The 57,281-nt window shown below is 55.9% G+C and carries 48 protein-coding genes, 1 tRNA gene and 4 pseudogenes (1 of these 53 running past the window's edge); 23 read left to right on the plus strand and 30 right to left on the minus strand.

The genetic code is table 11. From position 1 onward, the window contains the following. Nucleotides 1-116 precede the first annotated feature (116 nt). Nucleotides 117-926: a sulfite exporter TauE/SafE family protein gene (locus CMQ96_RS24380; protein WP_098067454.1), complete on the minus strand. Its 810-nt coding sequence runs from the start codon at nucleotides 924-926 to the stop codon at nucleotides 117-119. A 100-nt stretch (nucleotides 927-1,026) separates the two neighbouring features. Between CMQ96_RS24380 and CMQ96_RS24385 the strand changes: the two genes are divergently transcribed. After that, complete coding sequence (locus CMQ96_RS24385; RefSeq protein ID WP_024359103.1) at nucleotides 1,027-1,824, plus strand: helix-turn-helix domain-containing protein; 798 nt, start codon at nucleotides 1,027-1,029, stop codon at nucleotides 1,822-1,824. Between the two features lie 7 nt (nucleotides 1,825-1,831). Here the strand turns inward: CMQ96_RS24385 and CMQ96_RS24390 are convergent, their stop codons facing one another. The 3 genes from CMQ96_RS24390 to CMQ96_RS24400 are packed head-to-tail and all read right to left on the minus strand — an operon-like array spanning nucleotide 1,832 to nucleotide 5,951. Further along, on the minus strand, nucleotides 1,832-3,619 hold the full coding sequence (locus tag CMQ96_RS24390; RefSeq protein WP_004132528.1) for an aryl-sulfate sulfotransferase: 1,788 nt from the start codon (nucleotides 3,617-3,619) through the stop codon (nucleotides 1,832-1,834). 23 nt (nucleotides 3,620-3,642) lie between these two features. Then, entirely contained in the window at nucleotides 3,643-4,386 is a 744-nt protein-coding gene (locus tag CMQ96_RS24395) for an ABC transporter ATP-binding protein (RefSeq protein ID WP_004132530.1), read from the minus strand. Further along, nucleotides 4,383-5,951, minus strand: coding sequence for an ABC transporter permease (locus tag CMQ96_RS24400; protein ID WP_098067455.1), 1,569 nt, complete (start codon nucleotides 5,949-5,951; stop codon nucleotides 4,383-4,385). Before CMQ96_RS24400 ends, CMQ96_RS24395 begins: the two co-directional genes overlap by 4 nt. 222 nt (nucleotides 5,952-6,173) lie before the next feature. On the opposite strand from CMQ96_RS24400, the gene CMQ96_RS24405 reads away from it, so the two are divergent. Then, the gene (locus CMQ96_RS24405) at nucleotides 6,174-7,241 is read left to right on the plus strand and encodes an ABC transporter substrate-binding protein (protein ID WP_098067456.1); all 1,068 of its coding nucleotides are present in this window, start codon (nucleotides 6,174-6,176) and stop codon (nucleotides 7,239-7,241) included. Here the strand turns inward: CMQ96_RS24405 and CMQ96_RS24410 are convergent. Next, a complete protein-coding gene (locus tag CMQ96_RS24410; RefSeq protein ID WP_004132534.1) occupies nucleotides 7,238-8,182 on the minus strand; it encodes a LysR family transcriptional regulator in 945 nt (314 codons plus the stop codon). The genes CMQ96_RS24405 and CMQ96_RS24410 overlap by 4 nt on opposite strands. Nucleotides 8,183-8,512: 330 nt before the next feature. Between CMQ96_RS24410 and CMQ96_RS24415 the strand changes: the two genes are divergently transcribed. Then, complete coding sequence (locus CMQ96_RS24415) at nucleotides 8,513-9,076, plus strand: C40 family peptidase (RefSeq protein WP_004099299.1); 564 nt, start codon at nucleotides 8,513-8,515, stop codon at nucleotides 9,074-9,076. A 53-nt stretch (nucleotides 9,077-9,129) separates the two neighbouring features. Here the strand turns inward: CMQ96_RS24415 and phoE are convergent, their stop codons facing one another. Continuing rightward, nucleotides 9,130-10,182 (minus strand): phosphoporin PhoE, encoded by a 1,053-nt coding sequence (gene phoE, locus CMQ96_RS24420; RefSeq protein ID WP_004129421.1) that lies wholly within the window; start codon nucleotides 10,180-10,182, stop codon nucleotides 9,130-9,132. 290 nt (nucleotides 10,183-10,472) lie between these two features. Here phoE and proB point away from each other — a divergent pair, with 290 nt between their 5' ends. From proB to CMQ96_RS24455, 7 genes are all read left to right on the plus strand, one after another. Next, nucleotides 10,473-11,576, plus strand: coding sequence for a glutamate 5-kinase (gene proB, locus CMQ96_RS24425; RefSeq protein WP_004099297.1), 1,104 nt, complete (start codon nucleotides 10,473-10,475; stop codon nucleotides 11,574-11,576). Between the two features lie 10 nt (nucleotides 11,577-11,586). Continuing rightward, a complete protein-coding gene (proA, locus tag CMQ96_RS24430; RefSeq protein WP_049085721.1) occupies nucleotides 11,587-12,840 on the plus strand; it encodes a glutamate-5-semialdehyde dehydrogenase in 1,254 nt (417 codons plus the stop codon). A 112-nt stretch (nucleotides 12,841-12,952) separates the two neighbouring features. After that, nucleotides 12,953-13,025, plus strand: a tRNA-Thr gene (locus CMQ96_RS24435). Nucleotides 13,026-13,586: 561 nt separating this feature from the next. Continuing rightward, entirely contained in the window at nucleotides 13,587-13,847 is a 261-nt protein-coding gene (locus tag CMQ96_RS24440) for a hypothetical protein (protein ID WP_098067457.1), read from the plus strand. A 1,017-nt stretch (nucleotides 13,848-14,864) separates the two neighbouring features. Beyond that, nucleotides 14,865-15,422, plus strand: a complete 558-nt coding sequence (locus CMQ96_RS24445; protein ID WP_024359106.1) for a helix-turn-helix domain-containing protein — start codon at nucleotides 14,865-14,867, stop codon at nucleotides 15,420-15,422. 97 nt (nucleotides 15,423-15,519) lie between these two features. Beyond that, nucleotides 15,520-16,791: a beta-ketoacyl-ACP synthase II gene (fabF, locus tag CMQ96_RS24450; protein WP_049085663.1), complete on the plus strand. Its 1,272-nt coding sequence runs from the start codon at nucleotides 15,520-15,522 to the stop codon at nucleotides 16,789-16,791. A 270-nt stretch (nucleotides 16,792-17,061) separates the two neighbouring features. Beyond that, a complete protein-coding gene (locus CMQ96_RS24455; protein WP_049085678.1) occupies nucleotides 17,062-17,757 on the plus strand; it encodes a DJ-1/PfpI family protein in 696 nt (231 codons plus the stop codon). 179 nt (nucleotides 17,758-17,936) lie between these two features. Here CMQ96_RS24455 and CMQ96_RS24465 read toward each other — a convergent pair whose 3' ends face one another. Continuing rightward, nucleotides 17,937-18,305: a helix-turn-helix domain-containing protein gene (locus CMQ96_RS24465; RefSeq protein ID WP_004132581.1), complete on the minus strand. Its 369-nt coding sequence runs from the start codon at nucleotides 18,303-18,305 to the stop codon at nucleotides 17,937-17,939. Nucleotides 18,306-18,404: 99 nt separating this feature from the next. Between CMQ96_RS24465 and CMQ96_RS24470 the strand changes: the two genes are divergently transcribed. Continuing rightward, nucleotides 18,405-19,151 carry an NADPH-dependent F420 reductase gene (locus tag CMQ96_RS24470; RefSeq protein WP_004132583.1) on the plus strand — a complete coding sequence of 249 codons (747 nt, stop codon included), beginning with the start codon at nucleotides 18,405-18,407 and terminating at the stop codon, nucleotides 19,149-19,151. A gap of 452 nt (nucleotides 19,152-19,603) precedes the next feature. On the opposite strand, the gene fabF (CMQ96_RS24475) is transcribed toward CMQ96_RS24470, so the two are convergent. The 4 genes from fabF (CMQ96_RS24475) to CMQ96_RS24490 form a co-directional block, all read right to left on the minus strand. Further along, complete coding sequence (gene fabF / locus CMQ96_RS24475; RefSeq protein WP_098067459.1) at nucleotides 19,604-20,890, minus strand: beta-ketoacyl-ACP synthase II; 1,287 nt, start codon at nucleotides 20,888-20,890, stop codon at nucleotides 19,604-19,606. 81 nt (nucleotides 20,891-20,971) lie between these two features. After that, nucleotides 20,972-24,061, minus strand: a complete 3,090-nt coding sequence (locus tag CMQ96_RS24480) for an efflux RND transporter permease subunit (RefSeq protein ID WP_024359111.1) — start codon at nucleotides 24,059-24,061, stop codon at nucleotides 20,972-20,974. Next, on the minus strand, nucleotides 24,058-25,167 hold the full coding sequence (locus CMQ96_RS24485; protein WP_098067460.1) for an efflux RND transporter periplasmic adaptor subunit: 1,110 nt from the start codon (nucleotides 25,165-25,167) through the stop codon (nucleotides 24,058-24,060). The genes CMQ96_RS24480 and CMQ96_RS24485 overlap by 4 nt, the downstream gene beginning before the upstream one ends. Nucleotides 25,168-25,235: 68 nt before the next feature. Then, nucleotides 25,236-25,856, minus strand: coding sequence for a TetR/AcrR family transcriptional regulator (locus CMQ96_RS24490; RefSeq protein ID WP_098067461.1), 621 nt, complete (start codon nucleotides 25,854-25,856; stop codon nucleotides 25,236-25,238). An 88-nt stretch (nucleotides 25,857-25,944) separates the two neighbouring features. Between CMQ96_RS24490 and CMQ96_RS28965 the strand changes: the two are divergent. After that, nucleotides 25,945-26,211 (plus strand): annotated as a pseudogene (locus CMQ96_RS28965) (TolC family protein); the annotation flags it as partial. Nucleotides 26,212-26,321: 110 nt separating this feature from the next. Beyond that, entirely contained in the window at nucleotides 26,322-26,807 is a 486-nt protein-coding gene (locus tag CMQ96_RS24500; RefSeq protein WP_053086601.1) for a pyrroline-5-carboxylate reductase, read from the plus strand. A gap of 166 nt (nucleotides 26,808-26,973) precedes the next feature. Here the strand turns inward: CMQ96_RS24500 and CMQ96_RS24505 are convergent, their stop codons facing one another. The 4 genes from CMQ96_RS24505 to CMQ96_RS24520 all read right to left on the minus strand — a co-directional run bounded on the left by CMQ96_RS24505 (nucleotide 26,974) and on the right by CMQ96_RS24520 (nucleotide 31,580). Then, nucleotides 26,974-28,263 carry an anaerobic C4-dicarboxylate transporter family protein gene (locus tag CMQ96_RS24505; RefSeq protein WP_049085656.1) on the minus strand — a complete coding sequence of 430 codons (1,290 nt, stop codon included), beginning with the start codon at nucleotides 28,261-28,263 and terminating at the stop codon, nucleotides 26,974-26,976. Between the two features lie 112 nt (nucleotides 28,264-28,375). Next, the gene (locus CMQ96_RS24510) at nucleotides 28,376-29,224 is read right to left on the minus strand and encodes a fumarylacetoacetate hydrolase family protein (protein ID WP_098067463.1); all 849 of its coding nucleotides are present in this window, start codon (nucleotides 29,222-29,224) and stop codon (nucleotides 28,376-28,378) included. 143 nt (nucleotides 29,225-29,367) lie between these two features. Next, nucleotides 29,368-30,297, minus strand: a complete 930-nt coding sequence (locus CMQ96_RS24515; RefSeq protein ID WP_004129307.1) for a dihydrodipicolinate synthase family protein — start codon at nucleotides 30,295-30,297, stop codon at nucleotides 29,368-29,370. 251 nt (nucleotides 30,298-30,548) lie between these two features. Then, nucleotides 30,549-31,580, minus strand: a complete 1,032-nt coding sequence (locus CMQ96_RS24520; protein ID WP_049085676.1) for a LacI family DNA-binding transcriptional regulator — start codon at nucleotides 31,578-31,580, stop codon at nucleotides 30,549-30,551. 438 nt (nucleotides 31,581-32,018) lie between these two features. Between CMQ96_RS24520 and CMQ96_RS24525 the strand changes: the two genes are divergently transcribed. Both CMQ96_RS24525 and CMQ96_RS24530 read left to right on the plus strand, forming a co-directional pair. Then, a complete protein-coding gene (locus CMQ96_RS24525) occupies nucleotides 32,019-33,416 on the plus strand; it encodes an MFS transporter (protein ID WP_004132593.1) in 1,398 nt (465 codons plus the stop codon). Nucleotides 33,417-33,539: 123 nt separating this feature from the next. Beyond that, nucleotides 33,540-34,880 carry a carbohydrate porin gene (locus tag CMQ96_RS24530; protein ID WP_049085654.1) on the plus strand — a complete coding sequence of 447 codons (1,341 nt, stop codon included), beginning with the start codon at nucleotides 33,540-33,542 and terminating at the stop codon, nucleotides 34,878-34,880. Between the two features lie 137 nt (nucleotides 34,881-35,017). Here CMQ96_RS24530 and CMQ96_RS24535 read toward each other — a convergent pair whose 3' ends face one another. The 4 genes from CMQ96_RS24535 to vapB form a co-directional block, all read right to left on the minus strand. After that, the gene (locus tag CMQ96_RS24535) at nucleotides 35,018-35,218 is read right to left on the minus strand and encodes a hypothetical protein (protein ID WP_224231419.1); all 201 of its coding nucleotides are present in this window, start codon (nucleotides 35,216-35,218) and stop codon (nucleotides 35,018-35,020) included. Between the two features lie 280 nt (nucleotides 35,219-35,498). Further along, nucleotides 35,499-35,750: a hypothetical protein gene (locus tag CMQ96_RS28725; protein WP_176519008.1), complete on the minus strand. Its 252-nt coding sequence runs from the start codon at nucleotides 35,748-35,750 to the stop codon at nucleotides 35,499-35,501. A 35-nt stretch (nucleotides 35,751-35,785) separates the two neighbouring features. Then, nucleotides 35,786-36,202 carry a PIN domain-containing protein gene (locus CMQ96_RS24540; protein WP_098067464.1) on the minus strand — a complete coding sequence of 139 codons (417 nt, stop codon included), beginning with the start codon at nucleotides 36,200-36,202 and terminating at the stop codon, nucleotides 35,786-35,788. Then, nucleotides 36,199-36,429: a type II toxin-antitoxin system VapB family antitoxin gene (gene vapB, locus CMQ96_RS24545; RefSeq protein ID WP_098067465.1), complete on the minus strand. Its 231-nt coding sequence runs from the start codon at nucleotides 36,427-36,429 to the stop codon at nucleotides 36,199-36,201. Before vapB ends, CMQ96_RS24540 begins: the two co-directional genes overlap by 4 nt. 253 nt (nucleotides 36,430-36,682) lie before the next feature. Here vapB and CMQ96_RS24550 point away from each other — a divergent pair, with 253 nt between their 5' ends. Beyond that, a complete protein-coding gene (locus tag CMQ96_RS24550) occupies nucleotides 36,683-37,321 on the plus strand; it encodes a hypothetical protein (protein WP_098067466.1) in 639 nt (212 codons plus the stop codon). Nucleotides 37,322-37,863: 542 nt separating this feature from the next. On the opposite strand, the gene CMQ96_RS24555 is transcribed toward CMQ96_RS24550, so the two are convergent. The 4 genes from CMQ96_RS24555 to CMQ96_RS24570 all read right to left on the minus strand — a co-directional run bounded on the left by CMQ96_RS24555 (nucleotide 37,864) and on the right by CMQ96_RS24570 (nucleotide 43,177). Continuing rightward, nucleotides 37,864-39,156, minus strand: a complete 1,293-nt coding sequence (locus CMQ96_RS24555) for a hypothetical protein (protein ID WP_098067467.1) — start codon at nucleotides 39,154-39,156, stop codon at nucleotides 37,864-37,866. Nucleotides 39,157-39,291: 135 nt separating this feature from the next. After that, entirely contained in the window at nucleotides 39,292-41,811 is a 2,520-nt protein-coding gene (locus CMQ96_RS24560) for a fimbria/pilus outer membrane usher protein (protein ID WP_176519009.1), read from the minus strand. Nucleotides 41,812-41,851: 40 nt separating this feature from the next. Beyond that, nucleotides 41,852-42,556 (minus strand): molecular chaperone, encoded by a 705-nt coding sequence (locus tag CMQ96_RS24565; protein ID WP_098067469.1) that lies wholly within the window; start codon nucleotides 42,554-42,556, stop codon nucleotides 41,852-41,854. A gap of 66 nt (nucleotides 42,557-42,622) precedes the next feature. Continuing rightward, the gene (locus CMQ96_RS24570) at nucleotides 42,623-43,177 is read right to left on the minus strand and encodes a fimbrial protein (protein ID WP_098067487.1); all 555 of its coding nucleotides are present in this window, start codon (nucleotides 43,175-43,177) and stop codon (nucleotides 42,623-42,625) included. 1,244 nt (nucleotides 43,178-44,421) lie between these two features. Between CMQ96_RS24570 and CMQ96_RS24575 the strand changes: the two genes are divergently transcribed. Next, nucleotides 44,422-44,643 (plus strand): LuxR C-terminal-related transcriptional regulator, encoded by a 222-nt coding sequence (locus CMQ96_RS24575; RefSeq protein ID WP_098067470.1) that lies wholly within the window; start codon nucleotides 44,422-44,424, stop codon nucleotides 44,641-44,643. A 912-nt stretch (nucleotides 44,644-45,555) separates the two neighbouring features. On the opposite strand, the pseudogene CMQ96_RS24585 reads toward CMQ96_RS24575, so the two are convergent. From CMQ96_RS24585 to CMQ96_RS24600, 6 genes and pseudogenes are all read right to left on the minus strand, one after another. Then, a pseudogene (locus CMQ96_RS24585) lies at nucleotides 45,556-45,678 on the minus strand (VapC toxin family PIN domain ribonuclease); the annotation flags it as partial. Then, nucleotides 45,675-45,749: pseudogene (locus tag CMQ96_RS28970) on the minus strand (AbrB/MazE/SpoVT family DNA-binding domain-containing protein); the annotation flags it as partial. The pseudogenes CMQ96_RS24585 and CMQ96_RS28970, both read right to left, overlap by 4 nt. Before the next feature lie 27 nt (nucleotides 45,750-45,776). After that, nucleotides 45,777-46,523 (minus strand): cyclopropane-fatty-acyl-phospholipid synthase family protein, encoded by a 747-nt coding sequence (locus CMQ96_RS28975; protein ID WP_255256996.1) that lies wholly within the window; start codon nucleotides 46,521-46,523, stop codon nucleotides 45,777-45,779. Between the two features lie 360 nt (nucleotides 46,524-46,883). Continuing rightward, nucleotides 46,884-47,411: pseudogene (locus CMQ96_RS28980) on the minus strand (class I SAM-dependent methyltransferase); the annotation flags it as partial. A gap of 11 nt (nucleotides 47,412-47,422) precedes the next feature. After that, nucleotides 47,423-47,974, minus strand: a complete 552-nt coding sequence (locus CMQ96_RS24595; protein WP_004132606.1) for a GNAT family N-acetyltransferase — start codon at nucleotides 47,972-47,974, stop codon at nucleotides 47,423-47,425. A 10-nt stretch (nucleotides 47,975-47,984) separates the two neighbouring features. Next, complete coding sequence (locus CMQ96_RS24600; protein WP_004132607.1) at nucleotides 47,985-48,242, minus strand: YjhX family toxin; 258 nt, start codon at nucleotides 48,240-48,242, stop codon at nucleotides 47,985-47,987. A 583-nt stretch (nucleotides 48,243-48,825) separates the two neighbouring features. Between CMQ96_RS24600 and uxuA the strand changes: the two genes are divergently transcribed. The 5 genes from uxuA (at nucleotide 48,826) to foxA (ending at nucleotide 55,852) form a co-directional block, all read left to right on the plus strand. Next, entirely contained in the window at nucleotides 48,826-50,010 is a 1,185-nt protein-coding gene (gene uxuA, locus CMQ96_RS24605) for a mannonate dehydratase (RefSeq protein WP_049085652.1), read from the plus strand. Nucleotides 50,011-50,086: 76 nt separating this feature from the next. Beyond that, nucleotides 50,087-51,562, plus strand: coding sequence for a fructuronate reductase (locus tag CMQ96_RS24610; protein WP_098067473.1), 1,476 nt, complete (start codon nucleotides 50,087-50,089; stop codon nucleotides 51,560-51,562). A gap of 136 nt (nucleotides 51,563-51,698) precedes the next feature. After that, entirely contained in the window at nucleotides 51,699-52,475 is a 777-nt protein-coding gene (gene uxuR, locus CMQ96_RS24615) for a Uxu operon transcriptional regulator (RefSeq protein WP_024359123.1), read from the plus strand. 154 nt (nucleotides 52,476-52,629) lie between these two features. Further along, nucleotides 52,630-53,622 (plus strand): AraC family transcriptional regulator, encoded by a 993-nt coding sequence (locus CMQ96_RS24620; protein WP_049085651.1) that lies wholly within the window; start codon nucleotides 52,630-52,632, stop codon nucleotides 53,620-53,622. A 121-nt stretch (nucleotides 53,623-53,743) separates the two neighbouring features. Further along, nucleotides 53,744-55,852, plus strand: coding sequence for a ferrioxamine B receptor FoxA (foxA, locus tag CMQ96_RS24625; protein WP_098067474.1), 2,109 nt, complete (start codon nucleotides 53,744-53,746; stop codon nucleotides 55,850-55,852). Nucleotides 55,853-55,892: 40 nt separating this feature from the next. Here foxA and CMQ96_RS24630 read toward each other — a convergent pair whose 3' ends face one another. After that, nucleotides 55,893-56,144 (minus strand): zinc ribbon domain-containing protein, encoded by a 252-nt coding sequence (locus CMQ96_RS24630; protein ID WP_098067475.1) that lies wholly within the window; start codon nucleotides 56,142-56,144, stop codon nucleotides 55,893-55,895. A gap of 252 nt (nucleotides 56,145-56,396) precedes the next feature. On the opposite strand from CMQ96_RS24630, the gene gabD reads away from it, so the two are divergent. Continuing rightward, nucleotides 56,397-57,281, plus strand: partial view of an NADP-dependent succinate-semialdehyde dehydrogenase gene (gene gabD, locus CMQ96_RS24635; protein WP_049088527.1) — the 5' portion only. The gene runs 564 nt beyond the window's last position; 885 of the gene's 1,449 nt are visible here — the first part of the coding sequence; its start codon is at nucleotides 56,397-56,399; its stop codon lies off the right edge, out of view.

A 57,281-nucleotide genomic window follows, 5' to 3' on the forward strand; every position in this document is an offset into this window, starting at 1 on the left:
GCCCGGACACGGCATCCGGACCGCCATCAGAGAGAACTGGCCGGTTCTTTCTGACGGGTTAATCATACAAGCCCGGACAGGTGCGCAGCACCGCCTCCGGGAAGCAGCTTCCCTTTTCACCCCCACACGCTCATCACCAGCAGGACGGCAATCAGCAATAGCGGATAAATTCGCACATGCCAGCGATCCGGTAAACGCGCCAGCCAGCGGGAGGCGATTTTTAATCCCAGCCAGCTTCCCGCCACCAGCTGCGCCGCCGCCGACAGCCAGATATTGCCGACAAATCCAGCCGGCAGCGCCACCGGCGACAGCCACGCCATCACCAGCCAGGTGAGCGTCGCCGTTGCCGCCAGCGGCAGCGTCAGGAGGTTGGCCATCGCCGCTGCTTCAGACATCAGCACGCCGCGACGGCGCATCAGAGGAACCGTCATCACGCTTCCTCCGACGCCGAGAAAAGAGGCGATCAGGCCAATGACGCCCCCTACCGTCAGCTCATGGGGCGCCGTCGGCACCACCCGGCTGGACGGCGGCGTCATAAATCCGGCGCGAAGGTAGCAATCGATAATGGTCGCCAGCAGGTAGATAACGAACAGCCAGCGGATCCACTCGCCGCTCACCTGAAGCGCCAGCAGCGCGCCGGCGATACCGCCAACGGCAATACCGGTGAGCATAGCCCACAGACGACGCCAGCTCAGGGTGCCGGTACGCACGTGCCGCCAGGTCGCCAGCAGCGCGGAACAGAGCATTACCAGCGCCGAAGTGGCGACGGCGATCTGCATCGCCTGTTGCCCGACGGCGCTTTGCGCTCCCCACCCGCTGGTTGCCAGTAAATAGAGCAGCGGGACGGTAACGAAACCGCCGCCGAAGCCAAAGAGCCAGGTCGTGATGCCGGAAAGTATGCCGCACAGAAAAAGCCAGTCGCTCATTGGAACGCCTCCACAAAAGGAGGTAACGATATAGAATAAGGCTATGGCCGGCTTACGCTTTAAAGCCAATTTATTACGAATTTCAGCCAGGGCTACACTTATGCGCAACGTTGCGATTAATGACGTCGACCATCTTCCTCGCCCGGTACTGGCGCTGGGTAGCGACTATCCGCCCAATACGCTGCTGGAGCGCCACAGCCACCGCCGGGCGCAGTTTCTGTACGCCATGCACGGATTAATGAAGGTCGAAACCGATGACGGCCAGTGGCTGGTGCCGCCGTTCAGCGGAGTCTGGATCCCGGCGACGAAACCGCATCGCGTCTGGATGCCCGGCGTCAGCACCCACAGCCTGTATATTGACGCGCGGGACGCCCCGCGGGAAAGCGAGCGCTGCGAGGTCTTACAGGTCTCCCCGCTGATCCATCAACTGCTGCTGGCCGCCTGTCGGCTACCGCTGCTGTATGAAGAGAGCGGGCGCGATGCCGCCCTGATTACGCTGCTGCTCCATGAACTGCGCGCCGCCGCGCCGCTGCCGATGTTTACGCCGCTTCCGCAGAATAGCCGCCTCGCCGCGCTATGCGCCGATTTTCAGCGCCAGCCGAGCATCCGCAGTACGCCGCAGCAGTGGGCGCAAAAGCTGAGTAAAAGCGTACGCACGTTTAATCGGCTATTTCGCCGCGAGACCGGGATGGCGTTTTGCGACTGGCGCCAGCAGGCATGCCTGATGTACGCCATGACGGCGCTGCGTGAAGGGTGTTCGGTTACCGAAGTCGCGCTAAGTCTGGGCTATGAGTATCCGGCCGCCTTTACCGCGATGTTCCGCAAAGCGATGGGCTATTCGCCGATGGCGTTTATCCGTCAGATAAACGGCGGACCGGCACACGCCAGTCCGCCGTAGTCGCGGATTATCCGGCTGCGCGATTCAGCCAGTCAAACAGCGTGTCCACCGAGAGCTGCGCAGGCGCGCGCAATGCTAGCTGCCCCGGTTTAATCAGCAGCAGCGTCGGCAGGCCGCGCACGCCGAGGTCGCTCGCCAGCGCCTGATGCCGGTCGGCATCCAGATAGCGCGTATCCAGTTGAGCAATTCGCGAGCTGAGTTTTCCCTGCGCCAGCAGCTGCCAGAGCTTGCGGCAGTGCACGCAGCGTTCAGCGCCAACGAACAGCAGCACCGGCCGTTCGCTCTCCAGTTCGCTCGCCGCGCCGATCGGCGTGAACGCGCTTTCCGCGACGCGGAACAGCTTCGGACTGCGGCGCAGGGTATCGTTATCGGTTGCCACGCACAGCGCATCGGCGCTTTTACTGTACGGCTGCACGCCCGCCACCCGGACCACGCTTTGCGCCGGTCCCGCTGCCGCCGCGCCGGGCTGGCGCAGGGTTCGTACATCGACCGCCGCAATCGGCGTCTCCTGCGGCTGCGCCAGCTGCGGGATCCAGCCGTAGGGAATGCGGTAGGCGCGATAGACCATATTGTTGTTCAGCGTCTTACCCCAGAACGGCGAAATATATTCCCAGACAATTTCGTGGTCGCGGGTCACTTCAAAAATGCGCCCGTTCGATCCTTCGTTAATCAGGGTATTGCCGTTTTCCAGGCGCTGCATGTTGCTGATGTACGGACTGTAAAAGCGGTACGAATCGGTCGGCTGCGGTAGATCCGCTTCATAGGGCGAGTAGCGCCATTCGATATCGAGGGTCAGCGGGTTGATCTCCAGGATCCGGGAGTAATCGCGCCAGGCGTTTTTCACCCCGTCCGTCGACGCCGGATTCGGCGCGCCGTATCCCGCCCAGCCGCCGTTATCGAAAATCAGGATATTGCCCGCGCCCGGCAGCCCCTGCGGGATCATATGCGCATGGTGCTGGCCGATGATCCAGCCGATGTGCTTCAGCTCCGGCTTGCTGTAGTCCGGGCCCAGCTGCCAGACGATCTTGCCGCTCTGTTTATCGATAATGGCTATAACGTTGGATTCACGGGCGTCCCAGATAATATTGTCGGGATGAAAACGTTCATCGCCGGCGTCATACCACTTATTCGGCCCCAGCGCCGACATCGAGTTGATATGCATCCAGTCGCCCATTCCGCCGCCGCTGGCGCGCATGTTCGGGTTGTTGTACAGAGCGGTGCGCGCCGCATCGTCAAAGCCTAGTTCGTGAAAATGGTCGCTGCAGCGCCACTCCCACACCACGTTGCCCTGCCAGTCAACTTCAATAATGGTGTCATCCAGCAGCAGCTTGTCGGAGATCGCTTCATTGACCAGATTGGTGTGGGCGAGGATCAGGGTATTGCCGCCATCCACCTGCGGCTCTAGCCCCGGCGCGTAGTAGCCCACCGGGTTGCCCGCACGCTGATAGTCATGATGCGCGCGCGCCATCCAGCGCGTTTCATTGCCCGGATCGCTCACCTGCTCATAGCGATCGAATTTCCAGGTGACGTTGCCTTCCCAGTCCACCTGGATCAGATCGAGCATATCCTGCATGCCGTAGCGCGGGTCGCGCTCGCCGCTATGGCCAAGGATTGCGCCGCCGGGCAGGATTTTATTGGGAAAGCCGTGCAGTTCAGGCCATTCGCGCACCACGCGGCCGTTCATATCCACCAGCACCGCGCCGTGTTCGGTGGCCTGGAAAAGGGTGTAGCCGCTCCAGGCGCGCGGCGGATCGTAGAGGGTGGCGCCGGTCGGATAGACGGAAGGATGTCCCATATATTGCTCCTTAAATAAAAGAATCAGGCAGTGGTAATCAGGTTACGAATCTGGCGGCAGGCGGCGCTAAACGAAGCATCATCGCGCTGGCGCGGATGGGGCAGCGCCAGGCTCACCACTTCCCGTATCCGCCCCGGACGCGGCGAGAGCACAACGACCCGGTCGGCCAGAGCGACGGCCTCTTCCACATCGTGCGTCACCAGCAGCGTGGTGGTTCCCGCGCGCTGGTGGATCTGTAAAAGTTCCTGCTGCAGGGTGTGACGCGTCAGGGCATCCAGCGCGCCGAAAGGCTCATCGAGCATCAGGATCTGCGGACGGGCCACCAGGCCGCGGGCAATGGCCACCCGCTGGGCCATCCCGCCGGAGAGCTGCGCGGGTAGCGCGTTGGCGAATTCGCTGAGCTGCACGCGTTCCAGCATTTCCAGCGCCCGCTGGCGCTTCGCCGCCCGGCTGAGCTTTTCATCCGCCAGACCGAGCATCACGTTGTCGAGCACGTTAAGCCACGGAAACAGCCGCGGCTCCTGAAACACAATGCCGCGCTCTTTGCCCACGCCGGTAACCGGCTCGCCGTTGATGCGAATCTCCCCCTGGGTCGCTGACTCCAGGCCCACCAGCATCCGCAGCAGCGTCGATTTACCGCAGCCGCTGCTGCCCACCAGCGCCACCAGTTCACCGGCGGCGATATCCAGGCTGAAATTCTGTAGCGCCGTTACCTGTTGCCAGGATTTACGCACGTGGCGAAAAGAGACCAGAGTCGAAGAGGTCATAGCTGCTCCTGTTGGCGCCAGCGGGTGACGCGCATTTCCAGTAAACGTCCGGCTTTATCCAGCGCCGCGCCGGTGATACCGACCAGCACCATGCCGCAAAGAATGGTGGGCATATCCAGCAGCTGCTGGGCATTGATCATCAGGCTGCCGATGCCAACGCCGGAGGACATGAAATATTCCGCGCCGATATTGCCAAGCCAGGCGTAAATCAGCGCCAGCCGCAGACCGGCGAAGATCCCCGGCGCCGCGCCGGGAAGAATGACTCTGCGCAGGCGCGCTACTTCACCTAACCGCAGCACTCTGGCGACCTCATCGAGCTGCGGGTTGCGCTGGAGCACGGCCTGCCGGGTGCTAAAAAACATCGGAAAGAACGACGCCAGCGCGATAAAAACGATTTTGCCGCCGTTATCGTTGCCCACCCATGCGGTCAGCAGCGGCAGCCAGGCAAACAGGGCGATATGGCGCAGCACGTTGAGCGTAGGGGTGAAGATTTGCCCGGCGCGCGGGCGCAGCGCCAGCAGCAGTCCGCAGAGCAGGCCCCCCGCAATCCCCAGCACGCCGCCGACAAAGGCCCGCCCGAGGCTTGCCAGCATCGCCGCGGTCAGCTCTCCGCTCAGGGCGCCCTGCATAAAGCGCGTCGCCACCGCCAGCGGCGAAGAGAACAACGCGCCATCGATCCAGCCCCACTGGCTTGCCAACTGCCACAGCGCCAGCAGCACCAGCGGCAGCTGCAGCGCCCGCCAGCTGGCCTGCGGTTTCCACGCCAGGCGTCCGGCGGCTGGCTGCGGCCAGAACACCAGACGGGCACAGGCGCGGTTCGCCGCCCACTCCATCAGCATGCCGCTCAGGCCAACCACCGCGATGGTGACGAAGACGATATCCAACTGAAACAGCTGACGGCCCCAGACCATCAGGTAGCCAATGCCTTCCGAAGAAGCCAGCAGTTCGACAACGATAAGCGATACCCAGGCCTGGGACAGCGCCAGTCGCAGGCCGGTAAACCAGCCCGGCAGGCTGGCCGGGATCACCAACCAGCGCAGCCGCTGCCAGCGGGAAAAGTTCATCACCCTTGCGGCTTCGCTCAGGGTCAGCGGCACGCCGGTCACCGCCTGCTGCGTATTAATGGTCATCGGCACCACGGTGGTTTTGACGATAACCGCCAGCTTGAGGCCGTTATCAATGCCGAACAGCACCATAAACAGCGGGATCCAGCCGAGCGTCGGGATTTGCGCCAGGGCGTAGAACAGCGGCTCCACGCGCTGCGCGGCGGCCGGGACCAGGCCGAACAGCGCGCCGAGCAGCGTGCCGGCAGTGGCCCCCAGCAGCAGGCCAAGCGCCAGATGCTGAAGGCTGAATCCCCACTGCGCCAGCAGGTCGCCACTCAGCAGCGATAGCGCGGTATCGGCAACCACCGACGGCGCGGGCAAAATTTGCTCCGGCATCCATCCTTCGCGAGCGGTGACGTACCACAGCAGCAGCAGTAACGCCGGCAGCAGCCACGGCCAGCCGTTAAGCCTGAAGCCCGGCCTGGCTGGAGCATCGGTTCTTAAGATCATCTGCGACATATCGGTCCACTTTTCGGCAAGTTATGTCGCTATCAAAACGTGACTTCCCCTTCGCCGCCATTGCGTAAGGCGAATAATCCCGATGCATCGAATGCATTTCAGCCTGCCGGGCGCGTGGCGTCTGATTTAGCTTTTTTTCACCCAAGCTTGGCGAATAAAAGCATTTAACACGCGGCCCGTGGGCTCTTTAGGGTGAGAAAAAACTCAAGGGAGCAACACGTTATGATGAAAGCATTTTTTAGCCGCACCTTGCTGGCGCTGGTGGCGGTCATTGGCCTGGCGGCAAGCGCCCAGGCCGAAGCGCTGCGCACTATCCGCATCGGCGTGCCGGACCAGAGCGCGGGCAGTAAACCCTTTATTGAGGGGCCGGTCGGCATGGCGTTTATCCGCCATCAGCTGGAAGAGGTGTTTAAACCGCAGGGCGTGGAAGTACAGTGGCAGTTTTTCAAAGGTGCCGGTCCGGCGGTCAATGAAGCGTTAGCCAACCGCCAGCTGGATTTTGTCTATCTCGGCGATCTGGCGGCGATTATCGGTAAGGCCAATGGCCTGCCGACGCGCCTGCTGCTGGGCAGCCGCGGTTCGGAATCTTATCTGGCGGTGACCAAAGCCTCGGGGATTAAAACCCTGACCGATCTGCAAGGTAAACGAGTGGCGGTTTATCGCGGTACGGCGGACCAGCTGGCCTTTGACCGTGCGCTGCAAAGCGCTGGCCTCAATGAGCGCAGCCTGCAGGTGATCAATCTTGATTGGAATGCCGGCAAAGCGGCGCTGGCGGCCGGTCGCGTCGATGCGGTGTGGGGCGGCGTTTCGCTGCTGGCGCTGCGCGGCGATAAGATTGATGTGGTCGTCAAAAGCGGCGATTCCGGCCGTCAGAACACGACTCAGGCGGGATTCCTCGGCACGCAGACGTTTATTGACGCCTGGCCGCAGGCGACCCAGCAGATTATTAACGTGCTGGTGAAGAACGCCGCGGAAATCAACGACCCGACTAATCGCGACGCCTGGTCCGCCGAGATGGCGCAGCAGAGCCAGATCCCGCAGGCGCTGTTTCTCGAAGAGCTGCAGCCGCAGGATCTGAACTTTACCACCTCGCCGCGTATCGACCCGTTCCTGACCGACAGCTTTAGCAGCAGCGTCGATCAGGCGAAATCAGGACGCCTGATCCGCAGCGCTTTTGACGTCAGCCAGTGGGTGGACGGCCAGTTTGTCGAGCAGGCGCTGAAATCCCTGCGCCTGGAAAACCGCTGGCCACAGTACGACGCCAAAGGCCTGGCGAAAGACGCCGGTTAACCTCCCTCCTCCTGCGCCAGCAGCTGCAGCTGATGCTGACGATCGGTATGAAGGATAATCTCAATCAGCTTCTCCACCAGCGGCGGCTGCGCCGCGTGAACCGGAGAGATAATGGCAAACCGGGTCTGCATCAGCCGCCACTCCTCAGGCAGATCGCTGAGCTCCAGCTTAACCAGCCGATGGCTGTGCTGGCACAGCGCGAAGCCGTCCTCGCTGGCGAAGCTAATCGCGTTGGTCTGCGCGAGGGTGGCAAGCAGCGCGTAGATATGGTCGCACTGAATCGCCGGGGTAAAGTCCTGCTGCTGGCTGAGTGTCGCCAGCACCTTGCGCACGCCCGGCGGCAAATAAGGTGCCGCAAAGGGGTAGCGCAGCATCGCCTGGATAGAGACCGGCCCCTGTTTGGCCAGCGGATGGTCGGCATGGCAGACGAAAAAGCAGCGCTGCGGGCTGAGCGGCTGAACGCGCAACTGCGGGTCGAGCTCGGCCTGCCAGCTGTCGGCGACCACAAAAGGGTAAAGCTGGGAGTTCAGCGCCTGATGCAGCGCCAGCCAGTTATCAATCTGAAAGCGCACCCTCGCCTGCGGTAAAAGGCGATGAAACCCGCCGACGGCGGCCGGAATCAGCCTCGCGGCAGGGGCCGGGCCGCAGCCAAAGGCGACCTCGCCGTTTTGCGCATCGTCCGCTTCGCGCAGCTGGCTGCTGAGCTCCACGTTCAGCTCCTGAAAGCGGCGGGCGTAGGGCAGCAGCTTTTGCCCGTGCAGGGTGAGCGTCGGTAGCTTACTCTGGCGGTCGAATAAAGGATGGCCGACGCTCTGCTCCAGCGCCTGAATGCTGCGGCTGAAGGCCGACTGCGACAGGCACACCGCCTCCGCCGCGCGATTAAAACTGCCGTATTCAACTAGCGCCACAAAGTTGCGCAGTTGGCGAAAATCCAGATGCATTGGCCGCCCCACTCTCTCTTTTAGGCTACAAAAGTACTGGAGCGCAGCCAGGCGGCGCAATGCCGGGATGATGAGGATTTTTCACCCAGTACGGAAGCCGAGTAGGCGTCCAGCATTCGGATATTTGTGAAATATTGTTTCACGAAGAAAAAAATTATTAATATGACAGGTTCGTTTTTTGCCATAAATAATCAGCGTTAATTATCACTGCGCGAACCGGCCTATATTATTTACGTAAGGTTTCGTAAATTTTGCGTTTGGTCATTCTGAGGCCGTAGCGAATCGGCTATAAAATATCACGGCCCGTTTTCAGTGACGAAAAACAATGATATGAAGCCCAGACTCTCTCACGCGCTACTATTTGTTCCTTTTTTGCTTTTGGCAGGATGTTCATCCTCATCAAAACCGCATAAAACCGCCGCCCAGAGTAGCCACTCGACCATTGACGGGGGTTCTGACGATCTGATCCCGGTGATCGCCGCGCTGCACGATCAGATGCATACCTGGGAGGGAACGCCCTACGAATGGGGCGGGACGGAGCAAAGCGGCGTCGACTGCTCCGGGTTTGTCTGGCGTACGCTCAAAGATCGCTTCAACTTGCCGATGGAGCGCATCACCACTCGCGAACTGCTGCACATGGGCGAGCGCGTAAGCCCGCGCCAGCTGCGGCCGGGGGATTTAGTTTTCTTCCGTATTAAAGGCGGCATGCACGTCGGCTTCTATGATACCGACCGTAATTTCCTTCACGCCTCCACCAGCCAGGGCGTGATGCGCTCTTCGCTGGATAATCCGTACTGGCAATCGGTATTCTACCAGGCGCGCCGTCTGCCGAAGGAATATAACGCCCAGATAACGATGAATAACGATAATCTGCATCTGGCGAAAAACCGTTAATCACAAATAATAAAGCCGCCCTGTTACCACGGCGGCTTTATTGTCGAGAAGACTTAGAACTGGTAGGTCATACCGACAGCGACGATATCGTCATCGTTGATCCCGAGCTTATTATCGCTCTTCAGCTGGTTGATTTTATAATCAACAAAGGCGTTCATGTTTTTGTTGAAGTAATAGGTCACGCCAACATCAATGTAGTTGACCAGGTCTTCGCTTCCCACGCCCTCGATATCCTTGCCTTTTGACAGCACGTAGCCCAGGGACGGACGCAGGCCGAAGTCGAACTGGTACTGCGCCACGGCTTCAAAGTTCTGCGCTTTATTGGCAAAACCGCCGCTGATTGGCGTCATTTTGCGGGTTTCGGAGTACATGGTCGCCAGGTAGATATTGTTGGCGTCATATTTCAGGCCGGTCGCCCAGGCTTCCGCTTTTTTACCCGTACCGCGGGCCAGCAGGTTCTGATCGTTCGTACGGTCGGAGCTGGTGTAGGCCGCGCTGACGGCGAAATCGCTGCCGCCGAAGTCATAGCTTAACGCGGTGCCAAAGCCGTCGCCGTTCTGTTTTTTAGCTTCACGGCCTTCGTTTTTGCCCTGGTACTGCAGAGTCAGATCCAGGCCATCCACCACGCCGAAGAAGTCGGTATTGCGGTAGGTTGCCAGGCCGCTGGCGCGTTTGGTCATAAAGTTATCGGTCTGCGCGGAAGAGTCGCCGCCGAATTCCGGGAACATATCGGTCCAGGCTTCGACGTCGTACAGCGCGCCGAGGTTACGACCGTAGTCAAATGAACCGTAGTTTTTGACTTTCACCCCGGCGAACGCCAGGCGCGTTTTCTGCGAAGAGTCGCTTTCGGTTTTGTTGCCGGAGAACTCCGATTCCCAGCGGCCGTAGCCGGTCAGATCGTCGTTAATCTGCGTTTCGCCTTTGATGCCGAAACGAACGTAGGTCTGGTCGCCATCTTTGCTGTCATAGTCGCTCATATAGTGCATCGCTTTGACTTTGCCGTAGACGTCCAGTTTATTGCCGTTTTTATTATAAACTTCTGCCGCCTGGGTAGCCGAAGAAGCAATAAGACCCATCATCATTAATGCCAGTGAGCTCTTTTTCATTATCTAGTCCTGGTGATTTATTTATACGCGCTAATCAATTCCGGGCGGAAGCCCTGTCAAAAACTGCAGGTTTTTTAACGCTCTAATATTAAAAATTTATGACAATATGGAACTTTTTATAAAAAAGGGGATTTAATTATTTCCGTCATGAATGTGTCACGTTTCCCCGCCAGAATGCCCGATCCGCGCAAGGAAGTGGTTCGTCCACCACGCCAGGTGTTGGCAAGCGGGCTGACTCCTGTTACAACATCAACTCGATATCGAAACTCCTTTTTGAACGGCAGAGAATCATGAGTGATAGCCAGACGCTGGTGGTAAAACTGGGCACCAGTGTTTTAACGGGCGGATCCCGCCGCCTGAACCGCGCCCATATCGTTGAATTAGTGCGCCAGTGCGCACAGCTGCACGCGATGGGCCACCGAATTGTGATAGTGACCTCCGGGGCGATCGCCGCCGGACGTGAGCACCTCGGCTACCCGGAACTGCCCGCGACCATCGCGTCCAAACAGCTGCTGGCGGCGGTTGGCCAGAGCCGTCTTATCCAGCTGTGGGAACAGCTGTTTTCTATTTATGGCATTCACGTCGGCCAGATGCTGCTGACCCGCGCCGATATGGAAGACCGCGAGCGTTTCCTTAACGCCCGCGATACCCTGCGCGCGCTGCTGGATAACAACATCGTGCCGGTGATTAATGAAAATGACGCCGTGGCGACCGCCGAGATTAAAGTCGGTGATAACGATAATCTTTCGGCACTGGCGGCGATTCTCGCGGGCGCAGATAAACTGCTGCTGCTGACCGATCAGCAGGGCCTGTTTACCGCCGACCCGCGCAACAACCCGCAGGCCGAGTTGATTAAAGACGTGTACGGTATCGATGACGCCCTGCGCGCGATCGCGGGCGACAGCGTATCGGGTTTAGGTACCGGCGGTATGGGTACCAAGCTGCAGGCCGCCGACGTCGCCTGCCGCGCGGGCATCGACACGATCATCGCCGCCGGTAGCCGTCCGGGCGTGATTGGCGACGTGATGGAAGGGGTTTCCGTTGGCACCCGCTTCCACGCCCAGGAGTCGCCGTTGGAAAACCGTAAGCGCTGGATTTTCGGCGCGCCGCCGGCGGGCGAAATTACCGTGGACGCCGGCGCGACCCAGGCGATTCTCGAACGCGGCAGCTCCCTGCTGCCGAAAGGGATTAAAACCATCACCGGCAACTTCTCGCGCGGCGAAGTGATCCGCATTCGCAGCCTTGAAGGCCGCGATATCGCCCACGGCGTCAGCCGTTATAACAGCGATGCGCTGCGCCGCATCGCCGGGCAGCACTCGCAGCAGATCGATGCCATTCTGGGCTATGAATACGGCCCGGTCGCCGTCCACCGTGACGACATGATTATCCGTTAAGGAGCTGAAAATGCTGGAACAAATGGGCATTGCTGCCAAAGCGGCCTCGTATAAACTCGCGCAGCTTTCCAGCCGCGAAAAGAATCAGGTGCTGGAAAAGATTGCCGACTATCTTGAAGCGCAGACCGAAGAGATTCTGCGCGCTAACGCTGCGGACCTGGCGGAAGCGCGCGCCAACGGTTTAAGCGAGGCGCTGCTCGATCGCCTGGCGCTCAACCCGGCGCGCCTGAGCGGGATTGCTAACGATGTTCGTCAGGTCTGCAGCCTGGCCGACCCGGTCGGTCAGGTGATCGACGGCGGCCTGCTCGACAGCGGCCTGCGCATTGAGCGACGCCGCGTGCCGCTGGGCGTAGTGGGCGTGATTTACGAAGCCCGTCCGAACGTGACCGTCGACGTCGCCTCTTTGTGCCTGAAAACCGGCAACGCGGCGATTCTGCGCGGCGGCAAAGAGACCTGGCGCACCAACGCCGCCACGGTGAAAGTGATTCAGCAGGCGCTGCAGGAGTGCGGCTTACCGGCGGCCACCGTGCAGGCGATTGAGAGTCCGGATCGCGCGCTGGTCGGCGAGATGCTGAAGATGGATAAGTATATCGATATGCTGATCCCGCGCGGCGGCGCAGGTTTGCACAAGCTGTGCCGCGAGCAGTCGACGATCCCGGTGATCACCGGCGGTATCGGCGTTTGCCATATCTATATTGACCACTCCGCCGACGTTGCCGAAGCGCTGAAGGTTATCGTTAACGCCAAAGTGCAGCGCCCGAGCGCCTGTAACTCGGTCGAAACGCTGCTGGTGCATCAGGATATCGCCGAACGCTTCTTGCCCGCGCTGAGCAAACAGATGGCGGAAAGCGGCGTCAGCCTGCACGCCGATGCGGCCTCCCTGCCCGCGCTGCAAAACGGCCCGGCCAGCGTAGAGCCGGTAAAAGCGGAGCAGTATGACAATGAGTATCTGTCGCTGGATCTGAACGTGAAGGTGGTGGCCGACCAGGATGAAGCGGTAGCGCATATTCGCGAGCACGGCACCCAGCATTCCGACGCCATCCTGACGCGCACCTTGGGCAACGCGAACCGCTTTATCAACGAGGTGGACTCCTCGGCGGTGTACGTCAACGCCTCTACCCGCTTTACCGACGGCGGCCAGTTCGGCCTCGGCGCGGAAGTGGCGGTCAGCACCCAGAAGCTGCACGCGCGCGGCCCGATGGGCCTGGAAGCCCTGACGACCTATAAGTGGATTGGTTTCGGCGACGATACCATTCGTGCTTAATGCTAATTGGGTGATGCAAAAGTAGCCGTTTGATTCGCAAGGGCATTGACGCATCACTCACTTAGTTTTAACCTTCTATCCCGTGCTTACGCTCGTCAGCACGTCTTGCAGGGCCGATATAGCTCAGTTGGTAGAGCAGCGCATTCGTAATGCGAAGGTCGTAGGTTCGACTCCTATTATCGGCACTCACACAACAGAATCCATTAAAAACAATAACTTAAAGAGTATTTCTCTCTCAAGTTACGATCTTCTTTTAAGGGATTCTATGACCAACAGTTGCCGCTATGGTTAACAGTGGCTACTCAGGGATGTTAGCACGTAGCGGCCTGTAGCTGTAAAGCTCGAACAGGTACAAAGCGTGAACAGTCCACACGAACCGCTATCAACTCGAAGCTGATGACGCTGCCAACGTCTTTAAACCATCCCAAAACAGATTGATCGCACGCATTTAAGCCCGATGTGCGGCCTTGTGCTGCCTAAACAGGTGAATAGTGGTAAATGGCCCCGGTAGCTACAGATCCGGCTCTGCCAGCGCTTCGCTCACGCTCCGAAAGGTACACCAGTACCCTGATAAGGTGTGATCCTTCTGACGACCTATAGTGGAACAAGCTGGCGAGTTAAGAAGAGAAAATGTAAAAATAACTTTGGAAGACTTTTTCAATACATTCAAGCGCTTTTCAATCAAACTCTCTCGTAATGGAGAATTTGATGATCAAGAAACTGAGTTCAAAGAGTAAGGAATCATCATGAGCATTTACTTTAATGAGCACGGTAGCGCTATTGGATACCACGTAGAAGGACGTTGGACAATCAAAGGAGATTATTTGCAAGTCGAACAGGGCACGAACATTCCGGGCGGCTTGTACAAAATTAACGATAATAAAGTGAAATTCCCATTCGACTACAAAGAGGTTGAGGGAGTAATCGATACTGAGAAACTCACCTTCACCGTGAATGGTCAAGCGTATGCAATGAAGAAAATGAAAACAAATCCGTGGGATGTATAGCTTTAAGGGGGCAGGCCAAACCGCTGACTCATATGAGTTGATAAGCAAAATTAATTTCGTCAGGAATGTGTTGGGAAGACTTACAATTCAAAGAGATGAGTAATCTTAAAAGCCCTGACCATTGCAGCCAGGGCTCTTAAGGTACTACAGACTTCAGATTTAACATTAATGGACTTAATAAAATGATACAGCTATTTATACTGCTTTCAAATGTACCCGTTCACTACAGATAATATTGGGCATTAATACTAAAAAACCTCCCTCTATATATCTCGTTATACACTGCCTGCGCTTTCAAGAGCTAAGCGTGGCTACTTAAACAAGCACATCACCCATCGCGACATATACTCTTTGATGCGTTGCCCTTTACTGATGCGGTTGCCATCAAAAAACGAAACCGCCAGCATAAACTAAAAAAACAAGGCCTTACATCGTCGCGCTAACACTACCATTTTGCGAATCAGCACAATCACTACGAGGCCTGAAAGCGAACTACATCCCAAACTACAAACTTCGTGGCCTGTAAAGCAAAATGGCTTAACCCAGAACTTCTTTTCATTTAGCAACTTACTAACCACTTTCATTGTGCTGCTGAGTACTAATTTACTTATTTGAGATTTGCGGTCAATACTGTTTTTTAAAACATGTTTTTATTAACAGCGATAGTGACTGTGCTGCATCCCGCTATTCATTGTATCGATGCTCCTGGCACAGGGCTGCCGTTTCAGCCCTCACCACCGGTTTACTCAGGCTTGCACCTATCTGCCGCGATGCAGCATTTGTATTTGGAATGCAGTAACTCGACTTAATCAATATTCATCCGGTACTTTTCAATGCACTTGCCCGGTACACCGCCGCTTTCCGCTAAGCCGTATCGCCACCCTGTATTGGTATATCGCGGTCTACCTTAACTACTGCGCCATGAACCTGCTAAGAGAACATTTTTAAGTGACTTGCATTTTGATAGTTACTATGTCAATTTGCTTCTGAAAGCCACCAATTCATTCAGGTCTGCCCATGAAAAATGAACCGCTTTTTCACGCTCCCTGCCCCATCGCCCGTAGTCTTGGCCGCATCGGTGACAGTTGGAGCATAATGATCCTGCGCGACGCCTTTGCGGGCTTTACCCGCTTTGACGAGTTCCAGAAAAGCAGTAACGTCGCGCCCAATATTCTTTCGCGCCGCCTGAAGTCACTGGTAGACGATGGACTACTGGAGAAGATTTGCTACAGCAGCACACCGCCTCGTTACGAATACCACCTCACGCAAAGCGGTCGCGATTTTCGCATGGTGCTGCTGGCGTTGGCGGAATGGGGTAACCGCAACTTCGCACCCGAAGGCCGTCAGATGCAATTGGTGGAAAGTGAAACCCTGCGGCACGTTGAGCCGATCCTGGTCGATAAAGCGACCGGTGAAGAGATTATCCCGGATAAATACACCATGGTGCCGGGACCCGCAGCCTCGCCGATGATGAAATACCGTCACGAATATTTGCAGCGCAAACGCGAAGGTTATAGTGGGCAAAAATTCCAACCCGAGTCTTATAGAGATGCCAGCGACGAATCCGGCCAGTAAAAAAAGAGCCTTCATCATGATCGTTTTTTGATGGCCGTGCTGCTGGTTCTATTGATGGAAATACCGCCGGAACACTAATATTACAGGAGAGTTGATTATGGGCGTTTCAGTTAAACGCATTGTCATAACCGGGATGGGGATTGTCAGCCCTCTGGGGTGCGGCGTACAGCATGTCTGGCAATCTCTGCTGGCAGGGAAGTCAGGTATTACAAAGCTTAGCGAGCAGTTGGTCGCGGATATTCCCTGCAAAGTGGCTGGACTGGTTCCGTCCATCGAACACGATGCGTTGCACGGCTTCGATCCACTAGCGATCATCCCGGCCAAAGAGCGCAAAAAAATGGATCGCTTTATCGAGTTTGCGCTGGTTGCCGCGCATGAGGCGCTAACGCAGGCCAGGTGGTCGCCTGAATCAGCGACAGAACAAGAACGCACCGCAACGGTCATTGCCACCGGGATCGGCGGGTTCGGCGAGATCGCCAATGCGGTACATACGACGGATGAGCGCGGGCCGCGTCGCCTGTCTCCGTTCACCATCCCCTCTTTTCTTGCCAACCTGGCCGCCGGGCATGTGTCTATCGCCCACGGTTTCCGTGGCCCCATAGGCGCGCCGGTAACCGCCTGCGCGGCAGGCGCGCAGGCCATTGGCGATGCTGCACGGATGATCCACAGCGGCGAGGCAGATATCGCCCTCTGCGGTGGTGCAGAAGCGGCAATTCATCGTGTTAGTCTTGCCGGGTTTGCTGCAGCAAAGGCGCTTTCCAGCTCCTCCAACGACCATCCGGAAGCCGCTTCCCGCCCCTTTGACCGCGACCGCGATGGTTTTGTAATGGGAGAAGGTGCCGGGCTTATCGTGATTGAGTCGCTGGAGCACGCGCTAGCGCGAGGCGCCACGCCGCTGGCCGAGCTTGTCGGCTACGGCACCAGCGCTGATGCTTATCACTTGACCGCTGGCCCGGAAGATGGTGATGGCGCACGCCGGGCCATGGAAATGGCCATTCGTCAGGCGGGGATCTCAGCAGAAGAGATTGACCATATTAACGCTCACGCCACTTCGACTCAGGTTGGAGACAAAGGTGAACTTGCGGCGATTAAAAAACTGTTTGGCGCACATCCCGTCGCCATTACCTCGACGAAATCAGCAACCGGCCATCTATTAGGCGCAGCTGGCGGGATTGAGGCTATTTTCACCATTCAGGCGTTGCGCGACCAGATGGTGCCGCCGACGCTGAACCTGCATCACCCCGATGAAAACGCGGAAGGTCTGAACCTGGTGGCGCTGGTGGCCCGCCCACAGAAGATGCGTTATGCGCTTTCGAACGGTTTTGGTTTTGGCGGTGTCAACGCCAGCCTGCTGCTGAAACGCTGGTAATAATAGTTCAGCTCCCCCTCTGGAAAGGTCGGTGGGGGACTTCCACCAGAGCAAAATATTCAGTCACTGATTTCCAACTAATACTCAGAAATGTATCCTTGAGAAAACATAAAGAAGTTCGCCTGACCAACTGGCGACAGGTAGCTAAGATCATTTGATGAGTTACACTACGATCCCCTCGTCAAAACAGACAGGCATTCGTCCTGTCGAGACATGCTTCAGTGCATTGACAAACCTATTGAAACAATCATTTTTAGAGAAAGGACTTTTATGAGTCATTCCACAGATATATCAATCGGTCTGCTCCTGTTCCCTGCTCTTACTCAGCTTGATTTGACTGGTCCATATGAAGTCTTTACACGGGCTCCAGATACAAAGGTTCATCTCATCTGGAAAAACCTGGACCTTGTGGTTTCAGATCGCGGTATGGCGATTCAACCAACCACCACATTCAATGCGTGTCCCGCACTGGATGTAATTTGTGTCCCCGGAGGGCCTGGCCAGATAAACCTGATGGAGGATGAAGAAGTCCTTTCGTTTATCCGGGCTCAAAGTAAACAAGCAAAGCTGATAACCTCTGTTTGCACCGGAGCGCTTGTGCTGGGCGCCGCAGGGCTTCTGGATGGATATAAAGCGACGACGCACTGGGCTTCACTGGGGCAGTTGGAGTTGTTGGGCGCAGAGCCGGTAAATGAGCGCGTAGTACGTGACCGCAACCGTATCACGGGCGCAGGAGTGACTTCAGGTATCGATTTTGCCCTCAATGTCGTATCAGAAATATTCGGATCTGATATTGCACAAAATATTCAGTTGCATATGGAATATGACCCAGCCCCTCCCTTTAACTGTGGCTCGCCCCGCTCCGCATCTGAAGAACAACTAAAAAAAGCCCAGCAACAAGTTGCGCCATTTATTGAAAAGAGACTGCAAGCTACGTTGAAAGCAGCAGCCAAACTTCATAAATAAGGGAGTAGCGAAAGGCGTTTCCCTTTTCATTTTCAACGTCTGCTTCTGGCACTAAGCTGACCATCTGACCGAGCTTGAGATCCGCTAAGAGCAGACAGCGAACGTCGGTTATGACGAAACAAGTCTCGAAGATCATTGCGGAAAATATTAACAATTCGGGATATACCGGCCTGATTATCTCAACCAGGCTCAAGGCCAAGCGTTTCCCGACGCAGCAGGGCCCATTCAATCAATGCCGCCATAGATGGGCCCAGTGCTGTTCCCAATTCCGTGAGGGAGTATTCAACACGAGGCGGAACTTCAGGATAAAGCGTCCGCAATATAATCCCATCTTTTTCCAGCTGCTTAAGCTGCTGTATAAGCATCTTTTGATTTACCCCCTCGATCCTACGTTCAAGCTCAGAAAAGCGCAGTGGAACTTTAGCGGCGAAAAGCTGGCATAAAATGATTGTTTTCCATTTACCTTCAATAATCTTCAGGGCTTCGCTGGTAACCTGCGCCCATACGAGCCGTTGTTCAGGTATATCACAACGCCAGTCTCTTTCCATACTTACCTCCAGTAAGCTACCCACTATTTTGTGTGTTTTTGTCGTTACCACAGTAAGGGATTAGTGTACCCCCTATTGCAAACGACTTCAGGAGTGAAGATGAGAATCGGCGTAATTGGTACAGGCAATATTGGCGGTACGCTTGCACGTAAGTTAAGCGAAGCTGGGCATGAGGTAAAAGTGGCAAATTCACGCGGTTTAGACGCGGTAAGGGAATTTGCCAGTGAAATTAACGCAGTGCCGGCGGACATATATGGTGCAGTGACTGACGTAGATGCCGTTATTCTGTCCATTCCATTCCCGGCGGTGAGTAGCCTGCCTGATGGGTTTTTCTCGGGTTTACCTCCACATGTCCCTGTCATTGATACGAGCAACTATTATCCAGGTCTGCGCGATCCGCAGATTGCTGCGCTGGATGAAGATCGGACGGAAAGCGAATGGGTTCAGGAGCAGATTGGGCATCCCGTTATCAAAGCCTTCAACAATATACTCGCCGACTCTCTGGCAGAACTGGGACTGCCTGAGGGGAGCCGCGGTCGCCTGGCAGTCGCAGTAGCAGGAGATCATCCAGCCGCAGCACAGGTCACGATGTCCCTGGTTAACGATACCGGCTTTGACCCCGTATTTTCCGGGTCTATCGCTGAATCATGGCGTCAGCAGCCGTGCACGCCATCCTATTGTTGTGACTGGGAGGCTGCCACCATGCTTCGCGCTTTCCCCCTGGCGAAAAAGGGAGAAGGACGGGCCCGTCTGCCTTTACTTTATGCCAGCTTCGGTAAGCTGGGTGAGGCGCCAACACACGAAGATATCATAGATAATAATCGAGCCATCAACTGGCCTGTATAACGTGGCTGCCGATGATGACGAAAGCGGTGCCTGCCTGAGCGGCGGCAAAATGCACATTCTTTAGAAGAATCGATGGTCAGAAGCTGGCTTAGCAATCCATTGCAAATCATTGTTGGAAAAGGTGAACCACGCTTTAAGATCGCCACTCGCCCTAAGAATGCCTGTTATACAGCAAATAAGACATTATTTGGCTTTAGGGTTAACCGATATTTTTCCATAAAAAAAACCACTGCCAGTGGCGACAGTGGTTAATAGTACAGCTTTTATTATATTATGCAGAAATTAGCGTTGGGCACTGAGGCCAATATCTTTATTCAGGCGTTGTTCTGTAGACGACACGGACAACAAAAAAATAAAGCTGAATTATGATGATAAGAACCAAATGGCCAAAATAAAAACGACTCCCCGGGCTCTTATCAATAAACGCTTCATGATTAAGTCGTGGCACGCCATCACGTCGTTTCCCAGCGACGAAACTGAAGACTCGCATTGACGCCACCGAAACCAAAACCGTTTGATAATGCATAGGTTATAGCAGCAGGACGGGCCTTTAACGCGACAAGATCCAGGCCCTGCCCCGCCTCATCCGGATGATGCAGATTCAACGTCGGCGGTATAACCTGATCGCGTAAGGCAAGCACGGTAAATATGGCTTCAACACCCCCTGCGGCCCCCAGCAGATGGCCGGTGGCAGATTTTGTCGAACTGATAGCGACAGCCGATCCCCCGCCGAACACAGACCTGATGGCCGCCAGTTCGCCTTTGTCTCCTACCTGCGTTGAGGTGGCATGGGCGTTGATGTGCTGGATCTCATCGGCCTTCACCTCCGCCTGAGCCAAAGCCAGTTCAATTGCCCGACGTGCGCCGCTACCGTCTTCCGGCCCGGCGGTAAGATGCCATGCATCGGCGCTGGTGCCATATCCCACCAGTTCAGCCAGAGGGGTCGCGCCGCGCGCAAGCGCGTGCTCAAGAGATTCAATCACTAATAACCCGGCACCTTCCGCCATAACAAACCCGTCCCGATCGCGATCGAAGGGTCTTGACGCTTCAGCCGGGTTTTCCGAAAACCCGGTGGAGAGCGCACGCGCCGCGGCAAAGCACCCCAGGGTAACGCGATCGATTGCGGCCTCCGTCCCCCCACAAATAGCGATATCAGCTTCGCCGCCTCTGATAAGCCTGGCCGCATCGCCAATCGCCTGCACGCCAGCCGCACATGCGGTGATCGGCGCGCCAAGCGGCCCCCTGAAACCATGTCGGATCGAGATATGGCCTGCAGCCATATTGGCGAGAAAAGAGGGCGCAGTGAACGGCGATAGTCGCCGTGGGCCGCGCGTATCGGTAGTCCTTACCGCATCAGCAATCGCGCCGAATCCTCCCACACCGGATGCGATAATGGTTGCTGTGCGTTGCTGCGAGTCATCATCCACCGGGCGCCAGCCTGCCTGCGTCAGCGCTTCCTCGGCCGCCATGAGCGCAAACTCAATGAAACGGTCCATTTTCTTTCGTTCTTTTGTCGGTATAAACCGCTCCGGGTCATAGCCGGCTTCAGGATCTTCGACAACAGAAGGTACCAGGCCTGCGACAGCGACACCGGTTCCGTCGCTGACGTCTGGTGAAAGACGCCTTATCCCCGATTGGCCTTTAAGAAGCCTGCGCCAGGCTATCTCTGTATCACATCCCAGAGGGCCGATCATACCGCATCCGGTTACGACTATTCGCTTTCGCCTTTTGAGAGCCATCGTTAAATCCTCATCATTCGGGTCGATATTTTCAGGGCCGCCGGAACGTCGTCTGGCGACCCTTTCTTTAGTGCATCACGGTCAAACTGCAGCCTGCGGTTCCGCAGGTTTCTGCGTATCAGGACGTATTTTGAACCAGATGGCATACATGGCGGGCAGGAACACCAGCGTGATAATGGTGCCGCCAAACGTCCCGCCAATCAGCGTGTAGGCCAGCGTCCCCCAGAACACCGAGTGCGTCAGCGGGATAAACGCCAGTATGGCCGCCATCGCCGTCAGCAATACTGGTCTAGCCCGCTGCACCGTTGCCTCCACCACCGCATGGAAGGGTGCCAGCCCCTCCTGCTCGTTGTGATGGATCTGGCCTATCAGGATCAGGGTGTTGCGCATCAGAATGCCGGACAGCGCAATCAGCCCGACGAGGGTATTGATGCCAAAAGGCTGGTTGAAGAGCAGCAGCGTTGGCACCACCCCAATCAGCCCCAGCGGCGCGGTGAGGAAGACCATCACCATCGCCGCCATCGACCGCACCTGCAGGATGATAATTAACAGCGTCATGGCAATCATGATAGGGAACAGCGGCACCATCGCTTTGGTGGCTTTCCCGGACTCTTCGATCGAACCCGCCTGCTCGATGCGGTATCCGTCCGGCAGCGTATCGATGACCGGCTGCAGCGCCTTCGTGATGGCGGTAGAAACATCCGGCGGCTGCAGATTTTCGGCTATATCCCCCCTGACAGTTATGGTCGGAATACGATCGCGACGGCGCATAACCGGCTCTTCCATTTGCACCTCAACCTCGCCAATCTGAGACAGCGGAATGCGCTGCCCGGCAGCCCCCACCAGGGTAAAGCCGGCAATTTTTGCCGGGTCAAGCCGGATATCCCCCGCCGCGCGTCCCATGACCTGTACCGAACGGATATCTTCCCGTACCGAGGTGATCGGAATCCCTGAAAGCAGGAACTGAAGCTGCTGCGCGGCCGCATTCGAGGTCAGCCCCACCGCCTGCAGGCGATCCTGATTGAGCGTGAAGTGCAGCGCCGGTACTCGCGGCCCCCAGTCGGTGTTGACGGTTCTCATCATTGGACTGGCCTGCATCACTTTTTCGACCTTATCTGCGATTTCGCGCAGCGTGGTAGGGTCAGGCCCCATGACGCGATAAGCCACCGGATAGGGTGAATAGGGTCCAAACACCAGCTGGGTCACGCGCACGCGCGCCTCGGGCGTCAGTCCACCGGCCACCGCTTCACGCAGTCTGAACTTAAGCGCCTCGCGGGCTTCCGGGTTGTCCGTCAGCACGACTATTTTCGCAAATGACGGGTCAGGCAGCTCGGGGGCCATGGCCAGAAAGAAACGCGGCGCCCCCTGCCCGATGTAGGAGGTGACAATTTTTGCCTCTTTCTGCTTTCTCAGCCAGGCTTCGATTTTCGCCGCGGTGGCATTGGTCTGCTCGATAGCGGTGCCATAGGGCATCTGCACTTCAACCAGCACCTCAGGACGGTCGGAGGTGGGGAAAAATTGTTTTTTCACCAGCCCCATGCCGAGTATCGCGACCGTAAAGACGGCAATCACGGTACCCGCTACGATCCACTTGCGCGCGATAACCCAGGCCAGCAACCGGCGAAAACGGTTGTAATGACGGGTGTTGTAAATCGCTGCGTGTCCCCCCTCTACCTTTTTGATATCGGGCAGCATCTTCACGCCCAGATAAGGCGTAAACACCACCGCGACAATCCAGGAGGCAATAAGGGCGATACCGACGATCCAGAACATGTTGCTGGTATATTCGCCGGCGGTGGACTGGGCAAAACCGTTAGGCATGAAACCAACGGCGGTGACCAGCGTACCGGCGAGCATCGGGGCGGCGGTGTGGCTCCAGGCATAGGCGGAGGCTTTGATGCGGTCGTAGCCCTCTTCCATTTTCACCACCATCATTTCGATGGCGATGATGGCATCATCGACCAGCAGCCCGAGCGCCAGGATCAGCGAGCCCAGGGTGATACGGTCAAAGTTTTTACCGGAAGCTTCCATCACCACGAAGACAATCGCCAGCGTTAACGGTACGGCAGCGGCGACCACTACGCCCACGCGCCACCCCATGCTGACGAAACAGACCACCATCACCACCAGCAGCGCGACAAAGAACTTGATCATAAACTCGTCAACGGCGGAGCTGATGTTGACCGACTGGTCGGTGACCTTGGTCAGGGTCATGCCGAGCGGCATACCCGCATTAATTTTGGCCGTTTCCGCATCCAGCGCCTTACCCAGATCCAGCCCGTTCCAGCCGTCCCGCATCACGATGCCCAGCAGCAGCGCCGTTTCCCCCTGGTTGCGGATCTGGAAGGTTGCCGGATCTTCGTAGCCCCGCTCAACGGTCGCCACGTCCGATAGCTGCAGGGTCCGGCCCTGGACAACAATGGGGGTTTCGCGGATTTTCTCCAGTTTGTCAAAAGCGCCATCCAGGCGAATAAAGACCTGCGGTCCTTTAGTGTCAATCGATCCAGCGGGCGTCAGGACGTTCTGGCTGTTAAGGGCGGAGAAAATATCCTGAGGGGAAACGCCCAGCGTGGCCAGCCGGTCATGCGAGAACGAAACAAAGATGCGTTCGGCCTGTTCGCCGATAATATTGACCTTCTTCACCCCCGGCACGTGCAGAAGACGCTGACGCAGCGATTCCGCATCGCGAACCAGCAGCCGCTGTGGCTCTCCTTTCGCCTTCAGCGCAAAGAGCGCGAAGGTGACGTCGGAAAATTCGTCATTGAACATCGGTCCGATAACGCCTGCCGGCAGGTTTTTGGCCTCATCGCCGAGCTTCTTGCGCGCCTGATAGAACTCTTCCTGCACCTGTGAAGGCGGCGTGCTGTCCTGCAGTGACAGCATGGTATAAGCCAGACCGGGACGGGTGTAGGTTTCACTACGGTCATACCACTTGAGCTCCTGCATCCGCTTTTCAAGCGGTTCAGCAACCTGATCCTGCATCTCCTGCGCGGTAGCGCCCGGCCAGGCAGAAATAATCGTCATCTGCTTGACGGTAAACGGCGGGTCTTCCGCGCGCCCCAGTTCGAAAAACGACAGAACCCCGGCCACGGTAATCAGGATAATGAGGAACAGCGTGATGGAACGCTCGCGAACGGCCAGCGCTGAAAGATTGAATTTGCCGTCGCTCATGGCCGACTCCCGGCGACGCTGGCATCGTTCTGTACAGCCATGCGTACGGCCTCACCGTCATGCAGCAGATGCGCCCCGAGCGCGACCACCTTCTCGCCAGGCTGGAGATTACCGGATACCTGCGCCGCATCATCACTCAATCCCAGCACCTGAACGGACCGCCACGACACTTTGGCTGGCTGACCTGAAATCTGCCAGACGCCCGGCCCTTTGCCCGGATCGTAGAGGGATGCTAATGGCACCTGCATCACCTGGTTCGGTAATTTACCGTCTGCAATGTGCAGCGTCACGGTGGATCCCAGCGGCGCATTCGCCAGCGCCCCTTCAAGCACATATCTCGCCTCGAAGGTGCGGGTGACCGGATCGGCCGCATCGGAAAGGAGACGCAGTTTCGCCGGGACCGTCTGTTTACCGGTGCCGTACAACATGGCCTCGGCCTCGCTTGCGGGAGCCGGACGTAACGTTTCGGGTAACTGCACGCTGGCCTCACGCTGGCCCGCTCTGGCCAGACGAACCACCGGCTGACCGGCGCTAACCACCTGACCGGGTTCAGCCAGAGTCTCCATGACCACGCCGTCGGCGTCGGCCAGCAGCACCGTGTAGCCCGTCGCGTTTTGCGCCACATTCGCCTGGGCCTGAGCCGCACTGAGTTCAGCTTTGGCCGTATCGGCGGCCGCCTTAATCTGGTCGTAGGCCGATGCCGACACCGCCCCTGCCGCGACCAGACCGCGGTAACGCGCCTCATCCGCCGCAGCTTGTTTTGCGCGGGCCCGTGCGGCCGCGACAGCCTGTTGCTGAGCCTGAGCCTGCAGGCCGAGGTCCACGGGATCCAGACGCATCAACGGCTGGCCGCGCTTGACGTTCTGACCGGTATCGACCAGACGTTCAAGAATTTTGCCCTGCACTCTGAAACCGAGATCGCTTTGAACGCGGGCGACAACAACGCCGGTAAACGCGCGGGAGGCATCCATCGCACTCACTACGGTCGCAGACCTGACCAGAGGAGGCTGAGTGCGGGGATCGTCTGTGCCGGAAACGTCACCGCAGGCCGCGAGGGCAAACGGCAGCAGGCAAACGGCAAGAGGGGCTGATTTGAGCCTGAGCATGGAGTTCCTTAAACATTTTGACAGGACAGTTGAACCATACTCTTTCATGTGACCAATTAAGTCAATGGTCACTTTCGAATTGCTAAACTTCTGAGTATTAATGAGGATAGCAATACGGACGCAGTGGGTGCGGTATCGAGGTTAAATTGCAGCTGTAACGGGCAAATATAAGGCTGCATGACCAGACTGATGGCATCAGCGGTCTCGTCCAGCGGGGTTTTGCGTTCAAACTCCCCCGCCTGCCGACCTTCCTGAATGATGTGCTGTATTAGCTGTCGCAGCTGCTGCTGATAGACGGCGGCGGAAGGCCAGCGCTCCCGGGAGGCAACGGCAGCAATGTCATAAAGCTTGCGATCGTGAAAGAACAGCTCGTTACCGGCTTCGATCAGCGCGTTTAATAAACGCCTCAGCTTTTCGGAGGCGGTAGGCGCATCGGCAATCGCGTCATTGACGACCTCAGAGATTTTCGCCAGCCTGTTAGCACAAATGACTTCTCCAATCGCCTGTTTTGAATCGAAAAATTTGTATATATAGGCTTTTGAAAAACCAATCGTTTTCGCCAGATCTGACACGGTGGTCTTCTCGTAGCCGAAATACCCGAAGTGCTCCGTAGCGGCTTCCACAATCCGATCGCGGACGCAATGGTCCGACGGTCCCCGTGAGGAGTGTGCATTTGTGTATTTTGTCATTTTTCCAGCTTAGCCCAGAAGGCCTCGATTGACAACTTGTGACCATTTGGTAATGTAGTCACAAATCAAAGTTGACTCAAGGCACATCATGTTTCTCCTGCGCACTCTTGTCCTGGCCGTAACGGCTGGCTTACTGGCGGGCTGTGCCGTCGGGCAGGATTATCATCGTCCCGATGCACCGCTTTTGAAGCACTATCACTCTCAGCCTGCCGTCCAGCAAAGAAGCGCCTCGCGGATCGCCAGTTTTGATGTGTGGTGGGAAGGGTTTAACAACCCGATGTTGAGTTCATTGGTGTCTGACGCACTCGCGCAGAATCGGGATCTTGCTCAGGCAACCGCGCGGATGGCCCAGGCCCCCGCAGATCGCCTCTATGGGGATGCCGGCCGACCTGCTTCGCCGGAGACCGGATATTATCGTGGCGGAGCGTCATCTCGCCGCCTCTCATGCACGTAACCGGGGGACGAATGAAAAGAATAGGCGTTCTGGGCGTGGATGCGTTAAGCGAAAAACTGATCGCAGGATTCTTTCAGGCGGAAACGGGCGCCCAGGTGTTTCTGTCCCCGGCAAACAGCGAACGGGCTCAAAGGCTGGCAAGGAAATTTCCCTGCTGGACCCTGGACAATCACCAGGCGGTCATTGATGAAGCGGATGTCATTATTATTAGCGTTAACCCTGATACTTTAAATGAACTCGCGCGCGGTGTGCGGTTACGCGATTCACACACCCTGATTTCGCTTGTACCAGGTATTCAGTCCCGAACCCTACGTGAGATATTCCAGCCTGCAAACTGCGTCAGATTACGCCTGGCATATAGTGATGGAATAAATCAATCCGCAGTCATCCTCACCGCAGCGGATGAAGAAATACAGCGCCTGTTTGCCTCGTTAGGGCCGCTCTTAGTGGCGGCCGACGAATCGGATTTTGATTCAACAACCGAAGGCCCTGTCTGAGCGGTGATTTCTATTTGGTTTTACAACAATTCTGACCAGCACGGGAATGATAACTCCCTGAAAACGGCTCATCTGCCCCCCTCGAATAAACGTGACAATTTTCGCCATGTTTTAGAGATAATCACCGGCCTGCTCCCCAACCTATCGCAGGCCAGATTGGCGTGATTCACCGAATTATAAGAGCCAGCCCCGCGGCGAAGAGAATAGAAAGCAGCACCGATGCCAGGCCAGGCAGCAGAAAAGGGTGATCGATAATATGTCGGCCCAGTTTGGTGGAGCCGGTATCGTCCAGCTCTACCGCTGCCAGTAACGTCGGGTAATTTGGCAAAATAAAAAGAGAAGCCGTAGCCGGAAAGCAGGCGACCAAAATAGCGGGAGCAACGCCCATGCTCAGCGCGGCAGGGAATAAAATTTTTGTTGAAGCCGCCTGCGAATACAAGAAACATGATGCCGCCATAATGATGAGCGCCAACATGATGGGCGAATCCAATAAATGTGACGAGACCGCGCTTTGCAGCCACTGTTGATTACTGTCCATAAAGGTGGAACCCAGCCAGGCGACGCCAAGGATACAGATGCAGGAGGTCATCCCGGTTTTAAACACCGAGCCGGACGGGACCTTGTGGACGTTAACCCGGCAGCACACCACAATCAGCAGCGCAACGCCCATCATCACCCCTACCCGCGCCTGCCCGCTGCTCATGACCGGATGGGCAATCAGCCCTAATTTTGGACTGGTGACAATCGCATAAGCCAGAACCGCAACCAGCCCAACGATAAAGATCAGCACCGAACGACCGGCATAGGGCGGGATAGCCCGCTCAGTCCGTGCCTTAACCTGAACCGGATTGTCACAGAGCCGATCCTGCTGGCGGATTCTGTCCCAGAACAGGTAAAAAAAGGAGGTGACCAGCAGCGCAAGAAAGGTGGACGGTATTGATACCGCGATGAGCTCAATATAGCCCCAGCCGTCATGCCCTTTCTCCAGTATCCCCGAGAAAAAAATCACCGCCGCGGAAATGGGCGACGCCACAATACCCAGCAAAGACGCGCTGACGGAGAGAGCAAGCGCGCGGGTGGGTTTTATATTGTTCTCTTTCGCCACGCCGACAATAACCGGCATACAGGCAAAGGAGACCTGCCCGGTGCTGGCCATCATGGTTAATAGCCAGGTGGAAAGCGGCGCGGTGATGACTAACAATCGCGGATAGCGGCGCAGCAGGCGCTCGGTGAGGTCAACAAGATATTCAATACCGCCGGCCTCCTGCATGGCGGCAATCGCCACGATCACCACCATGATAAACACGATAACCAGCATCGGCATATCGCCCGGCGTCGCGCCGAGCGCGCTGAGGACAATCACGCCGGCGCCGCCGGCAAACCCCACGCCGATCCCCCCAACCCGCATGCCGATGTACAGAAACAGCAGCACCACCAGAAACTGGACCAATATCATATATTGCCTCCACGGCTCCCTGTCCGGCATTAACCCTTCGCAAGATGACATGGCCGCCGCGCAAACGCGCGCTCACCATATCTTTGGATGTAACCTGCCGGTGAACGACAATTTATCGCGATACAGCGGCATCGCTGCACACGGTGTGAATCAGGCATCCGATCTGCTCAATCTCAACTTCCACCTTGTCCCCGGGCTGCATAAAGAGCGGCGGCGTACGTTTTTTTCCGATACCGCCGGGGGTGCCGGTCAGGATAACGTCTCCCGGAGAGAGCGCGCTGAAGGTGCTGATATACGCAATGAGTTCGGCAATTGAATACAACATGCTGCCCGTATTATCCTGCTGCACCGTCTGGCCATTGAGCCGGGTGGTAATATTCAGATTTTGCGGGTCGGGGATATCATCCGCCGTCACCAGCCAGGGGCCGAAGCCGCCCGTTGCAGGCCAGTTTTTCCCGCCGGTAAAGCAGGCATGCTGCCAGTCGCGCACCGAGCCATCCATATAGCAGCTGTAGCCGGCAACATACTGCAGCGCCTCCTGCGCAGGGATATTGCGCCCTCCCCGGCCGATCACCAGCGCCATTTCGCCTTCATAGTCAAACTCATTGCTACGTTCCGGCTTGAGGAGCGGCGCCAGATGCCCGGTCTGCGAATCCGCAAAGCGGATGAATAGCACAGGATTCGCGGGCTTCTCGTTACCCGCAACGTTTTTATCGCGATAATTCACGCCGGCGCAGATGATTTTTTTCGGTTCAGTAATGACCGGCAGGAAAGCGATCTCGTTGAAGGAATAATGCGTTTTCTTCGCGGACGGCGGTAGAGTATCAAGCAGATGAAGGTGCGGCAGAAATTCAAGCAGACTGCCATATTGAGGGAACAGCGCCTGCAGATCGATGACGCCATCGGCGGTCGCCAGACCATATTTATTTTTATCATTAACGCGAAAGCTTAATAGTTTCATAAATCACCTTGGGAAGAGACAGAGGTGAAAGCCCCGACGTGATGATGAAGAGAATGAAATAATACCGGGGCGAAGTAACCGATTATCCGCAATACAGTAAGGCCGATTTCTGCATTGCGGATTCACAACTGATTCAGAATGAATTAACGGACGCGGCCCAGCTCGGCGGCGCGCATGGCGTCGTGGATCTCTTTTTCAGCCCCATTCTCGAGCGGCAGCAGCGGAGAGCGAACGGTGGCATGTTCAAGGATCCCTCGCGCAACCAACGCATGTTTAAGGGCCACGGTACCTTCCATGTGAGAACCGCGGTGGTAGACGCTTTTGGTCACCGGCAGCAGTCGATCGTGCAGCTGACGCGCTTTAACGTAATCGCCCGCTTTACCCGCCTTAATCATTTCAATTAACGGCTCAGGCGCGATATTACCGTAGCCGACCAGGAAACCATCCACATCAAACGCGGTATGCAGCAGATACTCATCGTGGCAGCTTAAGATTTGCAGATCCGGACGCTCGCGACGAATCACCGGAATTTCAGTATCCCAGCGGCGCATATTACGTACGCCATTTTTCATGGCAAATACGCCCGGCTGCGCGGAGATATCCAGCAGGGTTTTCAGGTTGTAGGTGGCTTTAGTGACATCCGGATACTGGAAAAGAATCAGCGGCAGGCCGCTTTCTTCATACACCACGCGGTAGCGATCCTGGGGGGCGCCATCCTGATAGCCAAAACGCAGCCAACCGTGAGAAGGATAGAGCAAACCTGCGGATGCCCCGGCGGCAACGGCGCGCTTCGCCTCCAGCGCAGCCACTTCGGTCCCTTCCCCGGTGATACCGGCAATGATAGGAAGCTTATCATCCACCGACTTCACAAATGCGCGGATCACATTCGCCTGCTCTTCCTGGGTCAGAAAAGTCCCTTCCCCCGCGTGTCCCAGAACCACCAGACCTTTCACGCCGTCGATGCTGCCGAGCCAGTTACCGAGGCGCTGAATGGCATCATAGTCTACGCGTCCATCGCGAGTGAATGGCGTAACCGGAGCCGGAGTCAAACCTCTCAGATCGATGTTAATCATAAATATCCCCTTGATGAGTAAGCATTTGTTTGCAGTTAAGCGATGATTTGAAACGAAAGTGAAATCGTTTCTGCAATCGTTTTCACGTAATTGACATTGAACCTCAAAAATAAAACCGTCAACGCCGTGTTGGTTAAAAATGCAACGCAGATCACAAACTAAACAGCAATCTGCATCCGGGATGAGATCCGTTATACAAAATTCAACCCTCCCCGCTTTCTCCAGGAAAGCCGGGGAGGATCGCAGGCGGATTATTTACGTGGAGACGCGGTAGACTTACGGGGAATAAGAGAAGGCGTGGTAATCCGCATATTATTATTTATCTCTGGATTCAATAACATATCAACCGCATTGCTGGCGATATGCTCCAGCGGCGTTCTGACCGAAGTCAGCGCCACGGGCAGTCTGCTCACCAGCGGAATATCGTTGTATCCCACCAGCGAGAGATCTTCGCCAATCACCAGGCCCTGCTGGTGCGCGGCCGCCAGGACGCCAATCGCCAGTTCGTCATTGACGGCAAACAGCGCGCTTGGGCGGTGAGGCTGGCTGAGAATTTTCATTCCCTGCTGCTCTCCCGAGGCGATGTTAAAATCTGAATGGCAGCACCAGTCCGCTTCGATCCTGAGCCCGGCTTCCTGCATTGCCCGCTCAAAGCCCTTACGCCGGTTGCGCGCGTTGGAGGCAAAATCAGGGCCGCCAATCAGGCCAATATCGCGGTGACCTAAATCGATCAGGTGCCGGGTAGCCAGATAGCCGCCAAGCTCATCGTCGCCTACCGATGAGGGGCTAAAACCGTCGGTACGCAGCGCCAGTACGTGGGGAACATCCCGTTCACGCAGGGCTTGCGGCAACGGATCGTCCAGCCGGCAGGTGGACATGATCAGCCCATCCACGCGGCGATCCAGCAGCGACTCAACGGCGTTTTTCTCCTGCTCCTTGCTATCCCCGCAGGTCGCTACAATCGCGAAATACCCTCGTCTGGCCGCGGCCCGGGCTATCTCTTCGAAAAGCATGGCGGTGACGGCATCGGTTAGCCTGGGAACCAGGACGCCAAGCGTCCCGGTATCGCCGCGCCGCAGGCTGGAAGCAACATAGTCCCGACGGTAGCCCAGCTCTCGGGCAACCTGGCGAATTTTATCTGCCGAGGCGCTGCGCGAGGTGGGTAATCTTTCATCGAGTACCCGTGAAACGGTCGAGACGCTAACGCCCGCGGCGCGAGCAACATCCCGCATTGTCGCCAGCTTTTTTTCCGGCAAATCGTTCAGTTCACTTTCTTGATCCATCTGCTGCTCCAACTCATCAATGCGGGTAAAAATCCGTGTTGCCCGTTCAACGGATACCATCGTGCAAACCGTGGGGTTAAAGGATCTTACGTCAAACCTCGCCCGGACAAAAGGAATGGTGCTTCACTTTGCCTGGGTGCGCCCGGCAGGTCGTTCATTGACCCTTTTTATTCACTTTGCCCTGCGTTCACCGCTTCGTTTTTTTACCGGTTAGTTTTTTCAGATTGTGAACTGCTCGACAATTATACAACAGGCGCAATTGACTTAGCGGTGAATCCAGCAAAGGATTAACTGAAAGTGAAATCGATTGCAGTAACGTTACCACAAACGAATTCAGAGAGCATTATATGCAGCACGTCTTTGGATAAGGGTCCGTTGCCCTGTTGTTATTCAGAACCTTACGTGTATGCCCCAGACAACGTTTAACAGGGTAATACTATGTCAACTCAGGCCATTGCTTCAGATTACGCCGTTGCCAGCGGAACGGCGTCAACACCGGACGCGCTGCTGGCAAGACTGGAACGTCTGCCCATCACCCGGCGGCTGAAGGCGATCCGCGTTATCGTCGGCTTATCGACGTTTTTCGATGCCTATACCATTATTGCTATCGCTTTTGCGCTTCCCCAGCTCACCCAGGAGTGGGGCCTTACGCCGACGTTTGTCGGTCTTATTATTGCGGCCAGCTACGTGGGCCAGCTGTGCGGCGCGCTGTTTTTTGGTTCGCTGGCGGAAAAAATAGGCCGTATCGGCGTATTACGTATCACCATCATCATGTTCGTTCTGATGGATGCGGCGTGCCTTTTTGCCTGGAACGGCTGGTCAATTCTGATTATTCGCTTTTTACAGGGGGTGGGTATCGGTGCGGAGGTTCCCGTTGCCAGCGCCTATATCAACGAATTTGTCGGAGCAAAGAAGCGCGGGCGTTTCTTTTTGTTGTATGAGGTGATTTTCCCTATCGGCATGATGTTTGCCGGATTGGTGGGGTATTTTCTGGTGCCTATCTATGGATGGAAGGTCATGTTTTTAATTGGCTTAGTTCCCTCAGCGCTGACCGTTCCACTGCGCTGGCTGATGCCTGAATCACCGCGCTGGTTGGCTGCAAAAGGTCGGCTGAAGGAAGCGGACAACGTCGTATCGACGCTAGAATCTGAGGTGATCAGGCGTGGGATGACGTTGCCCGAACCTGAAATAAAAGCCCCCGCGGTGCAAAAAGCGGCTCCGGAAGGGGTTAAGGCCCTCTTCGGCGGTATTTATAAATCCCGCACCTTTATGCTGTGGGGGCTGTGGCTGACGGTTTACAGCGTCAACAACGGAATGATCACCTGGTTCCCAACCCTTTACAAAACCTGGTTTAACCTCTCCCTCGATACCAGCTTGGCCTACGGCTGGATCACCTCCTCCTGCGGCGTCGTCGCTTCGGTGATCTGCGCCTTGCTGATCGACCGCGTCGGGCGCAAGCGCTGGTACACATGGGCCTTTTTACTGGCCGTCGTTCCGCTGATTGCGCTTTCTGTTCTGGGCGCAAAATCCGCCGTTGAAATTCTGATTCTGGGAAGCATGACCTACGCCATTCTTCAGACCATCGCCTTCTCGCTTTATCTCTATGCGGCTGAGCTTTATCCCACCCGGCTACGCGCCATTGGCACCGCGTACTCCAGCGCATGGCTACGCGCGGGGTCATCCATTGGCCCATTAATGGTCGGGTTTATCGTCAGCGGCTTCGGGATCCGTTTTGTGTTTGTCACTTTCGCGGTCATCGCGCTGATTGGCGGCTTGATTACGTGGATTTTTGCCATTGAAACCAAAGGGAAATCGTTAGAAGAGCTGTCGCCATAGACGGCCTGTGGCTCCGGGATTCGCGGAGCCACCTCTGACAGGAGGTCGGCGTAGTCGGCTGATTCAGCTGCGCCCTATCGGGAACACTTCATAGACCTGGCTCATCAACGGGCGGTGAAAAACATGAACACACTCATTAAAAGCGGCATGATGCTGCTGGCATTTCTCTATCCTTTACTGGCTCTGGCCAACGATACGCTTTTTTCTCCAACAGCAAAAAATATGACCGGAGAGTGGGGAGGCGTGAGGACGGATCTGCGTCAGCATGGCTATGATTTTACGCTGGAATATAGCGCGATGACGGCCACGAATATTTCCGGCGGTTACGATCGCGATAAAACCCTGCGCTACAGCGACCAGTATATTCTCGGCGTAGATATGGACCTGGAAAAGATTTTAGGTATTCGCGACGGTGAATTTAAAGCGTCGGTGAATAATCGTAACGGGCGAGATCTGACTCAGGATCGGCTACAGGATCCGCGCGCGCCGGTAATAGGCTCCGGTGTCCAGAGTAACTACGGGCGGGGGCAAACATGGCACGCGACGCAGTTTTGGTTCAAAAAAAGCGGGTGGGAGAAGAAGCTGGATATCAAGGTGGGACTGATGCCGCCAGGAGAGGATTTTGATAATAACGGCTGCTTTTTTCAAAACCTGTCGCTGTGCGGTTCTTTAGCCGGACACGGCAGCGGCGTCTGGTATAACACCCCTATAGGCCAGTGGGGTGGCCGCGTCAAATACAGCCCTACCCCAGCGCTATACGTCCAGGCCGGGGCGTTTCAGTACAATCCTAACTACGCCACCCGCCACGGAAGCTTCGAGCTCGATGGAACCGGGCATCTGGGGTACATGTACCTTTTTGAGCTGGGATACTCACCCACCCTCGGCGCGGCAAAACTCCCCGGCATCTGGAAACTCGGGGGCTGGTATAACACGGCGGAGGCCAACGATGTGCTGGATGATGACAATGGCGACCCCTATGTCCTCACGCACCAGGCCGCCCGGCGACACGACGGCCGCTACGGAGGTTATCTCTATATCAGCCAGCAAATTACCCACTCGAGCAGCCATCGACAAAATGGCCTTAGCCTTTTCGCGCATCTGGCAATGAATGATAAAGATACAGCGACAATGGACTATCAGATGCAGGCAGGCGCCATTTATAAAGGCCCTTTCGCCAGTCGTCCGCAGGACTTTATCAGCTTCGGCGTCAGTAAAATGCACGCCAACGACAGAGTCGCCCGTCGGGCGCAGCTCCTGAACCAGATGCGGGGGATCGAGGATTACGATAATCCCCTGTATGTCCCGGTTCGCAAAGCCGAGTACGCCGCAGAGCTGCATTATAGCTTCCGCGTTACGCCCTGGCTGACCGTGCGCCCTAACCTGCAGCTGCTGGCCCACCCGGGAGGAAGCGAGGAGATTAAAAACGCGTGGGTGATCGGCAATCAGGTGACCGTGAAATTCTGATAACACGGGCTGCCGCCGTCAGGCCTACTGTATTCGACCAGCAACGTGTCTTCCGCGGGGAGACGAATATCTCCCCATTTATCCCCCACGTCAAAGGGGATTCTGAGAGAGTACGAACAGAACTGGAGTCAGCTTCTTTATTTAGCCCTCTTGTCTATCGCGGGAAATTCATTGGCCGCGGTAGCGGTTATCCAGTCACGGAAACGCCGACAAATCTTCTGCAAGACCGCGGACTCGTCGTACACCAGATAGTACGCAATCGGCGTATTTACCGGTATTTTCAGCGGGTTAATCAGCAAACCACGCTTCAGTTCTTCACAAATAAGAGAACTGCGCACGAGCGCAATACCTTTATGCTGCCAGTCACTCCCTGCCCTGCGTAACTGAGCACGGTCTGCCGGTGTTCACTCAGATGCAGGACTGACTGGACGCCTATTTTTCCGGTTTCGCCCCGCAGCCGAAACAGCTTAACCGGGTATGCCGGGGGGATCGCAAGAAAAATCCAGCCACTTAAACTCGAAGGCGTCGATATCACGACTCTGACGCTACCGGCCAGAGGCACAGCTCTATAATCCGCAGTAGAATCCAATACCGGGCTTCACTGATAACGCGACCGGGTCATCTGTCAGGCATGGCCCGGTTTAAAAAGATACGCTGACAGTTCTGCTGCGGTGATATCAAACTCAAGTTGCTGTATGACTTCTGCCAGTTTTCCTCTGCCGTTTCACGGTCAATCTGATTCAGCAAAATCTGGATAGCGGCCAGTTTAAGCTCCTGAGAAAGGTGTTCCAGATCAATAACAATATCGCCGTCGGTTTCTTCAGCCGGTTCTTTGAAAAGTAAGCCGTAGTCCGTGTGTTCAGTATTCATTTCTGTCGTCTGCGCAACGAAATTTATTTTCGGGATTATTTCACCCAGTCTTCCAGTATCAGGCCCGGCACGCGCTCAAACTCCCGCACATTATTCGTCACCAGGATGGCGCCGGCCGCGATGGCGTGTCCGGCTATCGCGGTATCGTTTGGGCCGATCGGCGTCCCGACGAGGCGCAGCGCCACTTTGATGTCCGTCGTGGCATCCACCGCGGCGTGTTCCCAGGGCAGGACAGCATCGAGGCGCGCGCATAACGCGTCTACCAGTTGAATATGGCGCGGCGAGGCCTTCGGGCCTGTGGCGCCGAAGCGCATCTCGGCGTACGTCACGGCCGAGACCACGATGCGGTCACCGCGCAGCATCGCCTGTTCCAGGCGCTTCAGCACGGATTCCGGCTGCTCGCGCATGATGAACGAGCAGATGTTAGTGTCGAGCATCCAGGTTTTCTTCATGGCTCAAAGCGTCCTTCATCGCTGACCACATCCTCACGCTCTTTCAGAAAATCAGCGTCAGCTTTTTCCAGGCTGGCGAGCGAGCTCCAGGTTGGCCGGACGGGACGCAGGATGATGCTGTTCCCTTCCCGGACGATCTCCAGCTCGCTGACCCCCTCAAAATCCAGGTCCCGGGGCAGACGGATGGCGCGGTTATTGCCGTTTTTAAATATCGAAACTGTGTGCATGGTTTTCCTCCTGTGCTGATCATGTATGACGCTTGATTGCATATGTGAAGTTCATGCCCGACGGATGTGATTGTATAGGTGTTACATATGCAGATGTCAGACATATGGATATGCTGAACATATCCTTTATTCTCTCATTTACACCGGAGATCCGAAAAAAGGCACGGACGGAAAAGAAATTAATCTCTCACCGGACACTTGCTTTCGTTTCAGCCCAGGGTCAGGATACTTCGATGCTTATGGAGGCTGTTTTATGAAACGTTTTCTGTGTATGGCTGCAACGTTACTTGTAAGTACAACGGTATTTGCTGCGGGTGAGCTTGAAATTAATGATTCTCCGCTGACACGAGTTTTGAATGACCATAATCAGGCACGGGTGTCTTCCTGTAATGATTTTATTTCTCTGCGTAAAGCGGGTGAAATCGTGAAAGATCTACCCGGTCTTTCAGATCCTGATTACCACACTGCTGAAGATGCTTTATTTTCATGCTGGCTGAAAGCCTATACGGTTGAGCACAACATGATCCCGTTTAATGAAACAAAACCAACGCTGGGTGAACTACTTACGCATTTTCCTGCCAGTTCGGCCTATACCGTAAGCCATGAGGAACATGAAAACATAGAGCAGCACTATGCGGGTAAAACAATTACCGAATATACCCCGGGCCTGAAGGCCAGGGACGACAGAATGGAATCCGCCGCCAGCTCAACCGGTTATGTTCTGGATGATTACTATTCTTTCACTGATAAAGAAGGGGATCATCTCTACATTGTCGCTCTGACTGGTTACTCCGTTGGTAGCACGGTCAGTAACAAAGTATATTATCGCATTGATAATATGAACAACCGTGTCTGGAAGATAACCAGACTTAATGAAAACAGCCCGTTATGATTTTGCATTAAAGTTATAACCCCTCTCCATGAGATCCGAAAAAAGGCATAATCGGAATTTTAAATTTCATAGGCATAGACAGGACATGAAACACAGGTATTATCGGTCAAATTTATATATCGAAAACCAGCCACCCATGCCGTTAATACAGACACGCCTGCGTTGCTTTTCAGGGAGATAATGTTATGGCCGAGCCAATAAATCTGCAGTCCGACGTTGTGAGGCAACACTCGGCCCCTCGATTTTTACTGAATATGTGAGAACTCAAAAATCATTAAGATCGACCACATAGAAGACATAATTTTACGTTATGTTAAATGAACTTTTTATATAATCATAAATATAGAAAGTTTTCCGGATCAGCACTCACATAAGTCCACTTGATGAGTTGAGGATGAGGTTAATCATACGGAATTATATTGAGAAGCCGTGACATATCCCCAATATTATCCAAGTGCACCTGCTGGCTGATTAATCAGTCGTCCCAGAGTATTATACTTTCCCGCGTTAACTCTCAATGGCTAACGCGGGAAGCATTTTTGTTAGTAGTAGTTTATCGTAAACTCCACCGCAGAATCCGCTCTGCCCGCCGTCATTGTGGTACTTCCGGCAGTCCTGACATAGCGGGCTCTCAGAGGAATAGAATAGTTAGCGACGCTGTTCAATAAATTCAGGCCGCTGTCCACCGCCAGACCAGAGACCGCTTTTTCCAGTACACCGATATTCGATTTATCCTGAATTTCCAGGCACACACCGCTCGCCGCATCAGTCGTGGGTGCGATATTAGCGCAATGTTCTCCGCTCGGCATTTCACTAAACCCATAAACTGGATTAAACAGTACGTTGACGGTGTTTGGAGTCACGGAACCCAAAACAATATTATCATCACCATCCCAGCTAAAAGAAGGCAATTGATTGGCTATCGCTTTGTAGAAACCAAACATCGGCGGGCAATTATTCAACTCAATGGCAAAATCCACCCACGGTGTATTTTCCATATTGTCTGACACATTATGCCTCCCCATGGCCACATTGACATCGGGTGTCTGGCAGGTACCTGAGACTACATTAATGGAGCCGGACTCTATAATTAAACGAGGACCATAGTCTCGGGTCACTTCAGGCCCTGACGCATTCTCAAGAAACTCCATATGCAGAGTTACTGGCGGAACAGAGATGGGAACAGACCACGTCCCGGCAGGTATATCACCAGTCTTGACCAGAAAAATATCCACGGTAAGATACTGTCCCATATAAGACGCTATACCACCCCAGCCAGAGCTCGTTCCATTTCCCCCCCCCCAGTTCTGGATAAAGGGATAAGTCTTGAGGTTTGCAGAGGCAATCACAAGACCTAATCCGGGAATGCTTGTATCATAAATATTTCTGTTCCTCCACGTACCTACAATAGCTGGCAGACTACCTTCTATATTATGGTGCAAGGTAAGCGTTATCGTGCTTTGATCACCATCGGTACGAATACAGTCTGTAACGCCGAGAAAATCCCCATTATCCGGATTCTTAATACTTTGGCTCCAGAGCACCGTACCAACCGGACTGTTTCTTAATGCTGAAACCTGAATACCGTCAAGAAGGAGTGGCACATGATAATCCACATAAGTGGTGCGCCCTGACATGTTCGAGGCGCAATCTATTGCGGCAAGCGCCCTGCCCGGCAGCAGTGACAACAACAGCAACGACGCGAGAGAAAACATGATTCCGTGTTTTACTCTGATATCATCCCGCCGTTCGCCCGTCATCTCTGCCCGTTGCTTTCCTGATATCGCCCGCGACACGCCGGCGATATAAGAACAATATTTCGTGAGTTTTTTCATTAAACGCTGTGTCCCTGTTCTGTGCTTATTTAACAAGAATGCTGATGGCGGCATCGACACACGCTATATAAGCGCGGTGTCCTTTCATGCTGACCAGCCCGCGCTTACCGGCATTCCTTCACTGTTTTACCGGACTCAGTCCGTTATCGCCCGGCACTGCGCGGTGATCGACGTCGTCTCACTGCCTTTCACCGCCGGAGGCAACCGGTAAGTCAGGCGGCAGCGCTCGTCTGTCGCGTCGCCCCAGCGGATAAACAGATGCCCCTCATCGGCCTCCACGCGGGCAAAAATGCGCTTATTCTGCCCCACCACGCCCACCACGTTATTGCCCGCATCCAGGACGTTCGCCCCGAACGGCACCTCCGGCCCCCCGGCGAGGGAGATCAGCACCGGCCGCCCCTGCGTCGTGCCAAACGACAGCTTCACCACCGCGCCGCGGTACGGCGACACCTTCTGGCTGGTCTCGTCCAGCTCAGTTTCCTCCGGGATCCCCTTCGGATCGATGCTGATTTCATTGAGCTGGTAGGCATTCAGGTATGGCACCAGCGCGTAGCCCCGGCCGTCCACTCTGATGCCGGAATAGCCGCTCACCGTCGCGCCCTCCGCGCCTTTCGCTTCAACCAGCGCCTGGGTTTCGCCGGTATACGGGCTCAGTGTCAGACCGCCGCTGTGCAGCACCGCCGCGCCGCTCATCCCCAGCGAGTAGTTGTGATAATGCTTCCCGCTGCCGCCAAAGGCCTGCAGGGTGGTGTAGCGGGTACGCAGCGAGGTGCTGCCGTTGACGCTGGTATTACCGCCTTTACTGGCATTCGCCCCGCTCAGGCTGTAGCTGAGCGATTTATCCTCCAGCGCCGAGCCGCTGAGCGTCGCCTGCTCCCGCACGACGCCGCCGGGGTCGTGGTTCAGGTTCACGCTCATCTGACGGAACGGACTGCGGTCGCCCAGCGGGATCGTCAGGTTCAGCATATAGCGGTTTTCAAAATCGCCGCTGCCGTTGCGGCTCCGGCTGGCGCTCAGGCTGTAGCTGACCCGCCCCATCTGGTTGGAATACCCCAGCTGGTACTGACGGTCGCTGTCGTCCCGGTTCCAGTAGTTCTGCTGGTACGCGCTCAGCCAGAAACTCCCCCGGCCCTGCGGCAGGCTCTGGCTCGCGGTCACGCCTAACCGGCTTTTGGGCCGCATAATCGTGTTAACCTGCCCGTTCTGATGCTGGCTGTCCCGCAGTTGCATCGCCGTCATGTAATCCAGGTAGCCGTCGGTCGAAAAGCGGTAGGCCGCGACGCTGATATTGCTCCCCGACTGCGCGATAAACTTGCTGTATTTCAGCTGATAGCTCTGGCCGCTCATGCTGCGGCCGTGTCCGTCTACCGGCTTTACCAGCGCGGTCCGGGCGTGGGTCATGTCGAGGGAAAAGGCCCCCACCGGCGTGCCCACCGCGGCACCCAGCTGTCCGGCCTGGTAATCCTCATTACCCTGCAGCCCGGCGTAGCCGGTAAACAGGTTGCTCAGCCCGCGGCGGAAGGTGAACTCCCCCAGCCAGGGCTCGCTGCTGACCCACCCCTGACGCAGTTTCCCCAGCGTGGCGCTGTAGTGGTTCGTCCCCGGACGCAGCAGGTTACTGGTGGAGGCAAACGGCACTGTCTGTTTGTGTACGCTGCCATCGGACTCCTGCACTTCCACCTCCAGGTCTCCGCCGTAGCCGGTGGGGTACAAATCGTTAATCTCAAACGGGCCCGGCGGCACGGTGGTTTCATACAGCAGCCGTCCCTGCTGGCGGATTTGCACCCGGGCGTTACTGGCTGCCGTCCCGCGGATCAGCGGCGCGTAGCCGCGCTGCGAGTCCGGCAGCATCTGCTCTTCATTCGCCAGCTGCACGCCGCGAAAGGCCAGGGTGTCAAACAGCTCCCCGGTGGTGCTGGTGTCGCCGAGCGTCAGGCGCCCCTGAATCTGCGGGATATCCCGCTGGACATAGGTATTGAGCGTCTGGTAGTGGCTGCCGGTCTCGTCCCGCCAGCTCCAGCTGCCGTTGTGACGGAAGAACCAGCCGCCGATATTGACCCCGCCGGCCAGGCCGGTATAGGCGCTGTCCGCACTGCCGGAGCGGCTTTCGTTGCGGTAGTAGCTGGCGCTGTAGCTCAGCAGCCCGGCGGTGATCCCTTTGTCCCACATCGCCGGGTTGACATAGCCCCGGGGGTGGCGCACCAGATACAGCGCCGGGATCTCCAGCTCAAGCCGCTGCTCGCCGCTGTCAAACTCAACCTTCGCCTGCGGTATCACCGCCTGAATCCCCAGGCAGTCATTCTCAGCACTGCCTGCCAGCTGCGCCTGCGCCTCAGGGCTCAGCCTGTCGATATCGAGGTCAATATCGAGCAGGGCCCGGGGAGAGAGGCAGATTTCACTGCGCCGTTCAGGCGGGCGGAGCGCAACGGTAATATCTTTCACGCCCCGGGACGCGCCGTTGACATACACTTCTGCCCGGTACACCCCGGGGGCGGCCTGGTTCTGCTCATAACGGCTGAGATCGAGTTTCTGCTGGCTGCCCCGGCTCATAAACACGGTCTCAAACTCCACCGCCTCCCCGGCATACAGCGGGGCGCAGAACAGGGCAATCGCACAGGCAACCGGCCGGCGAATAAAGGGGGCAAAGGGTTTCATCGACAACTCCATTTTGTAAACCATTCCTGAACGGAGAAACTTATTTCTCAGCAATATCAACCGGTCGCAGGGCGCCGTAGTCGTTAATGATGACCGGGTAAAATGTGGTGACGGATTTATTCAGGGTGAAGGTCCGGGTGCCGCCCGGGGCCATCATGCCGCCCTCCGAGATCGGCCTGTCGCCCTTATCATCTTCCGTGAGATAAGCGACGGTAATGTGGAACGGCGTCGGGTTACGGGCGGTGACCTGGTTACCGGACCGGGTCCAGACCACTTTTGATGGTGCCTCTGTGGCGGCGTTCCTGGACAGCCCGGCAGGACGGAAAAAGACCTTCAGCCGCGAGCGAAATGCCATCTGCAGCCGGTTCTGTTTGTCAGGGTTTGCCACCTTAGGCGGCACTTCCAGCACGTTCAGATAGAAAACGGACTCTTTGTCCTGCGGCAGGGCCTCGCCGGTATAGCGCAGGCGCAGGGTCTGGCCGCGGCCAACGTTGACACGGTTAATCGGCGGGGTCAGGACAAACGGCGCCTTCGCGGTTTCCGGGGTGGACTTCGGGTCGCCGGAGTCCACCCAGGCCTGGATCAGGACCGGGCCCGAACCGTTGTTGTTCATTTTGACCGACACCTCTTTCTCGGCTGCCGGGTAAATAACCCGCGTACCGGTAATAACGATTGCGCTGTGTGCCGGCAGTGCGAGGCCAGCCAGCAGGAGAAGAAGCAGTCGGGAAAAAAGTGGGAGCTTCATGGCATTCCTTCCTTAAAACCGGCAGCGATCCCGCTGCCGGCGAATTAACGGATAACAGCGAACGTCTTACTGGTAGTCGATGCTGAAGTTGACGGCGCTTTCGACCAGACCCGGCGTGGTGGCGCCGGTCGCGTAGTACTCCACGGAGTACGGCAGCACGGTTGACCCGCTGGAGATATCAAAACGCGTGGTATTGACGGTCTGATCGGAATTACCCACCTTGATTTTGGTACCCGTTTGCTGATCGAGCAGCTGCAGCTGGACGTTAGTTGCCGCAGTCGCCGCCGCAGCGGTGTTGATCAGGTTATAGCTGTTAAAATCAACGGTAGAGCCGTTCTCAAAGAAGGCTGCCGCGGTGTTGGTCGCGGTGACGCCCTGGCAGTTCTCCAGACCGATGGTAAAGCCGGTGGTACCGGTCGTCTGACCCGCTGCCGCCAGGGTGGCAACGCTGACGGTCGGCAGAGTCACCAGCGCCGGAGAAGGCTGGCCGTCAACGGTGATGTCACAGGTGGTTGCAACCAGCTCGCCTTCAAAATTGATGGCGCCGTCTGCCGCCATAGCAGAAGAAGCAAAGCACGCGGAGGCGATAACAGCAGAAAGAGCAAGTGTGTTGAATTTCATTTTAAAACTCCATTTATTAATAAAACGCTTATCTCTCATCCTTTAATGAAAGATAAGTTCCATCACCGTGAAATTAATGTCTTCCAGCTAAACGTTTATCCGCGAGGAATAAGGCTCACCGCTGTCAGACAAGATTAACTTCATCCGGTAAACCAGATGCATAAAAAATCATTAAAATATTTACAGGTGTCTTACCAGAGATACCATATTCAATAAAGACCATGTACAAACACAAGCCACGGTTAAAACGCTCATACCGACACCTTCATACTGAGAATAACCCTGCACAGTAATATGCCACTGAATTACAGCTCAGCAGAATATAACGTTTTATTTCAAATAGGATGTTCAACCAAACAATTTTTATCTCTCTTATTGTTTCCGCCTTTTCACCGGTGGTTTCTCTTCAGATTGTCGGCTGATTCTACCAGACCCTATTTAAAGATTCGCTTTTCCGCGAGAAATTGCTCGGGTCATTTATTAGATGAATCTATTTTAAGCATCACACAATAAAAATTAACAATCGGTTTAATCGCAATATTAATGAATTTTAATAGTCAATAACTATCAATATACATCAAACAAATTTGTGTATATAATTTTTTATTAGTATTTTCAAAGCATTATAAAGAAACCTCTACACCAAAAATCATAACACACTGAAATGTATTAATAATTATAAATAAAGTCTTTTAAAAACATAAAGATAAATGAAATTTACCCCTCAATGAGCAACGAAAGGCAAAAAACATCAAATAAAAATTCAGAGCAAGGAGATTATTAGTGGAAAAGTCTTAAAAAAATAATGGGTGGTAATGAATAAAAAAAATGAAATTTATCAAGTAGTTAAGGATATAAACCTACAAGAGTTGTTTTTTTATTGTTAATAAAATAGCCCTTCCCCCATGGGAAAGGCCCTTTTCATTAAGATAAATCCTCTCTAAAATTTTCGCTGTGACTAATGAATTTACTACAAAATGCCCTTTTCAGAGGCCATCAGCCATTTTTTCGACGGTGCAAAAAGTGTCTAGATTATCCGTGGCGATTCACTCATCCTTATTGATTCTGGAAAAAAGGAATTATATATCTTTGATATTAAGACCCTTGTCGGAACATTACATCAGCATTCCTTTTCTGCGCTCATCAATAGCCAGTACATCGCTTTTTCGAGGAGCGTAACGATTGCTCAACTGCGTAGTTATATCGCAGCTGGGGTAGTATCATTGAATAAGCGGAAGAAGAAAATGGATATGACGCGCATGGAGGAATCGGTTTTGCGTGCGCTCTGTGCCGGAGTGAGTATGAATGAGATTGCAGAACACTATGGAGTGAGTTCCAAAAAAGTCAGCTCATTAAAGAGAGGTGCCTTGACTAAAATGGGCATTGATAATATTTCGTTATTTTTTCTCTCTTGCGATGCTGGGAGTTTTTCTGGCCATTTATTTCATGCTTTTATCCATCAATAGCAAAAAAAGCAGAAAAAACATTCCTTCATGCACCTTAGTCTCTTTGGCTAATAATGACCATAATAATAATGGAATGGATATTCAAGTATCCCAAAGTCATTGAAAATTAAACACATAAATTGTAGTTGTTACTAACAAGGTGCTTCATCATGAAATAGTGTATTTTACTTGGTGCATTAGTTGTTTGTTGCCCCCTGTCGTCACTTACCCCCATCATAGCAAAACTGAACGGCGTCAGGTACGGTGAACAGAACCCAAATCGCGGATGGTAAGGTGTCAATTGTACTGCCGAAGGCTACATCAAAATGTCTCACACTCTAATGGCAAAAAAGTATCCTGCGGCAAATAGGCCGAAAGGGGCTTGGTACGCCGTAAAAGACAAGGGTAAGGTAATATTAGCCGTTAAAATGACACAGAATTATCATAAAGAAGCACAGCTCAGAGTTTGTAGAAGTCATGAAGAATAATCTTGCGACCTTTCTCCTGAAGCTGGCTCCGCGACCATTAATGGCAATAAAATGCAGCGGATTAAAGCCATTTGCACGGATGCAGCAGTGGAGTAACCACGCTCAGGTAGACAGTTTCTTCCGTGGGGTCAGTCCAGAGTTCCCTGATCAGATTTTGCGTCGCGCATCTTCCTTTTTCTCTGTTTCCTCCGATCGTGTATGTCATGGCATTATCCCAATTCTCCCAAAAAGCCCGGAATGGCCTGCAGGGCGCACCAGAACTGGCTTCCGAAAGGATCCAGTGCTGAAAACGATCCTTTACCGGTTTGGTTTTACCCGCGATAATGTGGGTTAAGCAAACAAAAGGATCCGCCGTTTCGGGTCAGAATAGCTGTATCCATAACCAGTGCGTGCTCTACGTTAAAAATAACCGATGAACAACGTCATTCCCCTGCAGAATTCACCAGAACGCGTCGACCAGTTGAACATGGCGCAGTGAGGCCTTCGGACCAGTTGCGCCGAAGCGCATCTCGGCGTAAGTCACGGTCGATACCACAATGCGATGACCGCGCAGCACCGCCTGTTCCAGGTCAGCCGGACGGGACGCAGAATGATGCTGTCCCCTTCCCGGACGATCTCCAGCTCGCTGACCCCGGCATAGCCTTGCGGCTATGCCGGGTATTTCAACTACCGCTTGATTAACGCAAACACGCCCCAGCTAAAATACTCACGCGTCCAGGTGACATGGCGTTTTGGCGCCATCGTCAGCTCCGCCCTGACTTCTGACGCAAAGTCATCATCGGGGTTTTCCTCTAACCAACGGCGCAGGGTGAGCCATTTCGCCGCTTCGTAGCGGTCCCAACCTTCCTGGTCCGCCAGCACCATTTCGACGAGGTCATAGCCAAGCGCATCGTAAGAGGAGACCAGGTCGGGAAGCGTCAGAAAGTCGGCGAGCGAAGAGGCGCCACAGGCCTGTGCTATCTCTTCCGTTGCCGGAATCTTGCGCCAGTACGGTTCGCCAATCAGCAGCATACCGCCGGGTTTGAGGCTTTTGCTCAGCAGCGCGATAGTCCCGGCAACGCCGCCGCCGATCCAGGTCGCGCCAACGCAGGCGGCGATGTCGCATTTTTCCTCGGCGACGTACCCGGCAGCATCCTGATGAATAAAGGTTACGCTGTCGGCAACGCCGAGCTCTTCTGCCCGCTGCTGAGCCTGCTGGCTGAACAGCGCGCTCATATCAACGCCGATACCGCGGATGCCGTGATCGCGCGCCCAGGTACAGAGCATCTCCCCGGAACCGCTGCCGAGGTCGAGTAGGCGGGTTCCGGCCTTCATCCGCAGCACGCGGCCAAGGGCGGCGTATTTTTCCGGCGTAAATGGGTTATGGATGCGGTGAGCGCTTTCACTAATGGTGAAAATACGTGGGATATCCAATGGTTGAATTCCTTTTATGGGTGTTGCACAAAGAGAATCGGGAACGTTTTTTTCGGCCAGCAGCGCGTACAGCTTGCCGGCAAAGGTTTCGCTGACCGGCCATTCTGCCTCATACGGGCGGGTAATGGTGGTCAAACCCGCCGTACGCAGCAGGTCGAGATAGCCGTCATCGCGCCATGCGGTCATCTGGCTGCCGAAGCGCGTCACCTTGCCGCTCTCTTCAATCGCCATGAACAGCGTAGAGCTGGTTTGCGCCGCCGGATCCCAGGCGTGCTCGGTCAAAAGCAGGTGCGGAACATCCAGAAACAGCCCCTGCGGACAGCGCTGCCAGCCGGGCTCGGCCATTCCCTGACGTTTAACTTCGGCATAGGTATGAACCTCGATGAGCAGCTTTCCCCACGGAACCAGCCACTGCGCGCAGCGGTTGACCAGCGAACGGGCCTCAGCCGCGCTGAACACATTCAGTTCACCGAAGGTCATCATGATGAAATCAAACGGTGTTTCCGGCGCGTAGTCGCGAACGTCCTGCTGGTGATAGGCAATATCAAGCCCGGCCGCCTGAGCCTGCTGGCGGGCCCAGGCGATCGACGCCGGTGAAAAATCCACGCCCGTACAGCAGAAGCCGCGCTCGGCCAGCAGGCGGGTGTAAAAGCCCGGCCCGCAGCCGAGGTCGAGAATGCGGGCGCCGGCGGGTAGCTGTCCGGCAATCCACGCCACCTGTTGTTCGATAACCGCCTGCCTGCGGCTGGCCCAGTCGTGCTCCTGCGACAGATGGTTCTCTAGCATACGCTGGCTAAACGCCGGGTCATCCCAGGGGATTTTGCGCTCCCGGGATGACAACACGATATGCCTGGAACCTGTAATAATCGTGCCAATAGTCATCATCATTTCCTTATTGATTACTCGCGCCAGTGCTCGGGTTTCATTAACGCCCGGGCGCACTGTATTTGACCCGTTCGTCCCAGCGGCTGAGATGAAAGCGGCTGCAGCATCCAGCAGGCTTTGAGCGCCTCGGGAATGGGATAAGGCGCCGGATAGCCTTTATCTCCCGCGCATGGCTCAAACCCATGCCTGGGGTAGTAAGTGGCGTGGCCCAGAACAAATACCGTCTGGCTTCCCATGGCTTTCAACTGCTCAATGCCGTGCCGGATAAGCCCTCCGCCAACGCCCGCGCCCTGGTATTCCGGCACCACCGCAAGGGGAGCAAGGATGTGCATCATCGGCGAGTCCGGCTCCCCTTTGAACGTCGCCCGGGTGAATAAAATATGCCCAACCGCCTTTCCGTTATGCCTGGCCAGCAGCGATAACGTCGGGCAGGCGCTCTCATCGTTGAGCAAATCGGCCACCAGCCTGGCCTCTTTGCTGTAGCCGAAAGCCCGGGTTTCGACATGGAGAATGTCATTGGTATCGCCTTCAGAGGCGACATGAAAAGTGAAGCTGTGGTTTGTCATCAGAGGCTCCTTAGCGATTATCCAGCTGTGCGCGGACATTATTCAACCCGGTGGTATTGATGCGATAGGGCTGTCCGTTGACGGACTTAATCAGCTTTTTGGTTTTGAGTTTTTTGAAAACGGCGAGCGTGCAGTCGCTGAGCAGGAGCCCTTCGCGGCTGTAGCATTCAACAGAAGTGACGCGGCCTGATGCATCGCGAACGTGCGCGATCCGGCCACCTTTAGCGAGAACGTGTAAGGTACGTTGTTCCTGACGGGATAGATTCATACTGAAGAAACCTGTTCATCATCATGCGTAAAAACGAGCCAACACCCGCAGGTGTTCGCGTAAGGTTTAAGCGCAGCGATAACCAGTCCGGCCTGAAAAGGTCGGGAAACTGATTATCTAATGATGACATTCTCCAGCATCAAAGCCTCGGTGAGAGTTAAAAAGGTATTTACCAGCGAAATGATAACATGCAGTTTTTATATGGAAATCTTTATAGTCAAAAAGTGTGATCTGCGGCGAGTCCGCACGCTTTCTGACACTTATGGTCGACATGTTGATGCCATTGGTTAACCATTTATCAAGACGTGACGCACGGAACCTTATACCCTTCTGAGCGTCAGCAGAATCTACAGGCGCTACTCAACGGGGCTGAAATGAAGTCGGGCCTTTCACTTATGCCATTAGCGAATCTCCATCACATTTTGGTTTACCAATTTACCTTTCATGGTTGACTTGTTCGACCAATTGGAGGAATTTATACGCCATATCGTCTGGTTTCTCCTCCGTTACGATGGTTGACCGGAACCGACGCTCCCATCAAAGCAGCGGCCTGAAGCAGGTCAACAACGTGAAGAGGTTAAGCATGGAACAGACATGGCGCTGGTATGGCCCTAACGATCCGGTCACTTTAGCTGACGTCCGTCAGGCGGGCGCGACCGGAGTGGTTACCGCCCTGCACCATATCCCGAACGGCGAAGTGTGGACGGTTGACGAGATCCTCAAGCGTAAAGCCATCGTGGAAGAAGCCGGCCTGGTATGGTCGGTGGTCGAAAGCGTACCGATTCACGAAGAGATCAAAACCCATACCGGCAACTACGCGCAGTGGATCGCTAACTATCAGCAGAGCCTGCGCAATCTGGCCCAGTGCGGTATTCGCACCGTGTGCTACAACTTTATGCCGGTCCTCGACTGGACCCGTACCGACCTTGAGTACGTCCTGCCGGATGGCTCCAAAGCCCTGCGCTTCGATCAGATTGAATTCGCCGCCTTTGAGCTGCATATCCTCAAGCGTCCGGGCGCGGAAGCGGACTACACCGCCGAAGAGGTCGCCCAGGCGAATCAGCGTTTCGCCGCCATGAGCGATGAAGATAAAGCGCGCCTGACCCGCAACATTATCGCCGGTCTGCCGGGCGCGGAAGAGGGTTATACCCTCGACCAGTTCCGCCAGCATCTTGCGACCTATAAAGATATCGATAAAGCCGCCCTGCGCGAGAATTTCGCTGTCTTCCTGAAAGCGATTATTCCCGTCGCCGAAGAGGCTGGCGTGCGTATGGCGGTGCACCCGGACGATCCGCCGCGCCCGATTCTCGGCCTGCCGCGCATCGTCTCGACCATTGAAGATATGCAGTGGATGGTCGACACGGTGAACAGCATGGCGAACGGCTTTACCATGTGCACCGGCTCCTACGGGGTCCGCGCCGACAACGATCTGGTTGATATGATTAAACAGTTTGGCCCGCGCATTTACTTCACCCACCTGCGATCTACGCTGCGTGAAGAGAACCCGAAAACCTTCCACGAAGCCGCGCATCTGCACGGCGACGTGGACATGTACGAAGTGGTGAAAGCGATTGTCGAAGAAGAGCACCGCCGTAAAGCAGAAGGCAAAGAGGATCTTATCCCGATGCGTCCTGACCACGGCCACCAGATGCTTGACGACCTGAAAAAGAAAACCAACCCCGGCTATTCCGCGATTGGCCGCCTGAAAGGGCTCGCTGAGGTTCGCGGCGTCGAGCTGGCGATTCAGCGCGCTTTTTTTAGCCGCTAATTCCTGACTGGCGGGGCCGACAGCGCCCCGCCTTTATCCCTTCGGTCGCCTGTTGCGGCCCACCCTGGAGTTTGCTATGACTGCCACCCTTGCCGACAGCAACCTGCCGGTTACACGCCCTGCGTGGGATCGTTCTCGCCTGGTATCCCGCATCGTTCACCTGGGCTGCGGCGCGTTTCACCGCGCGCATCAGGCGCTTTACACCCATCATCTGCTGGAAACCAGCGATAGCGACTGGGGCATCTGCGAAGTCAACCTGATGCCGGGCAACGACCGCGTCCTGATTGAGAATCTGAAAAATCAGCAGCTGCTTTATACCGTGGCGGAGAAGGGCGCTGACAGCACCGAGCTGAAAATCATCGGTTCAATGAAAGAGGCGCTGCATCCGGAAATCGACGGCTGCGAGGGCATACTGCGCGCCATGACGCGCCCGCACACGGCCATCGTCTCTCTGACGGTCACTGAAAAAGGCTACTGCACCGATGCGGCCAGCGGTCAGCTCGATCTGAATAATCCGCTGATTCAACACGACCTCGCTAACCCGGCGACGCCGAAATCCGCCATAGGCTATATCGTCGAAGCGCTGCGCCTGCGCCGCGAAGAGGGGCTAAACGCCTTTACGGTGATGTCCTGCGATAACGTTCGCGAGAATGGCCACGTGGCGAAAGTGGCGGTGCTTGGCCTGGCCCAGGCGCGCGACCCGCAGCTGGCGGCGTGGATTGAAGCCCATGCTACCTTCCCGTGCACCATGGTTGATCGCATCGTGCCCGCGGCGACGCCCGAAACCCTGCAGGAGATTGCCGACCAGCTTGGCGTCTACGATCCGTGCGCCATCGCCTGCGAACCGTTCCGCCAGTGGGTGATTGAAGATAGCTTCGTCAACGGCCGCCCGGCGTGGGACAAAGTCGGCGCGCAGTTTGTTGAAGACGTGGTGCCGTTTGAAATGATGAAGCTGCGAATGCTCAACGGCAGCCACTCTTTCCTCGCGTATCTGGGCTATCTCGGCGGCTATGAAACCATCGCCGATACCATGACCAACCCGGCCTACCGCAAAGCGGCTTTGGCCCTGATGATGCAGGAGCAGGCGCCGACGCTGTCGATGCCGGAAGGTACCGATCTACAGGCTTACGCCACGCTGCTGATCGCCCGATTCAGCAACCCGTCCCTGCGTCATCGCACCTGGCAGATCGCCATGGACGGTAGCCAGAAGCTGCCGCAGCGTCTGCTGGATCCCATCCGTCTGCATTTGCAAAATGGCAGCGACTGGCGTCACCTGGAGCTCGGCGTGGCGGGCTGGATGCGCTACACCCTGGGGATCGATGAACAGGGGCAACCGATTGATGTCGTCGACCCGCTACAGGCGGAATTCCAACAGATCAACCAGCGTTATCAGGAAGCGGAACGCGTCCCGGCGCTGCTGGCCATAAGCGGAATTTTTGCCCACGATCTGCCGGACAATAGCGAATTTGTCAATGCGGTAACCCAGGCGTACCAACAGCTGTGCAAACGCGGCGCCCGCGAGTCCGTTGCGGCAGTCAGGGCCAGCCTGTAATCACCCTCCTGTTACGGGTCAACTGAAGCATAATTTGGTTGACCCGTTTTGAGTATCCCCAGCCGAGAGAGATGCTAACCCTCCAGCCAAATGCTATAGTCAGCCACCGGGCTATCGCATCTCACAACATAACATCATGAAATCACAAATTTCTCAGCACAGACCCTATCAGGAAGTCGGCGCGTTGATCCGCGACCTGATCGTCAAGACGCCCTATCGCCCCGGCGATCGCTTACCGCCGGAGCGCGAGATCGCCGAGATGCTGGACGTCACCCGTACCGTGGTTCGTGAAGCGCTGATCATGCTGGAAATTAAAGGGCTGGTCGAAGTGCGCCGCGGCGCCGGGATCTACGTGCTCGATAACGCCGCCGGAGAAGGCGCGGCGGAGAGCGCGGACATGAACCACTGCAATGATGCCGGTCCGTTTGAACTGCTGCAGGCCCGCCAGCTGCTGGAAAGCAATATCGCCGAGTTTGCCGCCCTGCAGGCGACCCGGGAAGATATCATCAAAATGCGCCAGGCCTTACAGCTTGAAGAGCGCGAGCTGGCCAGCAGCGCGCCGGGCGGCTCCGAAAGCGGCGATATGCAGTTTCACCTCGCCATCGCCGAAGCGACCCATAACAGTATGCTGGTAGAGCTGTTCCGCCAGTCATGGCAGTGGCGGGAGAATAATCCCATGTGGATCCAGCTGCACCGCCATCTCGGCGATACCCACTACCGCCAGGAGTGGCTGGTGGATCATAAACGGATCCTCGCCGCCTTAATCAAAAAAGACGCCCGGGCGGCCAAGCTCGCCATGTGGCAGCATCTGGAAAACGTTAAACGGCGCCTGCTGGAGTTCTCCAACGTCGACGATATTTACTTCGACGGCTACCTGTTTGACTCCTGGCCGCTGGACAACGCGGACGCCTGACCCCTTCTGCAAACGCGCGGACATCGCCCGTCCGCGCGCCCCTTGCCGCTGCGCCGCAATCATTGATAATGATTCTCATTTTATTGTCGCTCTGCCCGCGCAATGGTAAAGTTACCCTATCTGATGACGCCCCCTTTCCGGTGCCGACAACCGCATGAACAAGACAACGACGCACAACGAACCCGCCCGCCAGGCGCCGAGAAAAACTTTCTCCGTCAGCGAGTTTATGGCGTTTGGTGAACGATACGGTATCGACTACCGCTTCCCGCTGCTGCGGCAAACGCCAGCCCCCTCGCACGCCAGCCCGGTGCTGCGGGGAGAAGTGGAAGAGATGACGCTGCCCTGCGGTATGTGCGTCACCCATTCTGATGTTCAGGTGTTGCAGCCCTATGAGACCACCTCCCGCCACAGCAGCCCGCTCTATATGCTGGTGGTGCTGGAAGGCTGTGTCGCCCTGACCCTCAACGGGGAGCAGCACCTCGTCCGTTCCGGGATGGCGTTCACTTCGCGTCTTAGCGAACAACAGACGATGCGCGCCCGCCACGATGCCGACAGCCGGCTACGTACGCTCTCCCTCGGACTCTACCCGGACGGCGCGTGGCGCGACGGCCTGCTCGATTCATTGATGCGCGAATGGGAAAGATGCCAGACGCCAACGCTTATCTGGCAGATACCGGGGTTTCTGCTGAGCGGGCTGCAGTACGCACAGCAGAGTTCGCCTGGCCGCGTTTCCCGCCAGCTGATGCTGGAGGGGCTGATTCTTCAGCTGTTCGGTCACGGGCTGAGCGTATGCCAGGACGAAAGCGCGAAGCACGTCGCCCCGGCGGGCGGCGAGCGGCAGCGGCTGGAGAGGGTTCGCCGCCTGCTGGAGCAGTCGCCGGAAAATGACTATAGCCTCAATGAGCTGGCCCAGCGGGCGGCGATGAGCTCCAGCAGCTTGCGCAGCAAGTTTCGCCAGACATACGGCTGCTCGGTCTTCGACTACCTGCGCGACTGCCGCCTGGCGCGGGCAAGAGGCTATCTGCTGGAGGGTTATAGCGTACAGCAGGCGGCCTGGATGTCGGGCTATCAGCACGCCACCAACTTCTCTACGGCTTTTCGTCGGCGCTACGGCATCTCGCCCTGCGATGTGCAAAAGGTGGGCTAATCCATTTTTCCCTTTTTTGCGAAAAATAGTTAGCGGCTTTGGCAGCGCGCATACGTATCCTGGCATTGCGCATAGCTATAGAGAGCATCAAAAAGGTAATAATTCTTATTAACAATTAGAAATGCCTTTGGAGATGTTCATGTTTGCGAAAACTCGCCTGGCGCTACTGGTGGGATGGGTGACCGGCGGCGTCGCTTTCCCCCTGCTGGCCCAGGAAACAACTAAAAACGAAACCATCGTGGTCACTTCGCAGATGCAGAGCGGCGCGACCAAAATTGCCACGCCGGATATTGAGACGCCGCAGTCGGTGTCCATTATCACCCGCGAGCAGTTTGAAGAACAGGGCGCGATCAGCGTCCGCCAGGCCGTGAGCTATACCCCCGGGGTTTACAGCAACCAGATTGGCGCCTCCAACCGCTTTGACTATATCGTCCTGCGCGGCTTCTCCGACGGCAGCCTGGATAACGTCTATCTCGACGGCCTGAAAATGATGGGCGATACCAACTCGCACAGCTCGCTGGTGGTCGATCCGTGGTTCCTCGAAAATATCGAAGTGGTGCGCGGCCCGGCCTCGGTGCTGTACGGCCGCTCTTCGCCCGGCGGCATCGTCGCCCTCACCTCGCGTAAACCCTCATTCGATCCCGGCGGTGAAATCAAGCTGTTTGCCGGGAATAACAACCAGCGCGGGGCGGCGTTCGACGTCACCGGGGCGCTGGACGATAACGATCGCGTGGCGGCGCGCTTAAGCGGCATGACCCGCTATGCGGACTCGCAGTTTGATACCTTAAAAGAGCAGCGCTACGCGATCATGCCCAGCCTGACCTGGCGCATCACCGACCAGACGCGACTTGATTTAATGGCCTATCTACATCGCGATCCGGAGGGCGGCAGCCACTCGGGCCTCCCCTATGAAGGCACCGTGGTGCCGCACAACGGCAAGAAAATCGCGAATACCTTCTTCGAAGGCGAAGATGATTACGACAAGTACGATCGCCGCGAAAATATGGTCGGCTACAACTTCGAGCATATGTTTGATAATGGCTGGTCGGTGCGGCAGAAGCTGCGCTACCTGCATACCAAAGTTGAGCTGAATCAGGTGTATGCCGCGGGCTGGCTGAACGAAAGCGAGCTGAACCGCGGCTATTCCGGCTCGGACGAAAAGATGAACGCCATCACCCTTGATAACCAGCTCGACGGCAGCGTCGATACCTGGGCCGTCAACCATCGCCTGCTGATGGGGATCGACTATCAGGACCGCAGCAACGACACTACCGGCTACTATGGCGCATTTCCGGCTATCGACGCCTTTAATCCGGTCTACGGCGCGAAGCCGGATTACATCACCATGTACAGCCGCGAGAAGCACAAGCTGCGCCAGACCGGCTACTATCTGCAGGATCAGATGTCCTGGGAGCGCTGGCGCTTCACCCTCGGCGGGCGCTACGACCAGGTCAGCGTGTCGAATATCGATAAGCTCAATCAAACGCGCAGCGATCTGGATAAGAACAACTTCAGCACCCGCGCCGCGCTGCTGTATCTGTTCGACAACGGGTTTGCCCCGTACATCAGCTACTCTACCGCCTTTACGCCCACCAGCTTCGCCGATGAAAACGGCAACGTGCTCGATCCGATGAAAGGCAAGCAGTGGGAGGCCGGGCTGAAGTATGAGCCGGAAGGAATGAACAGCCAGTTCAGCGCCTCGGTATTCCGCATCAATCAGACCAATATCGCCACCAAAGAAGAACCGACCGATCCGTATCGTTCGATCGGCGAAATTGAGTCGAAAGGGGTGGAGCTGGAGGCGATCAGCCAGCTAACGGACAGCTTCCGCCTGCAGGCCGCCTATACCTATACCGACATTCGCTATAAGAAAAGCAGCCCGGAAGAGCAAGGCAAGCGCGCCGTCTACGCGCCGCGCAATCAGGCCAGCGCCTGGCTGAGCTACGATGTGAAAAGCGGGCCGCTGGATGGCCTGACGCTCGGTTCCGGCGTGCGCTACGTCAACGGCATTACCAGCGATCGCCTGAATACGCACACTCTGCCGTCCTATACGCTGGTGGATATGGCGATTGGCTATGACCTGTCGAAGGTGGGAATTAAAGGCCTCAGCGCCCAGCTGAACGTCAATAACCTGACCGACAAGAGCTACATTGCCGCCTGTAACTCGCTCTCCTACTGCTACTTTGGCGCGGAGCGCAGCATCGTCGGCAGCGTCTCCTGGAAGTTCTGATAACGTTAAAAAGCCCGGAGTTTTGGCTCCGGGCCGCCGGTTAATCTTCCGCTTTATAGGCCCACGCGGGCATGGCCGTTAAATAACGCATCGCCCGCTTGCGTGATTCCACGGGCCCGACCTTCTGCCAGGAATCGAGGTACTCGGCCAGGCCGGAAACGGCATCCTCCCAGGACTTAAGCTTCCCCTCGCTATCGCAGCACCAGGCGCAATAATCGTCGCTTGCGCTTTTCGCACCTTCGGCGGACATCGGCATTCCACAGGCCTGACAAAACCTTTCTTGCTGTGACATAGAGCGCTCCTTTCTTGCCAGTTGAGCATAAAAAATACCGCATTTTTTGCACAATAACGTACCGCCAGTTCAAATAACCGTAAATTAAAGGTGGTTATTGCGGCCGAAAAACGCCCGGCGCCCGGTTTCCTCAACGCGTTCGACTACACTAAACAGGGACAAATGTTTGACGCCGCTGGGTCTGCCGGGAGTATCAGTCCCCGCCGAGCCGGACGCATTCACTGCTAAAACAGATTAAGACAGGACGCAATCATGCAACTTAACGACCCTACCCTTTTTCGCCAGCAGGCAATGATTAATGGACGCTGGCGCGACGCCAGCGGCAAAGAGACTCTCGCGGTGACCAACCCCGCCAACGGCCAGCCGCTGGGCAACGTACCCAAAATGGGCGCCGGTGAAACCCGTGAAGCTATCGATGCCGCCGCCCGCGCGCTGCCCGCATGGCGCGCCCTTACCGCCAAAGAACGCTCCAGTATCCTGCGCCGCTGGTTTGAGCTGATGATGGAACATCAGGACGATTTGGCGCGCCTGATGACGCTGGAACAGGGGAAACCGCTGGCGGAAGCAAAAGGCGAAATTAGCTACGCCGCCTCCTTTATCGAGTGGTTTGCCGAAGAGGGCAAACGCATCTACGGCGACACCATTCCCGGCCATCAGGCCGATAAGCGGCTGCTGGTGATTAAGCAACCGATAGGCGTGACCGCCGCGATCACCCCGTGGAATTTCCCCTCGGCGATGATCACCCGCAAGGCGGGCCCGGCGCTGGCCGCAGGCTGCACGATGGTGCTCAAGCCCGCCAGCCAGACGCCGTTTTCCGCGCTGGCGCTGGCGGAGCTCGCCAACCGCGCCGGGATCCCCGAAGGGGTATTTAACGTCGTTACCGGTTCGGCCAGCGAGGTCGGCGGTGAGCTCACCGGCAACCCGTTAGTGCGCAAACTCTCCTTTACCGGCTCGACGGAAATTGGCCGCCAGCTGATGGAGCAGTGCGCGAAAGATATCAAGAAAGTCTCGCTGGAGCTGGGCGGCAATGCGCCGTTTATCGTTTTTGACGACGCCGATCTCGATAAAGCCGTCGAAGGCGCGTTGGCCTCCAAGTTTCGCAACGCCGGACAGACCTGCGTCTGCGCCAATCGCCTG

It is taken from the genome of Klebsiella sp. MBT K-1 (assembly GCF_002556465.1).
Taxonomy (GTDB): domain Bacteria; phylum Pseudomonadota; class Gammaproteobacteria; order Enterobacterales; family Enterobacteriaceae; genus Klebsiella; species Klebsiella grimontii.

What these genes read in the sequence shown, in the direction of transcription:
- CMQ96_RS24380 (WP_098067454.1), bottom strand. Translation starts at nt 926, where the DNA reads ATGAGCGACTGGCTTTTTCTGTGCGGCATACTTTCCGGCATCACGACC.
- CMQ96_RS24385 (WP_024359103.1), top strand. Translation starts at nt 1,027, where the DNA reads ATGCGCAACGTTGCGATTAATGACGTCGACCATCTTCCTCGCCCGGTA.
- CMQ96_RS24390 (WP_004132528.1), bottom strand. Translation starts at nt 3,619, where the DNA reads ATGGGACATCCTTCCGTCTATCCGACCGGCGCCACCCTCTACGATCCG.
- CMQ96_RS24395 (WP_004132530.1), bottom strand. Translation starts at nt 4,386, where the DNA reads ATGACCTCTTCGACTCTGGTCTCTTTTCGCCACGTGCGTAAATCCTGG.
- CMQ96_RS24400 (WP_098067455.1), bottom strand. Translation starts at nt 5,951, where the DNA reads ATGTCGCAGATGATCTTAAGAACCGATGCTCCAGCCAGGCCGGGCTTC.
- CMQ96_RS24405 (WP_098067456.1), top strand. Translation starts at nt 6,174, where the DNA reads ATGATGAAAGCATTTTTTAGCCGCACCTTGCTGGCGCTGGTGGCGGTC.
- CMQ96_RS24410 (WP_004132534.1), bottom strand. Translation starts at nt 8,182, where the DNA reads ATGCATCTGGATTTTCGCCAACTGCGCAACTTTGTGGCGCTAGTTGAA.
- CMQ96_RS24415 (WP_004099299.1), top strand. Translation starts at nt 8,513, where the DNA reads ATGAAGCCCAGACTCTCTCACGCGCTACTATTTGTTCCTTTTTTGCTT.
- phoE (WP_004129421.1), bottom strand. Translation starts at nt 10,182, where the DNA reads ATGAAAAAGAGCTCACTGGCATTAATGATGATGGGTCTTATTGCTTCT.
- proB (WP_004099297.1), top strand. Translation starts at nt 10,473, where the DNA reads ATGAGTGATAGCCAGACGCTGGTGGTAAAACTGGGCACCAGTGTTTTA.
- proA (WP_049085721.1), top strand. Translation starts at nt 11,587, where the DNA reads ATGCTGGAACAAATGGGCATTGCTGCCAAAGCGGCCTCGTATAAACTC.
- CMQ96_RS24440 (WP_098067457.1), top strand. Translation starts at nt 13,587, where the DNA reads ATGAGCATTTACTTTAATGAGCACGGTAGCGCTATTGGATACCACGTA.
- CMQ96_RS24445 (WP_024359106.1), top strand. Translation starts at nt 14,865, where the DNA reads ATGAAAAATGAACCGCTTTTTCACGCTCCCTGCCCCATCGCCCGTAGT.
- fabF (WP_049085663.1), top strand. Translation starts at nt 15,520, where the DNA reads ATGGGCGTTTCAGTTAAACGCATTGTCATAACCGGGATGGGGATTGTC.
- CMQ96_RS24455 (WP_049085678.1), top strand. Translation starts at nt 17,062, where the DNA reads ATGAGTCATTCCACAGATATATCAATCGGTCTGCTCCTGTTCCCTGCT.
- CMQ96_RS24465 (WP_004132581.1), bottom strand. Translation starts at nt 18,305, where the DNA reads ATGGAAAGAGACTGGCGTTGTGATATACCTGAACAACGGCTCGTATGG.
- CMQ96_RS24470 (WP_004132583.1), top strand. Translation starts at nt 18,405, where the DNA reads ATGAGAATCGGCGTAATTGGTACAGGCAATATTGGCGGTACGCTTGCA.
- fabF (WP_098067459.1), bottom strand. Translation starts at nt 20,890, where the DNA reads ATGGCTCTCAAAAGGCGAAAGCGAATAGTCGTAACCGGATGCGGTATG.
- CMQ96_RS24480 (WP_024359111.1), bottom strand. Translation starts at nt 24,061, where the DNA reads ATGAGCGACGGCAAATTCAATCTTTCAGCGCTGGCCGTTCGCGAGCGT.
- CMQ96_RS24485 (WP_098067460.1), bottom strand. Translation starts at nt 25,167, where the DNA reads ATGCTCAGGCTCAAATCAGCCCCTCTTGCCGTTTGCCTGCTGCCGTTT.
- CMQ96_RS24490 (WP_098067461.1), bottom strand. Translation starts at nt 25,856, where the DNA reads ATGACAAAATACACAAATGCACACTCCTCACGGGGACCGTCGGACCAT.
- CMQ96_RS24500 (WP_053086601.1), top strand. Translation starts at nt 26,322, where the DNA reads ATGAAAAGAATAGGCGTTCTGGGCGTGGATGCGTTAAGCGAAAAACTG.
- CMQ96_RS24505 (WP_049085656.1), bottom strand. Translation starts at nt 28,263, where the DNA reads ATGATATTGGTCCAGTTTCTGGTGGTGCTGCTGTTTCTGTACATCGGC.
- CMQ96_RS24510 (WP_098067463.1), bottom strand. Translation starts at nt 29,224, where the DNA reads ATGAAACTATTAAGCTTTCGCGTTAATGATAAAAATAAATATGGTCTG.
- CMQ96_RS24515 (WP_004129307.1), bottom strand. Translation starts at nt 30,297, where the DNA reads ATGATTAACATCGATCTGAGAGGTTTGACTCCGGCTCCGGTTACGCCA.
- CMQ96_RS24520 (WP_049085676.1), bottom strand. Translation starts at nt 31,580, where the DNA reads ATGGATCAAGAAAGTGAACTGAACGATTTGCCGGAAAAAAAGCTGGCG.
- CMQ96_RS24525 (WP_004132593.1), top strand. Translation starts at nt 32,019, where the DNA reads ATGTCAACTCAGGCCATTGCTTCAGATTACGCCGTTGCCAGCGGAACG.
- CMQ96_RS24530 (WP_049085654.1), top strand. Translation starts at nt 33,540, where the DNA reads ATGAACACACTCATTAAAAGCGGCATGATGCTGCTGGCATTTCTCTAT.
- CMQ96_RS28725 (WP_176519008.1), bottom strand. Translation starts at nt 35,750, where the DNA reads ATGAATACTGAACACACGGACTACGGCTTACTTTTCAAAGAACCGGCT.
- CMQ96_RS24540 (WP_098067464.1), bottom strand. Translation starts at nt 36,202, where the DNA reads ATGAAGAAAACCTGGATGCTCGACACTAACATCTGCTCGTTCATCATG.
- vapB (WP_098067465.1), bottom strand. Translation starts at nt 36,429, where the DNA reads ATGCACACAGTTTCGATATTTAAAAACGGCAATAACCGCGCCATCCGT.
- CMQ96_RS24550 (WP_098067466.1), top strand. Translation starts at nt 36,683, where the DNA reads ATGAAACGTTTTCTGTGTATGGCTGCAACGTTACTTGTAAGTACAACG.
- CMQ96_RS24555 (WP_098067467.1), bottom strand. Translation starts at nt 39,156, where the DNA reads ATGAAAAAACTCACGAAATATTGTTCTTATATCGCCGGCGTGTCGCGG.
- CMQ96_RS24560 (WP_176519009.1), bottom strand. Translation starts at nt 41,811, where the DNA reads ATGAAACCCTTTGCCCCCTTTATTCGCCGGCCGGTTGCCTGTGCGATT.
- CMQ96_RS24565 (WP_098067469.1), bottom strand. Translation starts at nt 42,556, where the DNA reads ATGAAGCTCCCACTTTTTTCCCGACTGCTTCTTCTCCTGCTGGCTGGC.
- CMQ96_RS24570 (WP_098067487.1), bottom strand. Translation starts at nt 43,177, where the DNA reads ATGAAATTCAACACACTTGCTCTTTCTGCTGTTATCGCCTCCGCGTGC.
- CMQ96_RS24575 (WP_098067470.1), top strand. Translation starts at nt 44,422, where the DNA reads ATGGATATGACGCGCATGGAGGAATCGGTTTTGCGTGCGCTCTGTGCC.
- CMQ96_RS24595 (WP_004132606.1), bottom strand. Translation starts at nt 47,974, where the DNA reads ATGACAAACCACAGCTTCACTTTTCATGTCGCCTCTGAAGGCGATACC.
- CMQ96_RS24600 (WP_004132607.1), bottom strand. Translation starts at nt 48,242, where the DNA reads ATGAATCTATCCCGTCAGGAACAACGTACCTTACACGTTCTCGCTAAA.
- uxuA (WP_049085652.1), top strand. Translation starts at nt 48,826, where the DNA reads ATGGAACAGACATGGCGCTGGTATGGCCCTAACGATCCGGTCACTTTA.
- CMQ96_RS24610 (WP_098067473.1), top strand. Translation starts at nt 50,087, where the DNA reads ATGACTGCCACCCTTGCCGACAGCAACCTGCCGGTTACACGCCCTGCG.
- uxuR (WP_024359123.1), top strand. Translation starts at nt 51,699, where the DNA reads ATGAAATCACAAATTTCTCAGCACAGACCCTATCAGGAAGTCGGCGCG.
- CMQ96_RS24620 (WP_049085651.1), top strand. Translation starts at nt 52,630, where the DNA reads ATGAACAAGACAACGACGCACAACGAACCCGCCCGCCAGGCGCCGAGA.
- foxA (WP_098067474.1), top strand. Translation starts at nt 53,744, where the DNA reads ATGCCTTTGGAGATGTTCATGTTTGCGAAAACTCGCCTGGCGCTACTG.
- CMQ96_RS24630 (WP_098067475.1), bottom strand. Translation starts at nt 56,144, where the DNA reads ATGTCACAGCAAGAAAGGTTTTGTCAGGCCTGTGGAATGCCGATGTCC.